Genomic DNA, 57,671 nt, shown 5'->3' on the forward strand with positions numbered 1-57,671 from the left:
GGTGATAAAATCAGATAAATAGGGTTGGAGGTTATTCGTGTGTTATATCGTTACCAATATAATTTAAATGAAGAAACTGGGGAAATGTATATTACTGGGCATTTAAAACAAAATATGTTGAAGTTCCTGGAGAAAAAAATTTGAACGTCTTTATTCGTATAATTTGATGAAAATAGATTTGCTAAGAGCTATAAGTTATTTAGATATCTCACTTCATACAACTGATATGACTATTAAAGAAGGAATGTTTAGAATTGCTTTGATACTATATATAAAATGTTTTAATAATTCTGGCGTGGGCAGATCTCAGCTGTCAGTTAATAAAGTATATAAAAGTACACAAGGGGAACCCATAGAATGTTATAAGAAATTAAAGAGAATACGGGATAAATATATAGCTCATGATGAAATTGAATTTCTTAATGCAAAATTAGGAATGATTTTAAATGAAAATGAGAAATGCATACTAGGAATTGCATACCCTGAAATGCAAGCTAAATTTGATTATGATGAAAATCTTATAATACTGCAATCATTATGTAAAATTGCTTTAGAAAGAACGAATTTATATCTTGAAGAAGAGATATATAAAGTGGAAAATTACCTCAGACAAAGAGATTATGAAAGTGTAAGTAAATATTCAGAAATGACTATTGAAAATAATAGAATATGAAGTGGAAATCTACGATTTATTATGGGGAAAAGCGGATCGTGGTATGACAGAGGAGATCGAGTTGAAATATCTGGTGTTGCGGTATTTTATGAGCTGTAGCAGGGGCGTTATAGGGTTCAAAGCCATAATTAGCTGTATGATAAAAAGGGCTTCTGATTAACAGGAGTCCTTTCTGTGTAATTTTAGGAATTTCGTGGATTTACATTGAGGATTGGGCTATCATTATTTTGTGCAGAGTATGTGTTAGTGATTGAATTTGAACAACATGACGGGGGGTACATATGGACGAACTAATCGAGAAAATCATCCAATTCCGCGACGAAAGGGACTGGAAGCAATTCCATGATCCTAAAGATCTGGCTCTCTCTATCTCTTTGGAGTCTAGCGAACTGCTGGAACTCTTCCAATGGAAGAACAGCCAGCAAGCCATAGAGCAACATTATTCCGACATGCAGGACGAAATCGCTGATATTCTCATCTACACGCTAACGCTCGTTCATGATTTAAATATTGACGTAAAGGATGCAATCCTTCAGAAAATAAACAAAAATGCGGAGAAATATCCGGTATCCAGTTCTAAGGGAAGTTCGCAAAAAAGTACGCGGCAGTGAATGAATAGGGGAGAACTCCATGATTATCTATGAATCGACCAAGCAGCAATTTATGAATGATGTAACCGAAGACAGCATTGCGGTAAAGATTCATAACCAGTACGTGCAAAAAGCCGGCAGGGCCTCTCCGGGTGAAATCAATGCATGGAACAATTCCATGAACTACCTTTATAAAGTATTAAACACAACTACTATTCCAGATGACGCAGGAATCGCGATTGAATATAAAATCCCAGCGACCTCAAGAAGAGTCGACTTCATGATTACAGGCTTGAATGAAAAGGATCAATACTCCGTCGTCATCGTCGAGCTTAAGCAGTGGACAGAAGTTGAAACGGTTGAGGAGTCAGATGGTCTTGTTAGAACCCGCTATAACGGAACAAAGACTAAAACATCGCATCCTTCTTTTCAGGCATGGGCTTATGCCAGGCTGATTAGGGATTATAACGAGACCGTGCAGAATGAAGCGGTCCAGCTCTATCCTTGCGCTTATTTACATAACTATATACGTACCGATAATGACCCTCTATTGCATCCTGTCTACAATCAATACCTTGAGGAAGCTCCTATCTTCTCAAAGGGAGATGCTCTGAAGTTAAGAGGGTTTATTTCGACCTTCATTAAAAAAACAGATAGAAGCAAATCACTTTACCTCATAGAACATGGCAAAATTAAACCTTCTAAATCACTGCAGGATTCACTCCTCAGTATGCTGAAGGGAAATCAAGAATTTATCATGATTGACGATCAGAAGGTCGTATATGAGGAAGCGTTAAGATTGGCGCAGCAGGCCCAGTCAGGAAAGAAACAAGTCTTAATTGTGGAAGGCGGACCAGGGACAGGGAAGTCGGTTCTGGGAATTAATCTTTTGGTAGAGCTTACGGCACGGGAGTTAGTCTGCCAATATGTTACCAAGAATAGTGCTCCTCGTGCCGTATACATGAAAAAGCTGCAGCAAAACGTGAAGAAATCAGTCATTGATAACTTGTTTAAGGGATCAGGTGTGTACTATGAAGCATTGCCTGATGAATTCGGTTGCTTGATTGTTGACGAGGCGCATCGCTTAAATGAAAAGTCCGGTCTGTTCAAAAATAAAGGGATTAATCAAACGATGGAGATTATCCGTGCAGCCCGTTTTTCTGTATTTTTTATCGATGAATATCAGAAGATCGCGATGCACGATGTGGGCAGCAAAGAGCAGATTAGACATTATGCGAAGCAAATGGATGCGGATATCACGGAGTTGACATTGGCTTCACAATTCCGGTGCAATGGCTCTGATGGATATCTGGCATGGCTCGATGATGTACTCGATATCCGTGAAACGGCAAATGCAGATGGGTTCGATTTCGATTATGACATTCGGCTCTATGATGACCCGAATGAATTACGGGACGAAATCTTCAGCAAGAATCAGATCAATAATAAGGCGAGAATGCTTGCCGGATACTGCTGGGATTGGAAGACGGATGGCAAGAACAATCCTGGCGTTCATGACATTCAGCTAGATCACTATCAATTCTTCATGAGCTGGAACCTTAACAATACGACGACCTGGGCGATTGACCCTGAATCCATTGAACAAGTGGGCTGCATACATACCTCACAGGGACTTGAATTCGACTATGTCGGAGTGATCATCGGCGAAGATATGCGTTATGAGAATAATCGTATTATCACCGACCCGTTCAAACGTGCGAAGACGGATAAGTCTCTTTCCGGCTTCAAGACCTTGTATAAGAAGGATAAGGACGAGGCGCTCCGAATGGCCGATCAAATTATACGAAACACCTACAGGACATTAATGACCCGGGGAACGAAGGGGTGCTATATCTACTGTGTTGATCCTCATCTGAAGGCGTATTTGCAGAAGCGGTTGGCTTTGCAGAGTTCGGCGGTGGTTTCGGGGTAAGGTCGATTGAGGGCGGTGGAGAGTTATACTTATTGATTTGAAAAGATTGAGGACCGGATGGATGGATCAGGGTAAACCCGGAGCTAACCAGCCTTTCCTTTGTTTTGTTATAGGGGGTTTATCCGGGAATGAGCTTAGATGGGCAAGTGGTCACCCGGTAAATGGTCAGGCTATGGTAGTTAAGAGCTCACTCTTAGGTAGTTTGTAATTATTAAAGCGAAGGCTATAGTTTATGTTATGAGAGCTTGGCGGAAGTAATTGAAATGAAGTTTTCCGAAAACGTGCAGTTATCTTTTTTGATACTTTAAAAGCTATGCAACAGTTAGATCAAACTTTATAGAACAGTGTAACTTATTCCTGCTGGTTAACGCTGTTCTATTTTGTTATTATAAATATACGAACATTAGTTTTTATACCGTTAAAATTTGATTGAGGCAGGGTAACAACAATGAATAAAGGACCAACTATTTTCTCGTTTTTTTCAGGGGCAGGATTTTTAGATCTGGGTTTTGAAAAAAGTGGATTTAATGTTGCATTCGTGAACGAGTATCATCCTCCGTTTATGGAGACATATCAGTATTCCCGTGAGGTTATGGGCATGCCACAGCCGGAGTACGGTTATCATTTGGGTGATATTTCTGATTTTAAACGTGAGGCTGAAAGTGAGCACTTATCAGAATTAATTAACAAAACAAAAAGTGAGGAGCGGCTTGTTGGATTTATTGGCGGCCCTCCATGTCCGGATTTTTCAGTAGGCGGTAAGAACAAAGGACATGAAGGGGAGAATGGAAAGCTTTCTGCAACATATGTTGATTTAATTTGTAATCAAGCCCCCGATTTTTTCTTGTTTGAGAATGTTAAAGGGTTATGGCGTACGAAAAAACACAAGGCATTTTATGACTTGATGAAAGAAAAATTACACGCCCATGATTATGTAACAACTGAACGGTTAATTAATTCAATCGAATATGGTGCACCTCAACTCAGGGAACGAATCATATTAATCGGCTTTAAAAAAAGCTTATTGAAAAAACTGGGGATTGAATTAGAAGGAGGTCAGACACTTACTGATGTGTTCCCATGGGAAGACCACCTCAAGTATCACATTGAAGAAATTAACACAATGCCATGGCCGGGAATGGAACCGTTCGTTGAGAATGGAAAACGGGAGAGGCCAGACGGTATTAGTGAAGAATTAACAGTTGACTTTTGGTTTGAGAAAAATGATGTTGAAAATCATCCTAATGCGCATCAGCATTTTACTCCACAGGCTGGACTGGCAAGATTTTTAACCATACCTGAAGGGGATGATTTAAAGAAATCGTATAAGCGGCTGCATCGGTGGAGACCTTCTCCAACAGTGGCTTACGGGAATAATGAAGTACATCTTCACCCTTATAAAGCCCGCCGGTTGTCTGTTGCTGAAGCCCTGGCTCTGCAAAGTTTACCGAAGGAATTTCAATTACCTCAAAACATCACGTTATCAAATGCATTCAAAACAGTAGGTAATGGGGTTCCTTATGAAGCATCTAAAGGAATTGCTAAAACTATCCTAGATTTTTTGAAGGTGGAAGAGTATGGGGAAGCTAACCGCAGCTAATCTGGTACATGAAATTGGAATGTTGCCTAACAACGCTATTTTCAATTATGTTTACGGCAAAACACCAACCCTCGTTAAAATTATTAATATAGTAAGACCACAAGGCCCCATTGTAGTTCAAAGAATTAGGCCTGATAAAGGTGAGACCTGGAAAGATGCCAAAAATGAGTCGATATCTGTCCCAATGATCTGGAGGCTGGCAAATGCCCTGGCTCCGGATCACCCTGTAAGTATAGAGAGAATCTTTGCAGGCAGTTACAATACCCGTTCTGCTTTGGAGGCTCTTCTGGCGCATACTCCACAGTTTTATTACTGTTATCCTGGACGACTTGAGAGTATAAGCTCCCGTAATAAGGTGAAGGCGGGTCATAAACATCTGATGTGGTGCCCGGACAACCCTCACGAACCTAATATTATGGTAAAGGCAGAAGTCAACATGGTAATATCTGAGGTTCCTAACACAGATATCGTGTATGATTCTTTAGTTTTGCCGGATGAAAAGCATAGCCCGAAACTGGATATTGATATGAAACGAAGACATAGCCAGATGCAGGTAGCACTGATAGAAATCGGGCAGTGTCTTGGATTTAAGACGTGGGTGGCCCAGAATGATAAGGGTATAATATATAAGAATCAAAAGCTTGGTGAGATGGAGGGCGTAATCGGGTCACTGGGAAAAGAAGAAAATTTAATCGCATCTTTTCATGAGGCCCAAAAAGCTGCGCTGCTTATTGATTGTATCTGGTTTAAAAATGGCAGACTAATGCCGGCGGTAATGGAAGTTGAGCATAGTACAGGCGTTACCAGCGGCTTAACCCGTATGAAGGGTTTACAGGATGCACTTCCGCCTTTTCCTACCCGTTATGTTATCATTGCACCGGATGAGGACAGGGAGAAGGTTTTTAGAGAAGCATCACGCCCGCAGTTTCAGTCACTAAATGCAAGGTTCTTTCCTTACAGTGCAGTGGAAGAGATGTATGCTCTTTTTAAGCGCCGCAATATTAAAGGTGTCACAGAAGAATTTCTGGATAGTTATATGGAGCCTATACTGGCTCAGTTAGCTTAATCTGAACATGTGGGGACTTTCCTGGTTTGAAAATTGGATCCATATCTATCATGGAAGTGATCTTATGGCAGACAAAATAAGCAAGGAAAAACGAAGTGAAAATATGAGGGCAATCCGGTCTGTATCAATACTTGAGAACATGGTTACAAAAGGGGTCTGGGCCAGGGGGTACCGCTTCAGAAAAAATGTCAAGGGTATGCTCGGAAAACCCGATATCGTAATGAAAAAGTATAAAGTGGTTATTTTTATAGACTCCTGTTTTTGGCACAATTGTCCCGTGCATGGAACTTTACCCAAAAGCAACACTGATTTCTGGATTGAGAAACTGACAAGAAATAAGCGAAGGGATAAGGAAGTCAGTGATTATTACGTAGAAGGAGACTGGAATTTGCTCCGTATCTGGGAACATGAAATCAGGTCTGACTTTAACGGATCAATTGAGAGAATTATTAACTTCATAAACTTGGCTAAAGCAAAAGAGTCCTCTTTTTAGGGGGCTCTTTTTTGGAACATTAAATTAGTAAAATATCTTATAAAATTATGATGACTTCCGCTAATCATCCTCTAGATTATTTTGAATTGCAGATGTGCTAAAATCTAAAATTATATCGATGGAGAACCTATGTGCCTGTATAATTGGAGAAATACTTATATTTGATTCATGCATTTATTGTCATTAGAGGAAAAACTCTAAAAATGTCGAAAAATAAATATATGGTTTATGAAAGGGAGCACAAAGAAGATGCGGATAGATGTCAAAGCAGCAAAACCGGAAATTCCAGTGTTATCCTTTTTTAGCGGTGCAGGCTTTTTAGATATCGGCTTCATGCAAGCCGGTTTTAAGACTGTCTGGTCTAATGAATATGACCGTAATTTTGTGAAAGGATTTGAATATGGCCTTAGCTCTATGACGGGACAGCATCACAAAATAATAAATAATACATCAATTATTGGAATTGGGCCCAATCAAATTATGCGGGAAGCATTTCTTAATACTGCAGTTCCTGATATTTTTGGAATAATAGGCGGTCCCCCGTGCCCGGATTTTTCAATAGGAGGAAAGAACAAAGGGCGTACCGGAGAGAATGGTGTTCTTTCTAAGATCTATGTCGATAAAATAATGGATCTTCAGCCAACCTTTTTTTTATTTGAAAATGTGAAAGGGCTCTTTAAGACAGCAAGGCACCGTGAATTTTTCGATGATTTGAGAAAGCAGTTTTCGGAACACTATCTGACTGATGTACGTATTTTGAATGCTCTGGATTTTGGAGTACCACAAGACAGGGAACGTGTATTTATGGTGGGGTTAAAAAAGAAATGGTTAAAGAGGAAACTCGGTGTCAGAAATATTCCTAAGGATTATGAGTGGTTTCAATGGCCGGAGGATGAACGTTTCGCAGGTGCAAAACAGCGGTTTGCATGGCCGCGGGAAGTGCCATTTGGAATTACTCCTGAGAAGCCTGGTGATATTCCTGAACAATTAATGGTAGGACCATTTATATGTGATCTGGATGAAACTGCTCGTTTGCCCAATGGTCTTGAAGGCCTAAGGCCTTTAAGCGATAAATATCATATTATACATGAAGGTGACGTATCACGGAAAAGTTTTAAACGGCTGCACCGCTGGCGCTATAGCCCCACTGCTGCTTATGGGCATAATGAGGTTCATTTGCATCCGACACAACCGAGAAGGCTGACAGTCCGGGAAGCTCTCCGGATTCAAAGTGTTCCTGATACTTACATATTGCCTGCGGAAATGCCTATAACATATAAGTTCAAAACAATTAGTAACGGTGTGCCTGTAAAACTGGCTCATGCAATGGCGGTTGCGATCAGAAGAATGATAGAGGAGGAACTATATGACGCAAACAGTTAAGTTTTTTGATTTTACACCCGATCCAAAAGTGCTGATAGCTCTGACTCATACCCCAATGCTTCCATTAGATGCATTATGCGAATTAATTGATAATGCGATTGATTCTTTTCAGGCTGCCAGACTCACAGGTATAAAGATAGAAAATCCTCTAATCTCGATTGAGCTGCCAAGAAATTCAGATCTTAATAAGAATACCGGAATAGTACGTATCCGTGACAATGGACCCGGCATGACTGCTGAAATGGCTGAAAAGTCAATTAGGGCGGGATTCTCAGGTAATAATTCATATGACAGTCTTGGGTTATTTGGTATGGGTTTTAATATTTCTACAGGTAAATTCGGCAGAGTAACCAAGCTAATGACAGTCCGGAAAAATGAAGAGCAGGCTATAGAGGTGGTAATTGATCTTGAAAGCATTAATCAGTCTAAAAATTATCAGCTGCCTGTAAATCCGGTTGATAAACCCAGGGGAATTAGTCATGGGACAGTTATTGAAATAAGCCAATGGTGGCCTGAGGGAAATGCAAACAGCCAGTTTGTCAAACGTCTCATTCATTACGGACTTCCAAAAGTGCGTTCTGAACTCGGCCGGCGATATGCCACAGTATTATCCAAGCGGGAAATCAGAATATTGGTAAACGGGGAACCCTGCGAAGCATTTGAACATTGTGTCTGGGATTCAAACAGATATGTTGAACGGAAAGGGCACGGGCAGATTCATGCAAGATATGACTTTGACCATATTATTGGGGTGCAAAGAAGATGCGGTAACTGTACTGCTTTAATTCCGGATGAAATGATTGAATGCCCTTCATGTAAATCTTCAAACATCCGGAGTATTGAGGAAAAAATAAAAGGCTGGGTCGGTATCCAAAGATTTGACGACAGTACTGAATACGGAATTGATTTAATCAGGAATGGCAGGGCGATCCGGATAGCTGAAAAAACAGCTTTTTTCGAATTTGTAGACGAATTTAAGAAAACAATTATGGATTATCCTATTGACGGGCCATTCGGAAGAATAGCAGGTGAAGTACATCTAAATCATGTCCCTGTAGATTTTCTAAAACAGGATTTTCAGCGCAGCAGTCCTGAATGGCAGCGTGCCATCTCTTATTTAAGAGGGGAGAGCTCATTGCAGCCTAGTCAGCCAGGTGCGGATCAAAACAAAAGCTATATTTACAAACTGTATCAAGGTTACCGCAGAGTCAGAAAGCCGGGGAAGGCTGACTTATATATGGGATATTGGGATAGAGATTCCAATGAACCTAAGCGTATATCAAGGGATGTAGAAAAAGAATATTATCAAAAATTCTTAGAAAAGTTGCCCGGATATTATGATGATTCAGAATGGTGGAAGCTGGTAGAACAAGCTGATTCCCCTCCGCTTGAAGAACTGGTTGAATGTCCGGAATGCAGCGCGCAGAATCTGAAGGAACATGATACGTGTAACGTTTGCGGCCACATATTACTAGGGAAGCCATGTATTAATCCGGATTGTAAACATGAGATCCCCAAGTCAGCTTATTCTTGTCCGGAGTGCGGCATGTCCCAGGTACCAAAAATTGAAGAACCATGGACCTGTCATGTTTGCGGTACCAGAAACAGGGCAGCTGAAAAGAGCTGTACATCATGCAGTGAGGAGAAAGGCACTGAGAATACTCTTTCTAAGGAATTTCTCTCACAGAATGCCAACAAATCTGATGACTTGTCTATACCAGGCTGTTCAATTATGCTGGCTGACGGCGTCTATAGTTCGCCTGTAAATGTAAATGTTTTTATTACCCGATTACCGATAAAGTCAAATCATCAAACCGATGGGATTCCGCTGATTGTTTTTAAAGAAGAAGAAATAGATGTATACCTGGACAAAACTCACAAATTGTTTAAATCCTTCCGGATCCGGCCTGAACAGATGATAGCTGCTGAAGTTGCACTTTACATTTATGATATGAACCGGAGACTTTCCGGAAAACAATATCACGGAAGACATACCCTCTCAACAATTGAATGGCAGATTTTAAACAGCAGATGGTCTGACAAACTTGAGGATAGCCCTGAGAAAATCCGGGAAGAAGTTTGTATATTCTTTACCCAGATAAAAATGAAACTTCCGGAACTTTTAAAAGAAACAGCTGCCGATATATTTGACGAGATGGATGAAGAACAGAAAAGGGCAATGGTTGATAACATGCTTAATCAAAATGCTGATATCAGCCGGCTTGGAGAGATGAAGGAGACCGGTTTATTTCTATTGTATATAGATGAGGCAGTTATTACTGATATTTTTAAAAAGTACCCGCATGTATTTTTCGATGGAGGGATATGGGAAGTTCCATACTTAGTTCCGGCGGAATTAACCGATACAATATTACACCAGGCGCAAATAAGAATCAGGAATGTTTATCTTAACTGTTTAAATGATATGGTGAACTATATTAAATATCGTTCAACTGAGACAGGAATCTCTCAAAAAACAAGGCTATCATTGGATTTTCTGCAACAAAAGGTGATAAAGTGAGTACTTTCATCAGTGGAATAATTCTAAAGTCCGGCACATGGCAGGCATTTGAAAGAGTGGTCTCACGTTTACTGGCTCATGAAGGTTTTGAAGGCATAAGGCTCGTCGGCCAATCCGGTGACCGCGGGGCTGATGTTCTAGCGCACCGGGCTGGTAAACGATGGCTGTTCCAAATGAAACACTGGAAAAACAGGGTTGGTGTTGAAGTTGCTGACCAGACGCTGGAGGCTATGAGAATTTACAGGGCACAAGTTCCTGTAATTGTAGCTCTAAACGGTTTTGATGACAAGCTGAAGGAGCACCAGAGAACTCTAATGAGCAGAGGAATACCGCTTCAGCTGTGGGATACAAAGGCACTTATCACCAGGGCGGAAAAACTTCCTGAAATGCCCGTACTTAACAGAAATCCGCGCGGGTATCAGGAGGAGGCCATACGGTCTACAATACAAATATTTAACGAAAAGAATAAAAAGGCCCTGGTTGTGATGGCTACAGGACTTGGTAAGACTTTTGTAGCATGTGAAACTGTTAGACGGATTAACGCAATAACTTCACTAAAATTTCTTGTAATAGCCCATACGAATGAGCTTGTTTATCAAATAGAGAAAGCTTTCTGGCCATTTCTGTCTAAGGAACAGGAAACAACGGTATGGAATGGATATGAGCAGCCTGGCGAAGAACGTCTGGAAAAAAGTAATGCCGTTTTCGCATGTTTAAATACAGTTGCTGATTATGTCCAGAGAGGGAAAGAACTGCCGCTTTTTGATCTTATTATTATAGATGAATGCCACCATGTTGGGGGACAAATGTATAACGCCGTACTACAAGAGACTCTGGCTGGTACGGATGGCGGGCCATTTCTTCTGGGGTTGACAGCAACACCATGGCGTCCGGATGATGTTGATCTCTCAGAATATTTTGGTGAACCTCTTGTTAGTGTGGATATTGTTACCGGTTTACGTAACGGCTTTTTATCCGATGTCGATTACAGAATGTATACTGACAATATAAACTGGGGAGCTCTAGGAGAACTAAAAGGAAGAAAATTTTCGCCGCGGCATATTAACAGGACTCTGTTTATCACTGAGTGGGACGATGCTGTTGTATTTGAGCTGAAAAGGGTGTGGCAGGAACAGCGTAAACCAAGGGCAATTGTTTTCTGCGGTACGATAGATCATGCAGCTACAATGAGAGACCGTATTAATTCACTCGGCTTCTGTAACGCATCGGCAATATATTCACAGACTTCTGCCGGCCGTTCGATGGACCCTGCAGAACGTAACCGTATACTCTGCGATTTTCAAGACGGTGCAATTGATGTTTTATGTGCAGTTGATATTTTAAACGAGGGTGTTGACGTGCCGGATGTGAACATTATTGTATTTCAGAGAGTGACCCACAGCCGGAGAATATTTATTCAGCAGCTAGGCAGAGGTTTAAGGTTGTCAAAAGATAAGGAAAAAGTTATTGTTCTTGATTTCGTATCTGATATACGCAGATTCGCAGCAGGCATTAATTTGAAAGATAGCCTCGATGAAGATGGGCCGGCTCCGGGGAATCCGGTAAGAATCAGCCTGCCACATAAAGTTACATTCAGAAAAGCCGGCGGGGAAGATCCGCAAACTGAATCTTTTTTAAGACAATGGCTTGAGGATGTGGCTGCGGTGGAGGGAGCGGGGGAGGATGCAAGTATACTTAAATTTCCGCCAGAATTAAGAGGAGGACGAAAATGACATTTGATGAAGTCATCAATGATATTGAGAAAATGGTCGGATTAGAACTGGAAAGTATTAAGCCTGGTGCTAATATTAAGCTTAATAGAATAGATAAAGCAGCTAAGAGAATTGAATTAATAACATTCGCGGGCAAAATTAAAACCAGACCTTTTAGTGAGTTGGAAAAAATATGGAACAAAATTTGTTCTTCTCCAGCTGCTCACGTAGACAGTGTTCTTGGAGGCTCCGGATCAAGCAGGAATCAGCCGGAAACCGTAATGGCTAACCTGCCTTATGTAGAATGGTTTTTTATAGACGGTAAAAAGCATCTGGCTTTGGTGAAGGAACCGACGCATGGTTACGGAACACTTTTAAGGATGGATGAAGTGGCTGCAATTGAAATAAAAGACAAACTATTAAATGTAGCAAGTACTGCTTGCGAAGTAGTTGTTATCACTGAAGACATAAAGGAAACTGCGTATGCTTATGAGAAAATTACAGGAATACCGTTATATCCAGTTTCTCCGGGCGTTTATGAGCAGTATAAAAATAAAGTCAGATTTATTATTGTGTCCAAAAGTAACTTGTCCAATCAAGTTAAGCCGGGAACTTATATAGTGGTTTCTGGGGGGGGCAATCAAGGTTCAGAGCCGACAATATATTTAGATGGGCGGGAATTTCAAGTGTTTTGTGAGGGAGGGATGTATCTTCTCGTCACATTATAATTTAATTAATCCTGAATTTCGGAAGTAAGTATCCACAAATCATCTAAAAAGCTCTACACGAAGGGATTTCTTGTTAAAAACAGCTTGCACCAAATGGGTGAAGGTAAGAGGGTTTATCCCTTGTCCTATCTGGATTTGTTCAGTTCACTTTCGAAATTCAGGTTAATATAATTTTGCCGTAAAATACACCCTGTAAATGGGTGTGTGTTTCTACTTATAGAACAAAAAACAGGAAGCTGTTGGTTTAATTATGCAGAAATATAGAAGTAATTATCTAAAAATGAATAAAGTAATGAATCTTATGTATCAGGGGTAAGATAAAGGAATAAAAGTCTCTTTGAATATTTTTTAGGGAATATAATTCTCAAGAAGTAGTTTATCTCGGTAATAGAGGACAAAAATCAGGGGCGTGTGTACATGATTTTACATGTAATTTTGGACGTTATAATACGCAGTTATGATTGAGTGCTAGAGTTTACATCCTTTCACCTACTCTCCCCCAACAACTCTCCAACAGAAACCTCTAACGCCTTTGCAACGGCAACCACCTCATAATCCTGCACAAGTCTATGTTGACCTTCCAGTCTGGATAAACTGGTCGGGCTGATATCTAAACCGAAGGTTTGCAACTTGGCGAGAAAATCTTTTTGCTTCATTCGCTTAGCTTTTCGAATAGCTATAACTCGGGTCCCGATGATGTTTTTGTCACCCGGTGGCTCTTGGTGATGCTTCATTTCGGTGTCGCCTCACAATATTTTATTTAAATTCGATATTCGCATTAAAATAATACTTACCTGGCATACAATTTGGTTAATACGCATTAAAATTTCTGTACATCGTCTACAGACATAGCTTTTCCAGGAAGGAGAGGAAGTAATGCAGCATCTGACGTACAAATATGAGAAGGAGAAGCGTAAGCTGAATGAACTTGGACAGAAATCACTGGAGCAGGGCATTCCGTTAAGCACCAATGAGACGCTTCAGGCTCAGAGTCGTAAAGTGGACGAACTCATTAATCAGATGTATCAAGAAAAAAGTGGACATACAGCTTCATTTCGTTTGGAATTCTTTCTTGGGGGAGATGTGGTGAGCTTTCCAGCGTGGTTTATACAAACGATTCAAGGTCGATTGGATGAGGTGAGCGCACTGATTGAACATCAATCCGAGCCTAGACAAGCTTTTGAAGAAGAGCGCAAAGCTTTTCAAGCTTTGTTTGCCTCCATGGATATTGCACGTAAGCCGGAGTTTGAGTATTGGGAGGATAAGCTTTCTATAAAGCAATCCGTTATTTATGAACGTCTATATCTGCAAGGGCTCAAGGATGGAATGCAGCTTGCTAATGCCATTACTGCTTCTTCAGTTTTCTCGGATTAAGATTGAATTAAAAGGTATACGCATACTTATATCTGGACTGTCCGTGCGACAGTCTTTTTCTTGTGAAATTCCGGAATCTTTGACTCAAAACAAACATTCCCGTCTCCCGGACATTTAATAAGCCTATAATAAATTTAATGGTCGAAAAGATGAAAGAAGGAGAATTACAATCATGAATCACACTATCACGGATATCCGCGTTAATCTAAGCACCGCAGCTTTCAGGCGGATCGTGAGCAGATAGTTGACGAGCGATAGAACATAACGTTACGCCTCTACTTATCACAGGAACGAGCCTGAGGAACAGCCAGGAAGCTGCCCGCTATGCCGGGCGTTATCCGGGGAAGCTGTAAGCTACTGCGGGAGTTCATCCCCATGATGCGAAGAGCGCAGTGATGAGACGATTACGAAGTAAATCGGGATTTCTAGCAAATCCGGCTGGCGCTTGAGCTTAATTTGCCATTATTTCTGCATGAGCGGGAGACTTTTGCAGATTTCTTGGCAATGCATAAGGAACAGCCGGTCCAAAAAGCAGTGGTTTATTGTTTCACCGGGTCGCAGTCTGAGCTTACAGCTTATATTGAAATGGGGCTTTATATCGGAATCACCGGATGGATCTGTGATGAGCGGAGAGGTAAACACCTGAGAGAGCTTGTCCGAAAGGATTCCGCTGGATCGGCTCATGATCGAGACGGACGCACCCTTCCTGACCCCCAGGGACTTACAGGAAAAGCCTAAGGATGGGCGGAACAAGCCTGCCTTCCTGCCGCATATCCCGCAAACTATAGCACGATGTTTAGGCAGATCCATAGAAGAGGCCGCCAAGGCAACTACAGAAACGGCTGCGGAGTTCTTCGGTATTTAATCGCGCCCCCACTATACCTTTTACCTATAACCAGATATCACTTATAAGTCTTATGTGGATCATCCTCCTCCATGCTAGAATCAAACCATAACAGCAAGACATGCGGTGAAATGGAGGAGGATTTTTCATGTGCAATAGATTTCAAATCGTAGGCAGCCTGCTGCGTCCGTCCGGGTTATTGGAATATAAACATCAGATTGAACACCGGGATGATATCCGGTATCCCTTTTACCGGGACTTCCAGGGGTATGAGCAGTGTGAAGCCGAGGCGATTCAGGCTGTAGTCGATAAAGAAAGAGAAAATGGCCTGTCCGTGCTCACGGATGGAGAATATTCCAAATCGATGTGGCATCTGGACTTTGTCTGGGGCTTCCAGGGAATTGAGCGTTATATTGCGGATCACGGATATTTCTTCAGAGATACAGACGGAACTTCCAAATATGAGACCAGAAAAGATATCGGACTGCGCATTACTGGTGAATTAGGCGGGAAGAACCATCATTTTATTCATGCCTATAACAAGCTTCAAGCCCATGCCGGCGGCCGTGAAACCAAGCTGTGCGTACCTTCGCCCTCCCATATCTTTGGTGAGTTATCCTGGTCGGGTAACATTGGCGGCACAGAAGCTGTGTATAAGGATAGACATGAGCTTAAGGACGGCCTTGTTAAGGCGTATAAGGAATTTGTGGGGGAATTTGCTGCTGCCGGAGGACAGATTCTGCAATTCGACGATTGCTTATGGGAGCTGTTCGCAGATGATAACCCGAATTCTCCATATACCGGCGAGAATATCAATCAAGCGGAAGTGCAGGCGCTGGCTGCAGAATTTATTGACATTAACAATACTATCATTGATTACGGTCATAGCCTAGGCCTCAGAATGTGGACGCATAACTGCCGCGGCAACTATGATTCCCGCAATATGGGCGGCGGCTCCTATGCCAAGATTGCGAATTTGTTCCTGAAGCAGCTGAAATACGACCGCTTTTTCCTGGAATGGGATGATGAACGTGCAGGCTCCCTTGAGGCGCTTGAAGTATTCAAGGATAAGCCTGAAACGGAGATAGTACTTGGACTATTGTCTTCCAAAACAAATACGCTTGACGATGAGGCCCGTGTAGTCAGAATGCTGGATGAAGCCTCCAAAATTATCGACAAGGACCGGTTATTGCTGTCCCATCAATGCGGCTTCGCATCCTGCGACGGCGGCAATGAATTAACGGAAGCTGAACAGTGGGCGAAGATTAACCAAGGACAACAGATTGCCCGGCAATATTGGGGTAATTGATATTTAACGTAATTAAATAGGGATATGATTCCCTTCCCGGACTGTCGAAGGTATTATCGGCAGTCTTTTTTTCTATGAACAGGAAGCTGTGCTTGGCATGCGGAATTTTGGCGACTTGTATAGCAAGTTCTAGAATTGATATTTAAGTTTGATTTAAGTTAGCTGGGTTATGATGTGAATAAATCAAGAATCGGTAATGCTTTTGAATAAGAAGCAGCTGATTGCAACTGAGTATACAAGGAGTGTTCATTTATGAAACCTAACAAGTTGAAAAGCATACAGGCCATTGCTGTGGCCGCTTTACTTACTGCAGCCATCGCCGGATGCTCTAAGGCAGAAGTCGGCAGCGAGGTTACTGCTACAGCCACTGAAACAGCAGCTTCAACGGGGTCGTCAAGCACAACGCCGGCAGCGGAAGCTTCCGTGACGGACACACCGGAATTATTCACGGACCGGGATTTGGAACAGTCGGCGGATCTTGCAGCTGCAACACAAATGGATTTGGTGAGCAATCAAGATGTGACACTGAGCGAGGAAGGCGTGTATGTCTTAAGCGGTGAGGTGAACAATGTGACGATAACGGTTGATGCTGCCGAGGAGGCCAAAATACAAATTGTCCTTGACGGCGTCAGCATAACTAATGAGGATTCACCTGCCATTTATGTGAAAGCAGCGGATAAAGTATTCGTTACATCCACAGACAGCGAGAATCACATGGAGGTTACCGGAAGCTATGTGGCGGACGGGGATACCAACTTGGATGCAGTCATTTTCTCAAGAGCGGATATAACCCTGAATGGAACCGGGACCTTAGATATTGTATCGAGCCAAGGGAACGGGATTTCTTCAAAGGATGATCTTAAAATTACCGGAGGCGTATATAGCATTCAGTCTTTGGCGGATGCACTAGAGGCCAATGATGCCATTCTTATCTATGATGGAACGATTACCATAGATACGGATAAAGATGCCCTGCATAGCGAAAACGAAGAGGATGCTTCCCTGGGGAATATCTATATTGAAGGCGGCACATTAAATATCACTGCTGCCGATGATGCCATCACGGGCAGCAACATTGTTCAAATCGATGGCGGCACCATTGACATTAAGAGCGCCCAAGAAGGCATCGAGGCAAACCATGTCATAGTGAATGATGGTCAGATTACAATGTATGCGGATGATGATGGCATAAACGCCACACAAAGTGCCAATGCTGATGTAGTGATTGAGGTCAACGGCGGTACGATTAATATAACTATGGCCAGCGGGGACACGGATGCCTTTGATTCAAACGGTGATATTTATATTAATGGAGGAACCATTAATATAGAAGCAGCTTCCGCCTTTGACGCGGATGGTACAGCAGAGTTGAATGGCGGCACTGTCACGGTCAATGGAGAGCAAGTCACTCAAATCACGCAATCACGCGGAGGTGGCGGGGGCGCAGGTGGCGGCAGGGGAGGAAGGGGCTTTTAGGAGTCAAGGTGAAAACTCTCACCCGGTTTCAGCCTCCTGTATCCCCTTAACGTATAATCGCCAGTAAAGCAATTTAATTCGACATGTAAGATCCGCAAGCTGCTCTCCACCAAGAGCCGGAAGCATGCCAATGAGGAAATCGCCGAAGCGCGTGCCGATTATATTTCGGATCATCTGGGGATACACAAACAGGAAGTGATCCGGATTATTCAACTGATGAGAGAGGAGAACATTCTGGCGGATGCCCAGGAGCTGACCGCCTTTATCAAACGTAAGGTTAACCGCAACCGTTCACTTACCTATCTGAAAATTTTCCGCAAAATCGAGATATTCCTACGGGACAACAAGCGGCGCTACAGGCAGGATGACTATGCGGTACTGCGTTTTGTGGAAAACAATGGGCTGAAAAGATACTTTTCGGCCTGTTTTTTTTGCTGATTTATAGAAATGCTGATAGAAATGCTGAAGACAAATAAAATATTTTACAAAAAATTTCTAAAGATGTAATATAAATGGTAAGGAATATATTGGTATATTAACTTCATGGGATAAGTATTTTGTTAGGAGAATAGAGGTGAAATTATAAAAAATACAAATTAGAGAGAGTGCGGATGAAAAAAGATGTGTTAGGGACAGTCTAAACTATTTTAATAAAAGGAGGTTTAATGAAATTGCATAGGAATTTAAAAATGGGGTTAATACTTGCACTGGTTTTTATGCTTCAATTTCCGCTCAGCCTATTAGAAGGAAGCAACGTCGCAGATGCGGCAGCGATAAGTACAACGAGAACATCGGTCCATGATCCGTCTATCGTAAAATCGGGCAATAATTACTATATTTTTGGTTCCCATATGGCCAATGCCGTTAGCTCGGATCTGGCTTCCTGGAGTAATTTTACCACAAATATTAACAGCAATTATTCCAGTATTTTTTCAGTAGGGGGCGCCTGGGCAGCCAGGGGCAGCAGTGATTATGATATCAGCGGAAACCTTTGGGCGCCGGACGTGATATATAACCCCGCTATGGGCAAATGGTGTATGTACATGAGCGTTAACGGCAGTAATTATTACTCGTCCATTGCGTTAGCTACTGCGGACAGCATCACGGGGCCTTATACTTACGCAGGTACAGTGGTGTATTCGGGGTTTACCAATTCCTCGGAAGCAGGCGCAACTGACTATGCGGCGGTTACAGGATCTAATTCGGTTGCGGGCAGGTATGTATCAGGAGGTTCCTGGAACGCAGCTTACGGGCCCAATGCCATAGACCCGGCGCTGGTGTATGATAAGAACGGACAGCTTTGGATGAGTTACGGTTCCTGGTTTGGCGGAATCTTTTTGCTGAAGCTGGATAACCAGACCGGATTAAGAGATTATTCTTATACCTATCCTACGGCAGCTAATTCCTCTGACCAGTATTTTGGCACACGGCTTTCCGGCGGATACGGCAATACGGGAGAAGGTTCCTATATTGTCTGGGACCAGGCAGCAGGGTACTATTACATGTATGTATCCTATGGCGGTCTTGACGCAACTTCAAATTTCGGAGGTTACCATATACGTGTGTTCCGCTCAACAAACATTGCGGGACCTTATACGGACGCAGCGGGCAACACGGCTATCTGTACAAGCAGCAATGCCGACCAGACAACCAAGGGGATAAAGCTGTTCGGTAATTATACCTTGTCTTCCTTAAATAATGTAAGCGATTCCGAACTAAGCGGCAACGGTTACAAATCGCCGGGGCATAATTCGGCTTTTATTGATTCCGGCGGGCAGAGGTACCTGGTATACCACACCAGATTTAACCATGGCAATGAGTACCACCAGGTAAGGGTGCACCAGCAATTTTTAAATGCTGACGGATGGCCGGTTACTGCGGTGTATGAATATTTAGGCAGTGAAATATCCCAAACCGGATATCAAACCAGCGAAATTGTTGGTTATTACGATTTTATTAACCATGGGAACAGCGCAACAACCGCAAATACGGGAATGCTTCCTACCGTTTCGGTATCATTGAATGCTGACGGAACCATATCCGGCGCCTATAGCGGCACATGGTCCCATACACCGGGAACTTATTACAGCACTATGGTTATTGGCGGTGTGAGCTATAAAGGGGTTTTCTTTAAACAGTATGATGAATCCTCATCACACAAAGAAACAATGACCTTTTCATTAATTGGTTCCAATGACCAGTCGGTCTGGGGTTCAAAAACCGGTACACCATCCTCAAATACCCTTGACGGGGATTATTACATTAAGAACTATTTCAGCGGATTATATCTGGATGTGGCTGACGGCAATGCAGCGGATGGAACAGGTATTCAGCAGTATGATTTTAACGGCAGCCATGCCCAGATATTCCGTTTGGTATCCGACGGCAGCGGATATTATTCCATTTTAACAGGGGCATCGAATTATACAAGCGGCATAGATGTGGAAAATGGAAGCCCTGCTGACGGCACCAATATCATCCAGTGGACTTACTGGGGAGGAGATATGCAGAAGTATGAAATTGTTGAAGCAAGAACCGGTCTGTATGCGATTAAGACAAAAGCATCCTCAAGCGCATCCAGTTTGGAAGTTTATAATTGGAGCACAGTATCCGGAGGGCCGATAGTCCAATGGACTTATTGGGGCGGAGATGTCCAGCTCTGGTATTTGGAACCGGCGAATTAGCACATCATTTCTGACAAAGAGTGCCCGTACAGGTGTTGACTGGTATGGGTGCTCTTTTTTTGCTGATCTCTTCCAACTGGCGCTTTACAGAAAGAGCTTGCTCTGTTTATTTCTTGCGGCAGGGTGATATAATGACGTGAGAAAGTTAATATTTAAAATTTGGAGGGTTAGCATGGGTAAGCAAGTTGACAAATATGACGCACTTTGGACTCCGCCGGAGCCTCAGGACAACCCGGACAGCCCGCTCTCAAAAGCATTTAAACAGCCTTTGATGCTGGGTCTGTTTTTGCCTTTCCAAACAGGCGGGTGGTCTCAGTCTACCCTGCCGCGCGGAACGGACTGGACGTACGCTTATAACTCCCGTGTAACCAAGCAGGCGGAAGCCTTCGGATTTGACGTTGTATTCGGCCTCTCGCAATGGCTGCCTAAAGGCGGCTTCGGGGGAGAGATGAGCTACCGCGAGAACTTTTTGGACCCGTTTGTCACGACCGTGGCGCTGGCGGCCGAAACAAGCCGGATTTTATTGCTGGGCACTATTCATATTTTGTACGGCCCATGGCATCCGATGCACCTGGCCCGCTTTCTGGCGGCGGCCGACCACATTTCACAAGGCAGATTCGGCGCTAACATTGTGACAGGTTATGCCGAAAATGAACCCCGCATGTTTGGTGCTGCCAGAAAGGATCATGACTCGCGGTATGAACAGTCGGCGGAATTCATCCGCATTTGTAATGCTTTGTGGTCCGGCAACGACAATTTGACATACGAAGGGGAGTTCTACTCCCTTGAAGAAGCCTATGTTTCGCCGCGGCCGCTTTACGGCCGGCCGGTCCTGGCTTCAGCTTCGGGGTCTCCGGCAGGCTTCCGCTATGCCGGGCAATTCTCGGACATTGTATTCGTGTCGAGTCCGGCGGGCGAGAAGCTGTCCGACGCTTTGCCTAAATTGCCTGATCATGCTGCGGCGGTCAGGAATGAAGCGGCGGCGCGGGGAAGAAACGTCCGGGTCATCATTAACCCGACCATTATTGTGCGCCCTACCCGCCAAGAAGCGGAAGCCTACTATCAGGCTATAATGGATCATGCGGATTTGGGTTCAATACGCAACTTCTATGCCAGACACGCGGCAGGGGACAGCGTTTCATGGCTGGAACACTCGGCGAAAGGACGCGCGGTAGGCGGGCATCTGCATATCGTCGGCTCTCCCGAAGAGGTAGCCGGGCAGCTCGCCCAGCTCCATGCGGCAGGCATTGACGGGATTCAAATCACGTTTTACGATTACGAGCCGGAGCTGGCTTATTTTAGCGAAAGCGTCATTCCGCTCCTTGAGCAGCAGGGCTTGCGGCTGCCGGTTGAAATTTAATGAGATGGAGGCGGTAAGCGCCGGTAAGTCTTCTTGCGCAAACGCTAACTTTAAGGACGGCAGCAGACCCTTCGGGCCCGCTGCCGTATTTGCGCAGAGAATGGGACAAGCATCGCGGGGGACAGGAAAAATGAAGTACAATAATGAAGTGAAGTGGAATTAGTGAACTTAATTGGACTGAAAAGCCTGCGGTAGGAGGAATAGTGGGAAAAAGGCAACTTATTTTAGGCGTATTTCTCTCTAAAGGGGCGAAACGGATGGATTAGGTGTTCTATTTCCCACTAACGCGTTCGAAAAAGGGGAGCAGGGGAGAAATAAGTTTCCTTTTTCCACTTGGGTCCGCAGGTGCTACATACGGAGTTGATGAACAGTGTCATGTTTAGGATAAAGCAAATACGGGAGGTATACTTATGAGGAAAATATCAGAAGAGAAGGTTTATTCAAGGGAGCAGCTGCAAAAAAAGGTAAGGCTGATTAAATGGTTGGCAGCCCACTCAACGAAAGCAGGCCGCATTGGAAAGAAGCGGAACGGCAAAGAACTTTTTCTGGATACGGTGGAAGGAAAAATCCGTGTGCTTGCATACAACATGGAAGGATCTGAGAACCTCCCGCTGTTCATCAATATTCATGGAGGCGGCTTTATTTTGGGGCGTGCGGAGATGGATGATCCCTATTTGATGAATGTGGCCGATAAAGCCAAGGTGAAGATTCTGAGCATTGACTACAGCCTTTCTCCGGAAGAGATATTTCCCAAAGCGCTGAACGAGTGCTATGCAGTTGTAAAATATGCAAAGGAACATGCCCGGGAGCTTGGTATAGATCCTGACCGCATCGCCCTGGGGGGTCACAGCGCCGGAGGCAATCTCAGCGCTGCAGTATGCCTGAAGAATATGGAAGCCAAAGAGTTGGATATTAAGTGCCTGATATTGGATTACCCGCCGCTGGATATTTATACTGATCCTTATCTTAAGCCGCAGCCGAAGGGGGCTCTTGCACCGGGGATGTGCCGGATATTTAATGCATGCTACTGCAACGGCAAAGAGGAACGGAAAAATCCGTTGGTCTCCCCTGTTTTTGCTACGGCAGATCAGGTGAAATCATTTCCCCCAACCCTGATTTTAACAGCAAGCCGGGATTCCTTATATAAGGAGGCGGAAGATTTCAGGGATAAACTAGCAGAGGCAGGCGTAGTTGTAACCCATAAGCGCTTTGAAGGTTCGCTGCATGGCTTTACCTTGAGCGATAAGCCGGATGCTGTGAAAGGATGGCAGATGATGATTGATCATCTGAACCGTTATCTGCATTGACACAGTTTCATGAGAAAAAAGAAAGTTATAAAATCCCGTCCATGACTAAAGGTCCAGTAAAGCTGGCCGTGTTATATTCATTCCTGTAAGGCAGCTGCTTACAAAAATCGTAATGATGGAGGTAAAGCTATGAAACCAGCCCTAAAAGATTCATTTCGCCAGCTTAAAACCAAGCCTGCTGCTGCTGCTGTATTCGCCGTTCTGCTCTTGACACTGGGAACCAGCGCGGCATTTGCCGCTACCGGAATTCAGATACCGGCAGTTAATGCAGAAAGCCAGGGCGCATCGGCAGATGAACAACTGGAAGCCGTGCCGGTTTCTGCGGCCGGAAGCAGCATTGCCGCCGAAACCCGTGAAGACGGCAAGACCTATTATTCGGCGGATGAGGGAAAAACCTGGAGCCTGGAAGTCCCGGCAGGATTCCAGATTATCGCAGATGATGAAAAGGGCAGCATTCAGGTCGTTCCAGATGGGATTTCTGCCCAAGCGGCAAGCTATGGTGCGCCGGTGGAGGAAGCAGGCACGTTTACCGTCGAAGTCCGGGAAGACGGGAAGCAATACTTTTCGGCAGATGGGGGAGAAAGCTGGAGCCTGACTCCTCCGGCAGGGATTCAGCTTTCCCGGGATGGAGACAGCTATAGCGCCAGTATCAGCAATCCTTAACAAGTAATTTAAGTGAGGGCGAAGAGGCTGTCCGGGCAGCCTCTTTCGCTGTATTTCGCTGCATCCGTATGTATAAAAGCTATCAACTGAAGAAGGAATTGAAGCGATGCGGGTATTAATGATCGAAGATGAAAAATACATGGCAGAAGCGATTGCCCAGGTGCTGAGGAAGCATCATTACAGCGTGGATTTGGCTTATGACGGAGAAAATGGTCTGGACTTTGCGGTTACCGGAATTTACGATTTGATTATTCTGGACATTATGCTGCCCAAGCTGGACGGTATTCAAGTTCTTCGCAGGCTGCGCGATGAAGGGATCGCCATACCGGTTATTCTGTTAACCGCAAGAGACGCTCCGGAGGATAAGGTGCGGGGCTTGGACACCGGCGCAGACGATTATCTGGCCAAGCCCTTCCATACCGGAGAGCTGCTGGCGCGCATACGCGCGTTAGGCCGCAGAACACCGGAGTGGCTTCGTGACGGTGTTTTAAGCTGCGCGGATTTGGAGTTGAATCCGCAAACGCTAATCTGCTCATGCAATGGCGAGGAAATACAGCTCCCCTTGAAAGAAGCGCAGGTCCTGGAACTGCTGATGAAAAGCAGCCCGAGAATTGTATCCAAGGAGCATATGATCGACAAGCTGTGGGGGTATGATACGGAAGCGGAGGGAAACCGCGTAGAGATTCATATTTCCTTATTGCGCAAAAAATTGAACCGGCTCCAGACGAAGGTATCCATTGAGACAGTTCGCCATGCAGGATATGTACTGCGGCAGCGGAGGGATGAAACCGGAAATGTTTAGAAAGCTGCGAAACACCTTATTATTGTTCAATATATCCATTACGGGAATCGTTATATTGGCTGCATTTGGCACGATTTATTGGATTACGTCCAGCAGTATTCAGGCCGACATCCATGCCAAGCTGTACAACGTACCGCAAATTGAATTTTCAGGAGGCGGAGGAGCCTCCCTTTCCGCTCAAGTGCAGGACTCGGATTCATTGGACACTGAGAGTCAAATCGTGATCAATGCCTCCGAAATGTTCAGCCTGGAGACCGACTCTGCCGGAAAGCTTGTGGAGATTTATTCTGCTCTGGAGCTGCCGGAAACAGCGTATGAGCCTGCAGCCCGGCAGGCGCTTACCCTAAAGAACAGCAGCTCGCTCATTCACTGGCAGGGCAAGCAGTGGCGCTGCAGAATCGTTGCTGTACAGGAGGCTGCGGAAGGCTCTGCTAAAGAAGACGCATCCTTGGCCAAGCAGCGCTTGCGGATTACCTTTCTGGATGTTACAGATAGCTATAAGACACTGAATGCCCTGAGGAATACGTTGCTGGCCGTTGGCGCGGCGGTGCTTTTTCTGCTTGCGGCCATCAGTTTTTTCTTCGCGAACCGGGCGATCCGTCCTGTGATTGAGGCTTGGGCGAAACAGAAGCAATTTGTGTCAGACGCCTCTCACGAACTGAAGACGCCGCTTTCCATCGTCAACGCCAATCTCGGTGTGCTTTTGGAGAACCGGAGTGAAACGGTCGGGAGCCAATTGAAATGGCTGGAATATATACAGGCCGGAACGGATCGCATGACGAAGCTTATTTACGATTTGCTGGCATTGGCCCGGATGGAGGACAGCTCCCGTCAGCCGCAGGCCCGGACCTTTGACCTCAGCCATACGGTGGAGGAGGTATTGAGTACATTTGAGGCAGCTATCATCCTGAAAAATATTACACTTACACAGTCCGGCGTTCCTCAGGCTATCGTAAAAGAGGACGAAGAGCGAATCCGGCATTTGCTCCAGATTTTAGTGGATAACGCAGTCAAATATGTTGATGAAGGCGGGGAAATTCATGTCTCGGTAACCAGAATAAAATCGCGGGTCCAGTTTGAAATTACCAATACCGGGGAGGGGATCGGGCAGGAGGAGCTGCCGAAAGTGTTTGACCGCTTTTATAGGACCGATTCCTCCAGAACATATGAAAGCGGCAGCTTTGGTCTGGGACTGGCCATAGCCAAGAGTATTGTCGAGCAAGCGGGCGGCAGCATCGCGGTGCAAAGCAAGGCGGGGCAGACTGCCTTTATGTTTACGTTAAAGCTGCAATAAGCAGCGCGGCGGAGTAAGAACAGCCTGACTGTTTAAGTTGACCGAAAGGCAATGTGCCGATAGAATGGCTGGCCGTGCGCTCTACCGGATGGCTTCAATATATTGCGTCATGTTAATTGCTGCGGAACGTTTGTTCCAATGCAAACCGTTCAGGATCATTCCGTGAACAAAATGAGTATTTTTTTGCTTATGTTAGTGAATTTATTCACAAATTCAACATACCAGATCATTGCAAAACCGGGTGGGAATGTATATGATAAATACATACATTACAAAAGTACATTTATAAAAGTCGGAGGATTTATGATAATGGCCACATACCGCTTGAACAGCATGGAAGTCAAGAAAATGAACCGTAACGCCATTTATCGATATTTGTATCATCACGAATCGACTTCCATTCAGGAAATTGCGCAGGCGCTGAATCTGAGTCTTCCCACGGTTACGCAGAATCTCAAAGAGCTGCAGGAAAGAGAGCTGGTTGTAGAGACTGGTTTGTTCGAGTCCACAGGGGGCAGGAAGGCAAAAGCGATGGCCTGCAACAGTGTGGCCCAATATGCGGTCGGTCTGGATATTACCCGCAATCATGTCGGCATCGTCATGATCGATCTGAGCGGCAAAATCGTCAAGAATGTCCGGAACCATTTCCCCTTTGCCAATAGCGAAGCCTACTTTAAGGGAGTAGGGGAGCTGGTAGAGGATTTTGTACAGGAATGCGAAGTGGACAGCAGTAAAATACTGGGGGTTGGCATTGCGCTGCCAGCTATTCTCTCCGACGACCGCCAAACGGTAAGCTACGCCACCGTCATTGATTTCAAAGGGGGAAGCGTCCGGAGGTTCGCCGAATACATTCCCTATCCCTGCGTCCTCAGCAATGATGCGAATGCGGCCGGCTTCACGGAACTGTGGGGGGAAAAGGACATTCACAATGTTGTGTACCTGTCGCTAAACAATAGTGTGGGCGGCTCGTTCATTGTCGGCAACCAGATTTATGCCGGGCAGAATCACCGGGGCGGCGAATTCGGCCATATGACCATTATGCCCGGAGGCCGCACCTGCTATTGCGGGCAGAAGGGCTGTGTGGACGCTTATTGCTCGGCCAGAATTCTCTCCGACAGCACGAAGGGCAGCATTTCCGAATTCTTCCGCTTGCTGCGGGAGGGCCGGGAGCCGCAAAAAACCATCTGGGAGGAGTACCTTGGTTATCTGGTGGTCACAATCAACAATCTGCGCATGCTGTACGACTGCGATGTAATCCTGGGCGGCTATGCCGGCGCCTATATGGAGGAATATATTGATACCCTCCAGGAGCTGGCGGCCCGGAAGAACACCTTCGAGACAGACGGCAAATACCTGCGTGTCTGCAAATACAAGCTGGAGGCCACTGCCGTGGGAGCTGCACTGGAGCTGGTGGCCGAATTTATTGACAGCATCTAGCTTGATACCGGGTATGCTTGCCTTCAGCACTCTTGCATCATTTTATCCGTGATTTTAGTGAATTATATAGAGTGAACTTAAGAATGTAACTTGCTGCACGGACGAAATCCTTGCTCCGCAAGGGGTTCGTCCATCGGCTGTCCATCATTCTTAAGTTCAGCTTATATAGCGAAAAAATTCAAACTCCTGCTCCCATGCTCCTCCGGTGGAGGGACGATGCTGCGTTTGCGGTTTCGGCCTCTTCCGGAGGAGCTTTTGCATGCCGGTCTGTTGTGCGCAAATGCCCATCTGAATCTCGGTGCCGCTTCTGTATATACCCGGGCTGCTCTTCGGATAATAATATCGTGCAGGCAATCAATGAATGCGTTTCCAACTTTTTTAGGTTTTTGTTGACTTCAATTCAAAACTGGCTATAATCTTATTTAGAAGGTTTTATAAAAGTATTTTAGTAACAATTGGAGCAGGTGAGAATCCAGTGTCAACTAAGCTGTGAGGGGGACGCTGACCTTGAGAGACAGACGGGTAAACAATGGGGACTACATCATTTGGAGGGAAGGGAATGGAACAGAGCAATAAGCTTAGGGTATCGCAGATCGAGAAATCCTTTCCGGGGGTTAAGGCGTTAGACAAGATTGACTTTACGGTGAAAAAGGGTTCGGTGCATGTCCTGTGCGGCGAGAACGGCGCGGGAAAATCAACCTTGATGAAAATCATCAACGGCATTCACCAGCCGGACGGCGGACAAATCTTCATCGACGAGAAGCCTGTCAAAATTGGAAACCCGATTCAGGCCCGGAATTTGGGGATCTCGATGATTTTTCAGGAGCTGAATTACGTGCCGGAAATGACAGTCGAAGAGAACATTTTTCTTGGGAATCTGCCGGCGAACAGGTTCGGCAAGGTGAACTGGAGGGAGGTCAGACAGCGTACAACTGAGCTGCTGCGGGCAGAGAATCTGCCGTATTCTCCCACCACGCTGCTCAAAGACTTGACGGTCTCGGATATTCAGATGCTGGAAATTATGAAAGCGATTTCGTACAAGTCGGACATTATCATTATGGATGAGCCTACTTCGGCGATTACCCATGAGGAAGTGGATAAGCTGTTCGTCAAAATCAGAGAGCTGCAGGCACGCGGCGTCAGCATCATATACATTTCCCATAAGCTGGACGAAATATTCCAGATCGCCGACGAGATTACGGTGTTCCGCGACGGAACGGTGGTGGAAAGCCATCCCAGGGAAGAGCTGGATATCGAGACGGTCATTTCCCTGATGGTAGGACGCAAGCTTACCAACACTTACCCGAAGGAGGAAGTCGAGATTGGAGAAACGCTGCTTAAGGTGGAGAACCTGTGCGGCGCCGGCGGCTACCGGAATGTCAGCTTCCATGTCCGCAAGGGTGAAATGGTCGGCTTTGCAGGATTGATCGGAGCGGGAAGAACAGAGGTTATGCGCTCGCTCTTCGGGCTTGATCCCATCGTATCCGGGAAGGTCTACATGAAGGGCCGGGAAGTTAACATTAAAAGTGTGGAGCAGAGCATTCGCAACGGCATGGTCATGCTCTCCGAGGACAGACGCCGGTATGGGATTATTCCCATGCGGTCGGTCAAGGAGAATACGACGCTGTCGTCTCTGAAAAGCATCTTCTACCGGTTCCGCTATCACGGGAAGACCGAGCAAACCATCGTTTCCGGCATGTTTCAGAAGATGCGGGTAAAGACTCCTTCCATGGAAACCGTCATTGCTTCGTTGAGCGGGGGGAACCAGCAAAAGGTAGTATTGGCCAAATGGATGCTTCTAAATCCCGATGTTCTCATTCTGGATGAGCCGACCCGGGGAATCGACGTGGGCGCAAAATATGAAATCTATAAGCTGATGACGGATCTGGTCAAGGAAGGGAAGGTCGTCATTATGGTATCCTCCGAGCTTCCCGAGCTGATTGGAATGTGCGACCGGATATATGTGATGGCCAAGGGAACCATTACAGGGGAGCTCAGCCGAAAAGACTTCTCCCAGGAGCAGATCATGAAATACGCGACCGGAACGAAAACATCAAATGAGGTGAACTGAATTGAAAGAGAGTATAAATTGGAGCCAATTCTGGAGCACATTTAAAAAAACATACAGCATCTATCTGGTGCTGCTGGCACTGTTTATTGTCTGTTCCTTTGCCAACCCCAACTTTTTGTCCGTCAATAACCTGACCAATATTTCCACCCAATTGGCGGTCACGACGATCCTGGCTTTTGGCCAGACGATACTGATCATCAGCGGGATGCTTGACCTGTCGGCAGGCTCGGTGCTGGCGCTTTCCGGGGTGTTTGCTGTATCCGCTTACAAATCGACCGGCTCCTTTACCGTCGCCATTCTGGCAGGCATCGTGACGGGGATTGTGTGCAACATCGTCAACGCCGTGATGGTCAGCACCTTCAAGACTCCGCCTTTTATTGCCACGCTGGCGATGCTGACCATGGCGCGGGGGGTCGCCCTTCTCTTCACCAAAGGGCAGAACATCCTGCAGCTTGGGGATTTCACCGTACTCGGCCAAGGCTCAATCGGCTTCATTCCCATCCCTGTTCTTTTCTTGATCGCTTTCGCCATTATTACCTGGTATATCCTGAGGCATACGAAATTTGGACGCTCCCTGTTTGCCGTCGGCGGAAATGAAGAGGCAGCCACTGCTTCAGGCATCAATGTGCACAGAGTCAAATATACCGCCTTTATTATCAACGGTATTTTTGTAGGGATGGCCGGGATTCTCTTCATGTCCCGGGTCAATGCCGGACTTCCCAACGGAGCAATCAACTATGAATTTACGGCGCTGACGGCAGCGATCATCGGGGGCACAAGCTTTTCCGGGGGGATCGGTTCCGCAGGAGGCACGCTGGCCGGCGCATTCATTGTTGGCTTTTTGGATAACATCATGAACCTGACCAATGTCGATTCCTACATGCAGCAGATTATCCGTGGCGCCATCATTGCCTTGGCCGTTATTTACGATATCCGTTCCAAGAACCGCAGAACCAAGAGCACGCTGGGCCGGATTGAAGACAAGAAGGGCGGTAAGAAGGGAGAACGGCTGCCGGAAAGCAGCAAATGACCATTCCGAATCGGAGAAAGCCAGTTAACCGGATTAAACAGCAATGCTGTTTAAAATAAAAAAGAGGGGTAAAAAAATGAAAAAAACATTTATTACCGTGGTTTCGATGCTGTTGGTAATTGGACTGCTCGCAGGTTGCGGAAACAACAATACGCCAACGCCGGCAAATTCGGGAGCGCAGGGAGAAAACAGCGGAGAGAAAGTGTACAAGGTTGCCTACATCGCCCGTGCGCAATCCGACTCCTTTGCAGCCTGGCTCGCCAACGCCGTGAAGGAAGAAGCGAAGAAATATTCTAACATCAAGCTTGAGGTCTTCGACGGACAGGCCAGTGACGACAAAGAAAACTCCATGATCGAGAACGCGATTACCAACAAGTTCGACCTCGTTATTGTACAGCCCAACAACGGTGAAGCCCAAAGACCTTACGTAGAGAAGGTGATCAAAGCCGGTAAATTCGCCATTACGACCAACGCCCGCATTTCCGGCATTGAAGGCGCATCCTCCGTGGACGCCGATCCATACGAGCAGGCCGGAGTGAACGCACGTGCGGCGCTGGATCAGATTCCGCAAAATGCCAAGGTCGTCGTATTGAACGGACCCTCGGGTAACTTCCATGCCGATAAACGGAGAGAAAGCTGGCAGAAGGAATTCTTCGACAAACGTCCGGATGTGCAGATCGTCGGCGAGCAAATCGCCAACTGGAACAAGGACGAAGCTATGAAATATATGGAGGACTGGGTCCAGGCCAACGACAAGATCGATGCGGTCGTTTCCATGAACGACAACATGGCGGCGGGCGCAATCGAAGCCGTGAAGGATAATGCCAAATTCAGCGGCATGCTTGCTTATGGCGTAGACGGAACCGCTGAGGCGTTCCAGCTGATCAAGGAGGGCAAGATGACCTCCACCTGTCTGCAGAATGCTTTTGAACTGGCGGAAAAGCTTCTGGAGACCGGCAACCAGCTGCTGACCGGAGGAGAGAAGCAAATTGATACGGATATCGGCAACCCGCTGATTACCAAGGATAACGTGGATGAGTATATTGAATTGCTGGAAAAGGCGGAAGCCTTGAAATAACCGGAATGACTGCTGCCTATGAGGAGGAGAATCATATGAAGAACAGGGCCTTTTATATGACGGATCTGAAGAAAATGGAAATGAAGGAAATTGACATGCCTGTACCCAAAGAGGGCGAGGTAATTATAAAGCTGGAATATGTCGGGATTTGCGGCTCCGACGTGCACTATCTGGAGCATGGGCGCATCGGCGACTTCGTTGTTGACGGAGATTTTATTCTGGGTCACGAATGTGCCGGAGAAGTGGTGGAGCTTGGCTCCGGAGTGAAGAATCTTCAGGTGGGGGACAGGGTTGCACTTGAGCCCGGAATCACCTGCGGCCAGTGTGAATTCTGCAAGAGCGGAAAGTACAATCTCTGCCCGGATGTGAGATTTCTGGCAACTCCGCCCTATCACGGCTGCCTGATGGATTATATCGCCTTTCCCGAGAACATGGCCTTCAAGCTGCCGGACAATGTATCTTCAGAAGAGGGGGCATTGGTAGAACCGCTGGCTGTGGGACTGCATGCTGCGGCTCAAGGCGGAATCACGCTGGGGGACCGTGTTGTTATTCTGGGAGCCGGCTGTATAGGTCTAGTGACGCTGCTGGCCTGCAAAGCCTTTGGCGCAACGGATATCGTGGTGGTGGACATCATTGAAAAACGGCTGGAGGCGGCGAAAAAGCTGGGAGCTTCCCGGGTAATCAATGCCAAGCAGGAGAATGTTCTGGAGGCAATTGCCGCGCTGACGGACGGTCAGGGCATGGATAAGGTGATTGAAACCGCGGGGAGCGAGCATACCGTCAAGCAGACGCCCTATCTGGTCAAAAGGGGCGGAACGATCGTGCTCGTGGGGCTGGCTGCCAAGGATATCATTGATTTCGACTTTATGCAGATTATGTTCAAGGAGGCTGACATCAAATCAGTGTTCCGTTACCGCAACCTGTATCCTGCCGCCATTGGCGCAATTTCAGACGGTAAAATCGACGTCAAGGGCATCGTGACCCATGAATTCGACTTTGAGGATACCCAGAAAGCCTTTGATTTTGTTATCGGCAACAAGGAAGATGTGGTGAAGGCCGTAATACGGATGGGCTAAGCAGCCACCGGCGTGAGAATGAGAGGGATGCTCAGGACGAAGCAGGGACGTGAATATTCACGCCCCTGTTTCAGTTGCGGTTGGATTGTGCCGGGGAATCCGGGCACTCCGTCCGGTTTAATTGAAAGAAATGGTGTAGGATACAGAAGGGAATGGCGTAGTCGAGCCGGGCACCCGTTCTACTACAGTGACCAGTGTACCGGGTTCATAGTAGCCAGAACCGCCGCTGTAATTGGTGCTGTTCACGATGGCTGTGCCGAGGTCGATCGTCGTATTGTTGTAGCTCCAGTAGTAGTGCAGCCGAAGTGTATTGGCTGCAGATGCCGTGACTTTCACGCTTGTGCCGGTCGTTTTGGCGTTAGGGAGAATGTAGGCATATGTTGTTTGATCTGCGTTGAGGGTATTGGAATAGCTGCCCCCATAGCTTACGATGGCAGGATTAGCCGATGCGGTCAGGCCAAACATCATTGATATGCCCATAATCAAAATAAATGCTATGGCGTTCAGTTTTTTCATAGATCGCCCATCCTCTCACAATGAAATGTTTTTAAAGTTTAACTGCATAAACTAAAAAACCTTTTCAAACGGAATATATAGATTGAACTTGTAATTTTTCTATTTAGGATTGGCCGTGACTCCAGAGAATGCTTGGACTTTCCGCCGCTGCCTGTATGCAGATTTCTTGATGTATACCACTGTTCGCGGTGGAAATCCGCAGATAAAGGCAGACGCTCCTCCTGCATTTCCCGAATTTCCTTCTGCCGCTTTTTCGCCAGCCGTAATTAGTGGTAAAAAGGACCCCTAAGGTAGCGCATTCGGATTCCGGATCATCCCTAGTGGGAAAAAGTACAACTAATTCGCCTGAAATCACCTTGTATGGGGGAGATGGCCTCCAATAAGTGTACAAAATCCCACTAAATCCTGTTAAATCCAGAATTCCAGCCTATTAGTGTTACTTTTTCCACTTCGCATTCGTTCCCTATGAACCTCCTTGCGTTCCATCAGCTTGTTCAGGTTCTCCGGTTCATTTCATATAGAGCTTCCTCCTCCTCTCGCAATGTTAACGCTTACAACGCTTTCCTCTCTACTGTATACCAATTTATTACAGATGTAAATAGTGGGTTAAATGGAAGAATAGGCTCAAGTGACGGCAGCGTACTTCAGATTCGTGGCAGGGATATTGGACCTGATCGGCGCCTATCCGTGGCTGATTGGTACAGCCATGGTATTTGTCTCCCGGCTTTTCTTCTCAGCATGGTTTGTCATTCCCGGCATAAGGATGCTCGGCAAATCCCCTCCTGATCCATTATACTGAATAAAGTCATAACACAACTAAGGAGCTGCCGAACCCATTATGAATAAAAAAGAAGTCGCGCACATTCGCAAGCAATTCAAGCTGGACCATGAGATGCTCAAGCTTTTTGATATTCTTAACGTGTATATTATGAAGGACAGCAGTGAGATCTATCATTACGAGTGTCAGCCGTTCGGGCTGGTAGACAGAGAGAAGCAGGAGCTGTATATCGGCAATTTCAAAAAACTGCTGACCGGTGAGCTGGACCACAAGCTGTTCGAGCTGCGTTTTCAGGAGGAGGCGGTGGAACCCGCGAATGTGCTGCTTCATCAAGCGCTCGTGACCGGTGACCGGGAAGAATGGCAGGACCTGATGCTGCTGCTGGTGAACAAAATGCTGGCAGATGCCAAGTATGAAAAGGACATGGTGGTCACTTTCGTCCGCGGGCAGTATTTCCGGCCCACCAAGACCAGGAATGAGGAAGCCGAAAAGAGTGAGAAGGACGAGCTGTTCGCGCATCCGTTCATTCTGTGCAGCGTGAACTCCACGGAACAGCAGCGGAAAAACCTCATGTTCGATTATGTGGAGAGGGAATTTAAATACAATATCATCGTTGATCCGATTATCAAGCTCAGTTCGCCGGAGCAAGGGTTCTTTTATCCGAGTGTGACAGACAACTATTCTGATGTGAACCGCATTCTGTATTGTACGGGAAAATCGAATTATCCGGATCCGCAGTTCATCGGGCAAGTCTTGAATGCCGAAAGATCCGCAACGGCCTTGGAAGTGAGAACCATCTTTGAGGACATCGTGAAGGAAGTTGCAGGCGAACAGCTCGATGCGGCCACCCTCGCTCAAGTGTATGAGGAAATCCAGCAGGTGATCGAAGATGGCGCCGAGGAGGAAGAACCTCCTAAGCTGGATTACAGAGATGTGGAACGCGTCCTGAAGGTAAGCGGCGTGGAGAATGTGACGGCGGAAAGGGTGGAGCTTGCGTTTGAGACGGTCGCCGATGACCGGAACTATGAACTCAAAGCGGCCAGCGTACTTCCCAAATTCAATTCGAAGTCGATCAAAATCGAGACAAAGGTAGCCACCATTTCCGTCAGCCCGCAGGATTTAAGGTATGTGAGGCAGGTGAATTATCAAGGGAAACGCTGCATCATGATCGAGGTTGACGAGGATGTTGTGATTGAAGGCTTTACGCTCAGTACAGAGACGTTGTAGTACAAGTACGGAGGCTGTGCGAAATGCGTCAGTTGTCTTTGCATCTGAATGTTAACTAGAGTTAACATTCTTCAATCTCTGTGGTATTCTGCGGAAATGCGTGGTGCCCAGGCGGCACAGATCGGCCAGAGCGTGGAAATAACAAAACACCCCCGGCGGGCCAGGGGTGTGGATCGGGAGGGACAGAAGAAATTGCGCCGGGCGTCCGCATGCGCCGCCGGGAAGTCGTGCCGGGTCAAGCGCGGCGCTTCCGCCCGCTCAATCCCTGACTCACCGATTGTACGGGGGGATCATGGTCAGAAGAAGACGCGGTTACTTCAGAGTAACGGTGCCGGAGCCGTCGGGCGTGTCCGCCCAGAACAGCTCCAGGCTGTCGCCGTCGTGCAGCTCCCCGACGCCGTCGGGCGTCCCGGTGAAAATCAGGTCTCCCGCCGCCAGGCCGTAATGGCCGCCGATGTGCGCTGTCAGCACACTAAGGTCGAAAATGGCGTCCGCCAGCCGTCCCCGCTGACGCTCCCGGCGGTTGATGTTCAGCGAAAATTCGGTGCTGGTGAGCGTCTCAAGCGCGGGCAGCGGCCGGAAGGCCGTCAGCGGCGCGGAGCCGAAGAAGCCCTTGGACTTCAGCCAGGGCTGCTGCTTCTCCTTGAGTTCTGACTGCACGTCCCGCAAGGTCAGGTCGAGGCCGAGGGCGAAATCCGCCAGCAGCTCCTCCAGGGCGATGCCCGGCTCGTAGGACCGGCCGATGCGGACCACCATCTCCGCCTCGTAATGGACGGAGCCGAAGCCCGAGGGCAGGGCCAGCGCCCCGCCCTCCATGGGAATGGCGGCGTGGGAGGGCTTCATGAAGATCATCGGGGTTTCCGGCACGGCGTTGCCCAGTTCTGCGGCGTGCTTGCCGTAGTTACGCCCTACGCAGTAGATATTGCGAATGTTTTCGGTCATTGTGCATCCCAGCTTTCGTCAAGAGCAGATTTTATACTGAGAAACTGGGCGTTGCCGGAATGGATAGGCGCCAGCCCGGCCTGCCCCCGCGCCCAGACCACGTGGAGGCCGAGGGCTCTGCCGGCCTCGTGGTCGATGCCGCCTGGAGGCGAGGCCAGGTCCATGACCAGAGCGTCAGGGCGGACAGCCTGCAGCACCTCCTGGTCGATGAGCATCGCCGGAGCCGTATTGTAGAGCAGCAGCGCCTGACCGGCGGCTTCCTTCAGCTCCTCCGGCGTGGTGCCGCAGACCTCGAAGCCGTCGGCGTAGGCGCGAACGCGGATTTCCGGCCGCCGAACGGCTACGGTCACCCGGGCGCCCATGCCGCGCAGACCGGCGGCCAGCAGCGAAGCGATGCGGCCGTAGCCGACGATCAGCGCCGGGGACCGGTGAATTGTATGGTCAGTCTCCCGCACGGTGGCGGAGATCGCTCCTTCCGCTGTGGGAATGGCGTGCATCACCTGCAGGTAATCGTCATCCTTGAGATTGTAAAACTGCGTGCCGTAGGGACGGGCCATCTCGCGGATCGTGGGCGTTGCCATTCCCGAGAAGAAGGCGGCTTCCGGCTTTGCGGCGGCGAACCAGTCCGCAGTTACCACGATCTCCCCTGCGGCGGCGGGAGCGTACAGTTTGTCCCCGGCAGCGATGCCGGGGACCGGCGCGATGAGAATGGCGGCGTCCTTCACCGCTTCCAATGGGCTGGCGGCGCGCAGCGCTTCATAACGCGGGTCCGCCACAACGCCGAAAGTGCGGACCGTGACGCCCAGCTCCAGCAGACAGCGGGCAATTTCCAATTCCCGCTTGTCGCCGCCGAACACGGCGGCGATGCTACCTTCATAAGGATACAAGGGCTTCTCTCCTCTCCAGATAACGGCTCCATATATCGGCATACTCCCGCTCCGCCGCTTCCTCCAGCGGCCGGAACGGAGCGCGGACGGGACCCGCCTTGCGGCCTGCGTGGGCCATGGCCAGCTTGATGCCCGCCGGCTGGCCGTGCTTGCGGAAGAAATCCCGCAGCGGCTGCCAGCTGTAGAACAGCTGGCGGGCCGGATCCAGCCGGCCTTCCCCCACCAGGCGGTACAGATGGACGTAATCCTTCGTCAGCACGTTGGCCAGGGTGGAGGTGATGCCGTCGAAGCCGAGGGCCAGGGAACCGAGCGCGACGCCGTCGGAGCCGCAAAACAGTGAAAATTCGTCGCTGCACAGCGCCCGGGTGCGTACCTGGGCGTGAAGATCGGTATTGGCCTGCTTGACGGAGACGACGCCGGGCAGCGCCGCCACCTCGACCAGCTGCTCGGGCGTCAAATTCAACCCGATGCTGGTGCTGTTGTAAATCATCACCGGCACGTCCGCCTCTTCGGCAACCTGCCGGAAGTGGGCCAGGACATCCGCCTGGCGCACCTCCGCTACGTAAGGGGGCGTCACCATCACCCCGTCGGCTCCCGCCGTGCGGGCCTCCCGGCTAAGCTCGACAGCCTCCCGGGTGCCGCTGGCTGCGGTGCAGCAGACGAAGGGAACCCGGCCGGCCACCGCCTCTCCCGCCGCGGCGAACAGCGACAGCCGCTCTTGCCGGGACATGCTGGGGTATTCGGCGTAGGTTCCGCCGACGATGACGCCGTGGGCGCCCTCTGCCAGAAACGTTTCGATGTTCTCCGCAAGTCCGGTCAGGTCCAGCGTCCCGTCCGGCTGAAAGGGTGTAATCGCCAGGACGAAGATGCCCTGCCATTTCGCTTGCGGCTTGTGCTTGCGCGTGTTGTACAATACGGGTCACCTCCAGATCGGTATAATTGATTGCTCAGCTATATGCTGTATAAGGAATTATTCGCCTCAGCCGGCGGGGGACGCCTGCGTCAGAACGTCGCGGATGGCCGCGAGCCCCCGGCGCAGCGTGATCTCGTCCGCCGCGAAGGAAATGCGCAGATGGTGCGGGCTGCCGAAGGCAGTTCCGGGCATCACGACGACCCGGCGGAGCTCCAGGAGCAACGCGCTCAGATCGCCGGCGTCGGCGATGACACGCCCTGCAGCCCGTCGGCCAATCCAGTGCCGGATATCGGCCCAGAGGTAGAACGCGCCCTCCGGCTCCAGACAATGGAAGCCGGGGATGGCGGCGGCCCCCTCCAGGGCGATGCGCCGCCGGTTGCGGTAGCGCTCCCGCATGGCCGCCACCCCGTCCTGAGGACCGGTCAGAGCGGCGATGGCCGCTTGCTGGACCAGGTTAGGCGGGTTGCTGGTGGTGTGGGACTGGAGCATAGTCATCCGGGCGATCAGCTCGGCCGGAGCGGCGGCGAAGCCGAGACGCCAGCCCGGCATGCCGTAGCCCTTGGACAGCGACTGGACGATGACGGTGCGCTCCCGCATGCCGGGCAGCGCGGCGATGCTGCTGTGGCCCTCTGGGCGGTAGTTGAACTCAGCGTATACCTCGTCGCTGACCGCCCACAGGTTGTGCTGGCGGCAGAGCCGGGCCAGCGCCTCCAGCTCCTCCGGCGTGTACACCGCGCCGCTGGGGTTGCCGGGGCTGTTCAGGATGATGAGCCGCGTCTTCGCCGTCAGCCGCGCCTCCAGCTCCTCCGGTGTCAGCTTGTAGCCGGTCTCCGCCCGGGTCGGGACGCAGACGGGCACGCCGCCGGCGAACTTGACCTGCTCCGGGAAGGACACCCAATACGGCATGGGGATGATGGCTTCGTCCCCTGCCCTCAGCAGCGCCAGCATCGTGTTGAACAGGACATGCTTGCCGCCGATGGAAGCCATGACTTCACTGCGTTCGTATGCGACGCCGGAAACCTCCTGCATTCTGGCGCGGACGGCGTCCTTCAGGGCGGCGGTGCCGCCGGAGGCGGTGTAGCCGTCGAAGCCGCTGAGGACAGCATCGACTGCCGCCTGGCGGATTAGCGGAGAGGGGCCGAAATCGGGCTCACCCAGCCCGAGGGAGAGCAGCTCCACGCCCTCCGAGCGCAGGCGCTCCACCTGCTGCTCCAGTTCCGCCGTTGCCGAAAGGGACATTTGGCTTACCCAGGCGGGCCATTCTTCTATTGCAGCGGGAACAGTCTTGCCCTTGGCCATCGGTCATTCGCCCGCTTTCTTGACAAATTCGTTGGTCCATAGCACGCCTTCTGCGGCGGAGGGCAGCTCCGGCAGATCCAGAATGCCGATTTCCTTGTTCAGCGTCAGGTACTTGCTGACGAAATCCTCGGTGAGCAGACCGTCCACCGGCAAGGACGGGATCATGTCGTTCATGCCCGCTTCCAGTGCGGCGTCGTCCATGTCCGGGAAATATTCCTTCAGCAGCCCCTTGGCCTCCTCCGGATTGGCGCGGATGAAGTCGGAGGCCTGGAGCAGCGCCTTGACGAAGCGGGCGGCGGTGTCGGGATGCTCCTCGGCCCACGCTTTCATCACGGTGATGCCCTGATAGGGGTAGTTGGCCAGCTCTGCAATTTCACCGGCGGACGACTTGACGATGATGGTGCCGTAGCCCTCCAGCTCCGGCTGGTTCGGCGTAGGCGGGGTGAGCATGAAGCCGTCGATCTGCCTGGACTTCAGCGCCGCCAGCAGGTTGCCGGCGTTAGTGAGGGTAATGAGGGAGATGTCGTCCGGATTGTACCCCGCCTTGGTGAGCAGGAAGCGGGTATAAATGTCAGTAGGCGAAGCCGGTCCGGTAATGCCGATCTTCATCTTGCCCAGCACGGCCAGGCGGTCCTCCAGCGGCGAGTCTGCGGTGACGCCGTTGGCCGCGAGGAAGCTGTTATCCGCCACAAAGTTCATGCTCATGTTCTGCGAGGTGGGGAAAAGATGCAGCAATTCTTTTCCCTGCGCCTGGGCGTTGGCGATGGAGGTAATGTCCACGGTGGAGATGTCTGCATCTCCGGAGATAAGCAGGGTGGGCAGAAGCGAGCCTTTGTCCGTGTATATCATGTTCACGTCAAGGTTCTGCTCGGTGAAGAATCCGCCCTTGTCGGCGACAAAGACGACCATGGTATGGAAGGCGGGGAAATAGGCGAAGTTCACTTTGTCCGGCGGTCCCAGGGTCGACTGCGGCTCTGCCGCTGCGGTCGTCGGAGACGGGGAAGCGGCATTTGGTGGAGAGGCGGAGGACTCCGTGCCGGAAGAGTTGGAACCACAGGCAGTCAGCAGCAGGAAAAAGGCGAGTATGCCGGCTGAAATTGACTTCGAAATCGCGTTGCGCATCATTGTGATTCACTCCTTGTCGTTGGTGATGATACACGGTCAGCTCAAAAATGTGAGCCCTATTCCCCTACGGAGCAGCGGCCTACCTTTTCACAAGATTAGGGCTGACCGTGAAATGGGGCTACGGGGTGTCAATTCCGTCCGGATGATGCCGGCGGGCTTCAATTCAATTTTCGGGTAAGCATAGACGCTACATGTCGCTGCGGAGGGAATGCTGGGGCTGCCAGCGGGTCAGTTTCCTTTCCGCCCAGCTGACCAGACTGTTCATGATCAGCAGCACGACCATCAGCACCAGAATGCCGGTGAACGCGCTGGTGATGTCCATGGTGGCGGTGGCGCGGCTGATGAAGAACCCGAGACCGCGCTGGGAAGAGATGAATTCGCCCACGATGGCGCCGGTCATGGCCATCGGCACGACAATTTTCAGAGAGGTGAGAATATAGGGCATGGAGGAAGGCAGGATGACCTTCCCGATCAGCTGGAGCCGGGTGCCGCCCATCAGCTGGGTAATGTGAATGAGATTGGCGTTGACGGAGCGGATGCCGGTGATGGTGTTCATGAAGACGATGAAAAACACCATCAGCGCCGCGATTACGATCTTGGGCGTTATGCCGATGCCGAGCCACATGATGAACAGCGGCGCGATTGCGATGCGGGGAATGCCGTTAACCGCAATGATGAATGGCTCCAGGATGCGGTAGTAGCGGTCCGTCAGGCCAATCAGCAGCGCCAGCAGCACTGCGGCCCCGGCCCCCAGAACATAGCCGGCCAGCGTCTCCCATACGGTGATCTGCACGTGGCGCAGCAGGTCCTTGTGCACCAGGTTGTCGTAGAGCGCCCGCAGGATTGCGGACGGGCTGCTGACGAAGAAGGCGTCGAGGAACCGTCCCGAGCCGAATTCCCACAGCCCCAGAAGCGCGGCCAGCAGGGCGAGCCGTCCCAGGCTTGCCTGCCGGTTGTTCTTTCTCATTCTTTGGCGCTTTTGGGCGATCACGCGCCCCTTCAGGTCCGCATCCGGGGCTTCATGGGGAAGGGCGTGAATACGAATTGAAGTCTCTTCCATCTCGATTTCCTCCTTTCTGCGGCTCATGGTGCCTGAACCAGTTCTGTGCGGATGTCGGACCAGATTTGGTCATGCATTTCCTGAAACTCCCGGCTCTTCTGCACCTGAAGCACTTCCCGGGGGCGCGGGAAGCCCACCGGGTACATCGCCTTGATCCTTCCGGGGGAACGGGTGAAGACCACCACGCGGTCGGACAGCGAGAGGCTCTCCACGAGGTCGTGGGTAACGAACACGATGGTCTTGCCGGTTCCTTCCCACAGATCCAGCAGCTCCTGCTGCAGAAGCGTCCGCGTTTGCGCGTCCAGCGGCCCAAAGGGCTCGTCCATCAGGATGATGTCGGGATTGAGCACCAGCGTGCGGAGAATGGCCGCCCGCTTGCGCATGCCCCCGGACAGCTGGTGGGGGAAATGCTGCTCGAAGCCCTGCAGGCCGACCCTGTCGATCAGCGGCTGGACGCGCTCCCGCCGCTCCTTCGCTTTGATTCCCTTGAGCTCCAGGCCGTAGGCGATGTTCTCCAGCATCGTCCGCCAGGGGAAGAGGTTGTCCTCCTGGGTGATGTAGCCGACGCCGATGTTCAGCGCGTTCACCTGCTTGTCCCCGACATAGACGCGCCCCGCCGAAACGGGATTCAGGCCCGCCACCAGATTGAGCACCGTGGACTTGCCGCAGCCGCTGGGGCCGACCAAGCTGACAAACTCGCCTGCGCGGATGGAAAGCGCCACGTTCTGCAATGCGGTGAAACCGTCTACCTTGCCCTTGGACTCCGTTGTAAAAACCTTGGAAACGTTTTGCAATTGGATCGCGTAGGATTTGTTTGCCATGAACCTGTCCTCCTTCTTCGTTGTCAGGTTTACTCCCGGCCGGCCGGACCTGGAAACGCTGCGCTCTCCGGATCGGTCCGCTTGCGGCCCAGGCGGATGCCGGTGCCGGTCTTCTGCAGCAGCAGCGAGGTGCCCTCCCACTCCTCCGAGCGGTCCGGGAAGTCCTCCCGGAAGTGAGCGCCCCGGCTTTCCTCCCGGGCCAGCGCCGCCGTGAGGCAGAGGCGGCCGGTGATGGCCAGCATGTGCAGCTCCGCCCACTCCCGCACCTCCGGCAGACTGGCGGGCGTGCTTGCGGCGAGGTCTGCCTGGAACGCATCCAGACCGGCGAGTCCTTCCCGCATCGCGGCGGCGCTGCGGATGATGCCCAGCGAGCGGTCCATCCGCTCCCGCAGCTGCTGCAGCTTCGTCCGGTACTCCGAAGCCGCTGCCCGGCCGTTCTCCGCTTCGCGCAGCTCTGCGGGAAGCTTCTCCGCCAGGCCGCCGGAGAAGGCCTGGCCGGAGGCGCCGCTGCCGTGGCGCAGGGCATGAACGGCGGCCTGGCGGCCGGCGCGTGCGGCCAGAACCAGAATCTCCGGCAGCGCGTTGGAATTGGCGCGATTGGCGCCGTGTATGCCGCCCGCTGCTTCGCCTGCGGCATACAGGCCGCTTACGGTGCTCTGCCCGTCGGCGCCGATGCGCACGCCGCCCATGAAGTAATGGGCTTCGGGGGCGACAATGAAGGATGCTTCGGCGTAGGCCAGACGGCGGGCGGTCATCGCCCGCCACATCTTCGGATTGTAACGTTGGAAGATGTCCTCGCTCACCTCGCTGAGATCCAGGCGGACCCCGCCGTCTACGCCCAGGCCGCTGCGGATCTGGTCATAGATGCCCCGGGCCGCCAGGTCTCGGGTTGTGGCGTCCAGCCGTTCGGGATCGTAGCGCTTCATGAAGCGCTCGCCCTTCGCGTTGCGCAGCTTGCCGCCGACCATGAAGGTGGAGGGCTGGACGGAGACGCGGGCCTTGTCGAAGGGGCGAATGCAGCGCCACGGGTAGAACTGGATGAACTCCATGTCCCGCAGCTCGGCTCCGGCCTGATAGGCCAGGGCGTACCCGTCGCCGGTGACATCCCGGGGATTGCTGGTGAACGAGAAGAGGTTGCCGGCTCCACCGGTGCAGAGAATTACCGCCCCGGCAGCAAACCGGACCAGCCCGCCGCCCTTCAGGTCCAGGCAAAGCGCGCCGTTCACCTGCCCTTCCGCCCCGGTCAGCTCCAGGCACATCGTATGCTCGTGGACCTCCGCTCCCGCCCCTCGCACGTGCTCGCTCATCGGCAGGGTGAAGTCGGTGCCGATGTGAGCTGCGGGAACCAGCACCCGGGGATGGGCGTGCTCCCCGCTGGGCTCGACGAACAGCTTGCCGTCCGGCTCACGGAAGAAGCGTCCGCCCCGGGCCAGAAGCGTCTCCACCTCTTCCGCCGCTCCCTCGCATACCAGCCGGATCAGCTCCGGCTCCCCGATGCCGCTTCCCGCCGTCCAGGTGTCCAGAGCATGGGCGGCCGGAGAGTCTCCCTCCGCCAGCCCCGGGAGGACAGCAGCCAATCCGCCGCTGGTCATGGACGAGCTGCCGCTCTTGCCCAGCTGCCCCTTGACCGCGACGGCTACCCGGGCGCCGCCTTCCCGGGCAGCGGCAGCGGCCCGCAGAGCCGCCAGCCCGCCGCCGATGATCAGTACGTCAACTGAATGTTCCTGAACCGGCAGCATCGGCCTTCCCTCCCAGCAGATAGAGCGAAGTCGCCAGCGCCACTGTCCGCTGAAAGAACGACTCCAGCTCCAGATATTCGTCCCGGCTGTGCAGGCGGCCGCCGACGGGGCCGACCCCATCCAGAACGGGAACTCCGGCGGCGGCAATATTGTTGCCGTCGGAGACGGCGCCGCTGCCTCCGAAGACGACGGCCTGGCCGGCGCACGCGCAGGCCTGACCGTAAACGTCCTTAAGAAACAGGGTGCCGGGCGTCTCCGGCATGGGGGGCCGGTGGAACCCGCCGGTTACGACAAGTCTGGCACCGGGCACGACTTGGGAGGCGGGCAGCGCCTGAAACGCCTTCTCAATGCGCTGCTGCTCCTTCAGGGTTTGCACGCGCACATCCACGGCGCCCTCAGCGAATTCGGGAATGACATAGGGCTGGGTGCCGCCGGCGATGGTTCCCGGATTAACCGTGGTGCCCGCCTCCGGGCGGGCGAGCCGCGCCGCCTCCAGCAGTTGATGCATCAGCTCAATGTTGGCATTGATGCCCTTTTCCGGCTCCTGGCCGGCGTGGGCCGCCCGGCCCGTTACCTGGAAGCGGAAGATGCCCACGCCCTTGCGGGTGGAGACCACATGGCCGTCCGGCTCCGCCGGCTCCAGCACGAAGGCCCAGTCCACGCCGTCGGCTACCCCGGGAATCAGCTGCCGGGAGGCCGGTGATCCCGGCTCCTCGTCGCTGTTGTAGAATATGCGCACCGACAGGGGAACGCCTACCGTCGCCTGCAGCGCCTTGAAGGCGAACAGGGCGGCCAGATCGCCGCTCTTCATATCAATGACGCCGGGACCGTAGGCCCGTTCGCCGTCCATGGTAAATTTCCATCCCGTGCCCAGGGGGAACACGGTATCCATGTGGCCCATCAGCAGCACCCGGGGCGTGCCCTGCACTTCATAGTCTGCCAGAATATGGTCTCCGTATGCTGATTCCTTCAAAACCTGAACCTGGAAGCCGGCTTCCAGCAGCTCCCGCTTCAATATCGCCCCTACCCGGTTCACCCCTTCCGGATGATCCGTCGGGCTTTCAATATCGACCAGCTGCTGCAGGAGCTGCAGCATCCGGCCGCGCTGGGCCTGGATGTAGGCGGCGATGAGATTGACGGCCTCGCTTTGCATTTTCACGCTCATTTCAGCAACAGCTCCCTTGAAGAATGTCCTAATTGCTCACAGCCGTCGCGGGTGACAATTATCGTTTCGCTGATGCCTACCCCTGCCACGCCGTAGTCGCGGAAGGCGATGGGGATGTGGAAGACCATCCCTTCCTCCAGCACGGTGTCGTCCTGATACCGCAGGCTGGCGATATGTCCCTCGCCCCAATCGGGAGGGAAGGAGCAGCCGACAGAGTAGCCGGTCCGCTTGCGCCAGTTGTCCAGATAACCGGCCTTCTCAATGATCCGGCGGGCTACGCCGTCGATTTCGCCGGAGGTCATGCCTGCGCGGATTTTCCCGAGAACGGCGGCCAGCGCTTCCTCGCAGACCGCGTACATGTGCTCAACCTTGGCGGTTGGCCGGCCGGTGACAACAGTGCGCATAATCGGTGCGACATAGCGGTGGTAGGTTCCTGTCAGCTCCACGATCAGTGGATCACCCGGTTCCAGCGTCCGCCGCTGATAGGTGGTGTGGGGAATGCCCGAACGCCAGCCGGAGGTAACGATGGGCTGAATCTGCACGTATTCCGAACCGGCCTGCGTAAGGGCGGAGAAGGCGGCGGCGGCGACGTCATTCTCCGTGCAGCCGGGGCGGGCCTCGTCCTCGGCCGCCTTCAGGCCGATATCCGTGTATGTGCTTGCCTTGCGCATGAAGTTCAGCTCCAGGGGGGATTTGACCGCCCGGCAGGCTTCAACAAGACCCGGACTGGACTGCAAACGGCCGGCCAGCGCGGAGTTCAGGCGGTCGCGCACCGCTGGAGGGAAGAAGAGGGACGCATCGTCGGCGGCGATCCGCAGGCCGGCCAGCCCATGCTTCTGCAGGGCCGCAGCTGTGACGACCGCCGGAATTTCATGATCGTCGTACACCTCAATGTTGTGAATCCAGGAGAAATACTTGCTGTTGAAGCTTTCCAGGAAGCGCACCACCAGGATCGGATCGGCGTCGAGGGAGAGAATGCAGCAATGATAGCTTTGAATGCCGAAGGTCTGATGCCCGGTCAGGTAGAAGATGTTCTCCGGGTTCATTACGAGGTAGACCTCTACCCCGCGGGCCTCCATAACCTCCCGCGCCTGGCGCAGGCGGTTACGATATTCGGCTTCGGGAAAAATCAGCAGTTGCTCGGAAATCATCTGGTCACTTCCTTATGTCAAGATAGGTAACGTTGTAGGTACATTATATTGACGCCGAAAAATGAAGTCAATATGAAACAAGCAAATACTTATTCATTTTCCATGAATGTTATTCATGAAATAAATGCAAAAACTTCATTGCTTTGCGGGAAAATGAAAAAACCGCCGGGGGAACGGCGGTTTTGGACCCGTATGGAAGAGAGCAAAGGAAGAACGAGCGGGACGCAGACAGGAGGCGTGCGTCCGCATGACCGCCGGACCGGGAAGCGGCCTTGCGGCGGGAATGGACCGGGAAACATCCAGGCGGGGGGAACCTCAAGGGGAAGGCGGTTCCTGGAGCTGGACGGCGAACACGGTTTGAAACACGGAAATCATCGCTTTGACCGCCGGGGAAAGGGTCTGAAAGGAGCGGACGGCGAGGCCGATGGTCCGCTTCAATTCCGGCTCCAGGGCGACGGTGGCGACACCGGCGGGAATCTGCGAGGACACCGGCACCAGCGAGACACCCAGCCCCCGCTTGACCATCGACAGCAAGGTGGTGGTGTAGTCCAGGGCGAACACCACGGTGGGCGTGACCTGGCGGGAGCTGAGCCATTCGTTCACCATGGATTCGGAGCCTGCCAGCGGCATGATGAAGCCGGCGTCCCGGAAGTCCTCCGGGCAGCAGCACGTCTGATCGGCCAGCGGATGCCCCTCGGGCACGGCCGCCACATAGTTCTCCTCCAGCAGCGTCAGCGTGTCAAAGTCCGCCTGGGGCAAGGGCAGCAGCGCGATGTCCACATGGCCGTTCAGCAGCCAGTCGTGAATATCCTGGTAGCCCCCTTCAAGCAGGAGGGTCTCAATGGAAGGATAGATGTCATGGAAGGCGGCGAACACATCCGGCAGCCAGGCCGCCGAAGCTGTGGGGAAGCTGCCGATGCGCACAGTACCCACGAGCAGCCCCTTCTCCTTGGCCAGCTCCTCCTGAATGGACTGGTTCAGCCGGAGGATATCCCGGGCATACCGCAGCAGCCGTTGCCCCACGGGCATCAGCACGAAGCCGCTGCGGTTTCGCTCCAGCAGCTTGACGCCCCAGGCCTGCTCCAGATTCTTCAGCGCGTGGCTGACCGCCGACTGGGTAAGCCCCAGCTTCTCCCCGGCTTTGGTAAAGCTTTGGGTTTCGATGATGGCAACGAATACTTCAAGTTGAATAAGCGTCATCCGCGTTCCTCCCGGGTCTTTACTACAGCTATCATACCACTGAGGACTGCCGGGACCAAGCTGGAGGTTCCCCGCCTGCGGGAGCCTCGCGGTCCGGTCCATACGATAGGAGCGGAGAAATCGCTGTCATCGGAATGTGGGGAAATTCTGCCGAGCAGGCTGATGGCGTCCGGCAGGAATTTAGGAGCTGACGGGCATGTTCAAGGACCCGGCAAGCCTGAACCGTTTCCCTTTAAGCTTGTCACCGTTTGAACCATAAGCCCGGCCGTAAGCAAAAACATCGTCAAACCACTTCTTGGGCAGAGGCGGATAACTGTACCATTATAATGGCATTATCGTTTGAATTCAGCTGCAGTTCTTCTTCCTTCCAGCGCCGGTTTACCCTTGAACCGGCAGATGCCGCCAGAAGTAGAGTATTGCCTTACGGAATATGGAGTGACAGCCAATACTGCCGTTGACGTTATGCGCAGCTGGGCTGCCTGCATCCTCACACCCATCCCGTAAACTCCAATATCGACGCCTTAGCCGATTGGACTTCGGATTGAGCCCCTTTACGCCATTCTTTAGGCGATTCGCCCATAAGCCGGGAGAAGCAGCGGTTGAAGCTGGAGATGGAATGAAAACCCACCTGCTCAGAGATCGACAGAATCGAATGATCGGAGCTTTTCAGCTGCTTGCAGGCCTCCTCAATCCGGGTGCTGCTCAGGAAATCGAGCGGGGCGGTGCCCATGATTTCATGAAATTTTCTGCGGAAATGCGTGGTGCTCAGATGGCACAGGCCGGCCAGAAAGTCAATGGTGATGGGAGCCATGTAGTTTTTCGTGATATACTCCAGCGCCGGAGAGATAACAAAATCGCCTTTCAGGCTATGCTCTGTCCCTTGTTCGGCCAGCGTTTCATTCGTGGAGTGAATTCTAAGGAGTTCAATATACAGGGATAACAACAAGCCGTAGGCACTCTCTTGATAATATGGATTCTGCTGCTTCAATTCCTCTACGACCGATGTGGCCAGGGTATGCACCTTGGGATATTGCTCCTTATTAACAATACAGTTCTTTCCCGGCACCCTCCACAGATTCGGCTCTAAGCTGGTATAGGCGTTTTTGAAGGAATGCTGAAACAGCTCTTCCGGTGAAAAAAAGAGATAGGACCACAGACTGGCTGTATTCGGCGAGCTGTACGTCGTATGGGGCAGATATCTGGGAAGGAAGGTCACATCGCCGGCCTTAAAAGGTACAGCTTCGCCCTTGATCTCCATAATGCCGCCATCTGAATAGCAAATGCCAATCTCCAAATGGTTATGGAAATGCAGATGCTCACTTTTGATATCGGAAATCCTCCAGCGGTCCCCGCTTAGCAGCAGGACGGGGAAATTGATCGGCAGGCTGTAGTGGCGGTATTCGATGACGGGCTTCTTTTTTCTGGGCATATTCGGTACCCCCGTTCCTGTTGCATAAATGGTTGAAATTGCGCAGTTTTGCTGCGAATGTGCTTAGATGTAAACCATTATACTGCTTACAATAGAGTTTATAAAGCGTTTACAATAAGATGGACGGCTCTCAAGCGCCTTTGGGGGCGTGTGCGAAGGAGAGGGGAATACAGATGCTTCAATTAACATATGACAAGGAAGAGATATTAAGCGTCATCGGCAAAGTGGCCAGAAAAACATTGGCGATGGATTTAACGTGGGACTGGCCTTGCGGGGTGGCTTATTACGGGGTATCCAGAGCCTATCAGACCACAGGAAATAAAGAGTATCTGGAGATGCTTGTCCGGTGGGCGGATGAATATATTGAGCTGGGGCTGCCGGACTGGACGGTGAACACCTGTGCCATGGGACATATGCTGATCACCTTGTATGAAGAGACAGGCAACCAGAAATATTGGGAGATTGCAATGAGCAAGGTCGACTATCTCCAGAACAGTGCGCTGAGATTCGGAGACCATGTGCTGCAGCATACCGTATCCATAGCGAATGATTTTCCGGAGCAGGCCTGGGCGGATACGTTGTTTATGGCGGCATTTTTTCTGCTCCGCGCAGGAAGCAAATTAAATGATCAGGATATGATCCAGGATGCCCTGAATCAATATTACTGGCACATCAAATACCTGCAGGACCCCGGCACCGGGTTCTGGTACCATGGCTACAATAATGTGAAGCAGGATCACATGTCCGGATTGTACTGGGGGAGAGCGAATGCCTGGGGAGCCTATACCATGTCGCAGGTCAAACCGCTGCTGAAGGACTGGTATTTGTATCCGCAATGTATGGACGTTGAATGCTCGCTCCGGGATCAGCTGGCCGCACTGAAGCTGGTGCAGACGGAGAACGGCTTGTGGCGGACGGTATTGGATGACGAGGAATCCTATGAAGAAGTATCTGCATCCTGCGGGATTGCGGCGGCGATGATCAATAACGGCAATCCGCTGCATACCAAATATGTGCAAAAGGCTCTGCAAGGCATCTTGGGCAATATCAGCGAGGATGGGCGGGTACTGGGGGTATCGGGCGGAACAGCGGTGATGAAGGACCGGGAAGGGTACCGCAATATTCCCAAAGACTGGATTCAGGGCTGGGGACAAGGCTTAGCGCTCGCTTTTCTGTCCGACATGCTTAAATAGGGGGGAACCAAGTTGTCCAAACATAGAGCGGGAGCCTTTACGCTGCCGGGAGAATCCGGTTATGAGGCGCTGACCCTGGAACTCGCGGAACGGTGGGGTGCCGATGTCATCCGTGACAGTGACGGCACGAAGCTGTCCGATGAGATCATCAATGCAGGATACGGTATCTATTCTACGATATGTATCATCAGGGATCATAACGCGTGGGCATCGCAAAATCCGGATAAGCTGCAGCAGTGTTTTTTAATTACCAATCCGAAGGTAGCGGTGCAGGATTATGTATCCATCTATCTGATGGAGGATTTTTTTGCTGAACAATTCAGAGTGAATGATTCCAGAGAGGCGTTCAAGTATTGGCAGGTTGTTGACCGGACGACCGGGGAGGAAGTCCCCGGAGAGCAGTGGAATTATGAGCGGGAATCGGGAAATGTGGTCCTGACCGGAATTGCGCCGTGGCATAAATACACGGTCAGCTTCATGGCCTGCCGGATCTGGGAAGAGATTTCCATGTACAATCATACCACGAATAACTGGGACAAAGAGCATTTGATGCAGATTGATCCTGTCTATCCGGAAACGCAAAGGTATCTGCTGGACTGGATGGAAGCCTGGTGTACGCAGCATAAGGAAACAACGGTGGTCCGGTTTACCTCTTTATTTTATAATTTCGCCTGGATCTGGGGCAGCAGTGAGCGCAACCGCCATTTGTTCTCGGACTGGGGTTCATACGATTTTACGGTAAGCTCCAGGGCGCTGGAGCTGTTCGCTCAAAAATACGGGTATGCGCTGACGGCCGAGGATTTTGTGAATGGGGGCAAATACCGTGTCAGCCATGTCCCGGCTGAACAGCGCAAGCTCGACTGGATGGCCTTTATCAATGATTTTGTCATCGGATTTGGCAAGCAATTGATTGATATTGTGCACAAACACGGCAAGCAGGCTTATGTCTTCTATGATGACAGCTGGGTGGGCATAGAGCCTTACAACGACCGCTTTCAGGAGTTTGGCTTCGACGGGATAATTAAATGCGTGTTCTCAGGTTATGAGGCAAGACTGTGTTCAGGTGTGAACGTGGATACGCATGAGATCCGGCTGCATCCGTACCTGTTCCCGGTAGGGCTGGGCGGCGCCCCTACCTTTATGGAGGGGGGCGATCCCACTCTGGATGCCAAAAAGTACTGGATTAACATCCGGCGCGCCTTGCTGCGCGAGCCTATTGACCGGATTGGACTGGGCGGGTATTTGCATCTGGTAGAGCCATACCCGGATTTTTGCGGTTATATCGAGAAGATTGCCAATGAATTCAGGGAAATCAAAGAGCTGCATCAGCAAGGCAAGCCGTATCAGATCAAGACGAAGGTAGCCATTCTGCACGCTTGGGGCAAATTGAGATCATGGACCTTGTCCGGCCATTTCCATGAAACGCATATGCATGATTTGATTCATATCAATGAAGCGTTATCCGGATTGCCGGTGGATGTGCAGTTCATTGATTTTGAGGATATCCGTCAGGGTAAACTGCAGAACGTTGATGTAGTGATCAATGCCGGCTCCGCCGGTTCAGCCTGGAGCGGCGGGGATTACTGGAAAGACAACAAGTGCGTGGACATACTAACAGAGTGGGTGTATGAGGGGGGGACCTTTATCGGCATTAACCAGCCTTCGGCGGTGAGCGGGTACGACAGCTTTTTCAGGATGGCCCATGTACTCGGTGTGGATGAAGATACCGGCTCCAGGGCAGCTCATGGACGATGGACGTATGGGGTCAGGGATGAGCATGGTTTGGTGCCTGAAGGGGCCGGCATCACACCCAAGAACAGCATTTATCTTACCGATGGTTCGGCTGCGGTAGTGAATGAAACGGATGGCATGCTCGCAGTGTCCGCACATGATTTCGGCAAAGGCAAGGGAATCTATCTTCCTTCGCTTCAATTCAGCTTCGAGAATACAAGATTGCTGATGAATCTGATTCGCTTTGCGGGCAATGAGCTGCAGGAGACAAAGTATATTACGGATAACCTATATACAGAGTGCGCCTATTATCCTGAGAGTAAAATCCTGGTTGTGATCAACAACAGCGCTGAGCCGCAGAAGACTTCGGTTGAGACGGAGTACGGCCTGCAGACGCTGGAATTGGCTCCTTATGATACAGTGATTACAACGATCGGCTAATAACATTAATAACTTTGGAAAGCTCAAGCCTGCGGCTATATGCCGGGTGCTTGGGCTTTTTGATGTGATGCCGCTGTTCAACGGTGCTTGCGGCAATAAGGCAGCTGCCCGTTGCTTGCCCGGAGCCTAAGAGAGTGAAATATGATAGGATAGTACATATATTTTCCCCGCGGGGGCAAGAAAAGGGAGCATTATGAGAATAATTATTTCGCCTGCCAAAAAGATGAAGACGGATACGGATTTCTTGGGTTGCCGCCGGCTGCCGCAATTCTTAAGCGAGTCGGAAGCTCTTCTGGCCTTGTTGAAAAAATTGAGCGATGAAGAATTAAAATCTATTTGGAAATGCAATGATGCCATTGCCGCGCTGAATGTTGAGCGGATCCGGAATATGAATTTAACCCGTAGTTTGACGCCGGCCCTCATGTCTTATGAAGGTCTGCAATACCAGTACATGGCACCCGGTGTGCTTCAAACGGGGGAGCTGGAGTATCTTCAGCAGCATTTACGGATATTGTCTGGCTTCTATGGGATGCTCCGGCCGTTAGACGGTGTTGTTCCGTACAGGCTGGAGATGCAGGCCAAGCTGGACGGGGCGGGCTTCGATTCTCTTTATGAGTTTTGGAATAGAAAACTGGCGGATCAGCTTTTTTCGGAGAGCGGCTGCATTTTGAATTTGGCCTCCAAGGAATACAGCAAGTGCATATCCCCTTATCTGGGTGCGGATATTCAAATGGTTACTTGTGTATTCGGACAGCAGATTGGCGGTAAGGTGATCGAAAAAGCGACCCCGGCCAAAATGGCCAGAGGTGAAATGGTACGCTTTATGGCCGAGCGGCAAATTGGGTGCGTGGAGGATATCAAAGGTTTTACCGGGCTTGATTTCGGATTTGCCGATGGGCTGTCCAATGAGAGCACATATGTGTTTTTACAAAAAAGTCATGGGAGAAAGGGATAGTAACTTCCCAATACTTTCTAAAGGTTAGTGAGAAAATCTGGTGCTAACCTTTAATTTGGTAAATTGTAATGTATGCGCTTACCTCCTATAATTTACTATTAACAAGGCAGGAATTGTCTTGTAATTATACTTAGAAGAGAGTTTCTTCGCAGGGGAGGGGGATAGTCAGAAAGTTCACTATGGCGCAGGATAAAGGAGTGATTTATACCAGGCAATATTCAAGCAGTATGCAGCGGAGCAGTAACAGATAGAAAAATTTTGGGAGGTTAAAAATGTTTAAGTTCACTAAGAAAATCATGACGTTAGCTATTGCAGCTTCATTGGGTTATGTCAGCTTGTTTGGAGCAACCGCCAGTGCAGCGACAGATTATTGGCAAAATTGGACCGATGGGGGCGGAACTGTAAACGCTGTCAATGGTTCTGGAGGGAACTACAGTGTTACCTGGTCCAATGTCGGAAACTTTGTTGTCGGCAAAGGCTGGGGAAGCGGATCGGCATCCAGGGTAGTTAATTACAATGCGGGGGTCTGGGCACCGTCGGGCAATGGATATTTGACTCTCTATGGGTGGACAAGAAACTCACTCATAGAATATTACGTCGTTGACAGCTGGGGCACTTACAGACCTACCGGAACGAATAAAGGCACCGTGAGCAGTGATGGTGGTACGTATGATATATATACAACTCAGCGTGTCAACGCTCCTTCCATTGACGGCACACAAACCTTCACCCAGTTCTGGAGTGTGCGGCAGTCGAAGAGAGCCACCGGGAGCAACGTAGCCATCACCTTTAGCAACCATGTTAACGCATGGGCGAGCAAAGGAATGAATCTGGGAAGCAGCTGGTCTTACCAGGTGCTGGCGGTAGAGGGGTATCAAAGCAGCGGCAGTGCCAACGTAACAGTGTGGTAGCAGGCCATTTATCAATTTGATCTTGCCGGGGCCGCCGGTCTTGCAGCCGTCGGCCTTATATATTCCCGGAAATATACAACCTGCATACTGCTTCAATATTACCTGGCTGTTCCTATCCGTTTAAAGGAGCTATATCGATGAGAAAATTATTGATTTTCCTTCTAGTGGCAATTCCTGTTATCGTCAGTGCCTGTTCACAGGAAAAGGCTGACAGCGTACAAGAAAATCCTGATCATTTACAGGAAAGCTCTGATAACTTTGTATGGGTTAAAGGCGGGGCTTTTATGAACAGCAAGTCCAACTACTATGGAACAAGTGTAACGCTATCCAACTTTTATATCGGCAAATATGAGGTGACTCAAAAAGAGTGGACAGAGGTAATGGAGAGCAATCCCTCACAATTCAAAGGCGGCACATTGCCGGTGGAAATGGTCAGCTGGTATGACGCTGTTGAGTATTGTAACAAAAGGAGCCTAAAAGAAGGCTTAAAGCCTTATTACAATATAAATAAAATCAGAATAGATCAAAATAACAAAAGTGAATACGATAATCTGAAATGGACAGTAACGGTCAATGAAGGGGCAGATGGTTACCGGCTGCCGACAGAAGCGGAGTGGGAATATGCTGCGGGCGGAGGCCAACTGAGCAAGAGTTACCTCTACAGCGGAAGCAATAATGCGGATGAAGCAGCCTGGTATTGGAAAAACGCCGGAGATAAATATTTATCAGGAAACTGGAACTGGCCTATTATAGAAAATAATCATAATACAACAAAACCCATCGGCGGCAAGAAACCCAATGAGTTAGGACTTTATGATATGTCGGGTAATGTGAGGGAATGGTGCTGGAACTGGTACGGAGACTTGGACAGTAACAGCGGCTCTTACAGGGTTCTGAAGGGCGGGGGCTGGATGGGCGATGCCAGCAGCAGCGAGTTGTCTTACCGGGGCAAGTTCGAGGCGAACGGCCAAGGTCCCGACCAAGGCTTTCGTGTGGTCCGCAGCGGGTGAATATGAACCACCTGATTTTTTCTGGAATACCGGATAACGTAAATCATGTCTATAATTGAGTTTTCCCTTGCCCGGCTTAGGAATGATTATCTATGATATAGATAAAAGAATGCAGTCCGTGATGAAGCGTTCAACAAGAGGGGAGACGATTTTTTCATTGATGAAGGACTTTGTAATCCGGAATCCGCTGGAGGAAGATGCGGAGAAATTCGAAGATCTGGATTGGGTGCTTAAAATGCTGTATTTGTACCATGGGGATTTCGACAGGAGAGATATGTTCTGCGCGGTAAATAGGGAGGATGAACTGTTGGCGGTTGCTCATCTAATGAAGCATGACACCTTCGAAGCAGCCGGCCATGATGAGGACCGGAACTATATACGATACCTGACCTATGAAATTACGTTTGCAGAACAAGTAGAGCAAGAAGCGCTGAAAGATGCGCTGACAGCTGCACTAATCGGGCGGTCCAGAGCAATAAAAGCAGAGCATCCGCAAAAACGTATTGTGATGGCGCAATATATCGGCACAGACAATCATGAAGAATTGAGCTATTTCCTGGAGCGCGGATTCACCATTTACGATACGATTGTTATTTTCAAATTCGATCTTAGCCGCGAGATTCCGGGCTATCCTTTGCCGGAAGGTGTGCGTGTATCGCCCTTTGCACTGGATAACAGCGAAGCCTTGGAGCAATATCACCGGGCAGAGCTGTCTTCCTTTGAAGGTGTGGCCTGGAGCATCAACCAGTTGAGCTGGATGCAGGGAACGCCGGAAATGGCCAATTTCTGCGCATTTAGCGGTGACCGGTTAATCGGAAACACCTCGACCTGGAGAATAACGGAGGAAAGAAGTGCCACGGAAAATGTTTTTGTAGTCCCGGATTGGCAGAAAAAAGGGATTGCGCGAAATCTGATATGTGCGGCATTGAACGATCTTAAGCAGCGGGGTAAAAGCATCGCGACATTAGGCACCCATGGAACCAACCGCAAGGCCATTCGGCTCTATACCCAACTCGGATACGAATTGTACGGTTTCAGATTGACCGTAGGTTATGAAATCGAATGAACATGATAACCAGAAAGCCGCCCTTAGTTTGCCGATTTTGATCGTTTATTTACGTTGCAACGCTTGCCTGTGGAATGGGTTGCCTTTTTGGCTAATGACCTCACGTTTCCATAAATTAGTTAATCAACAGGCCTGCACTTTGTACAATAGACATCCATGCCGCCGAGCGGCACCCTAGAGGATGCAAAGATAAGCAGTGAAATGAATTTGCAGGATAGAATCTCGTGAAACAGGTGTCTTTGACCCCGACTCTCAAAATCCGTTACAGTCATACAACCAATCCCCGTTGGTTATCCGAATTACATGCTCAAGATTTTAAGTTCAATTAATATAGCATTTATTTCACGAAGATGGATGGCGTATCCTTGTTCAGCTCCTTGGATGTCAGTGTAATTACAAGTTCTTCCGCCGCCGACAGAGTGGCTATACCGCATATTAGGGCTGCAGTGATGCTTAGGCCAAACAGGGTGTAGCTGAAAGGGAACAGGAACAGCGCTGCGCCCGTGGCTTTGTTGGCATAGGTATGCAGAAAAGAAAGCTCATGATATTTGGCAAAGCCGGCTCCCAAAGAGGCCAGGCGAACGAGCAGGATGATGCCGATCCAGCCCAAGATCCACCATGGATATTGCAGCATAGGGATAAAGATAATGAGCAGGGTGCCAAAAAAAATAAAATCGGCAATGCTGTCAAGCGTTGCGCCGAACGAGCTGGCTTTACCGGCTTTTCTGGCAATATAGCCATCCAAAACATCGCTTGCCCCGCATAAAAGATAGATGATCAAAAAAATGGCCGACAGCGGTTTAACAAACAGCAGCCCGGCAGAGCCGATGATCCGCAAGCCCGTGATGATGTTTGGCGTATGGGTTATTTCGATCAGCTCCCGTTGCAGAGTTAGGCGTTTCATTGGACACCCGAAAGCCTCCGCAGAGTCTCATCAGGTCCTATTCCATTAGGCCTGGAACGGAAAATTATCCGCAGCGATGGTCTGCCGCTCTACAGCTTCCTCAACAGATCTTTTTTCTTCAATCCATTCTTTTTGGCAGCGGCATTCCAGAAGGAGTGTGTCGCGGAAAATCTCCAGGCGAAGCGCGGGAAGTTCGGGCTGAACAGCATGGCTTCACCCGTGCTTCGTGCTTGAATATTATCGGCCAGGCTTTGCATGGCTTTTCCCAGGTTCTTAAGCGGGCCTTGGCCGGGAGGGACCTTCTCCAGAAAGCCCATCATTTCACCGGCGCCTTGACCGATGCCTTGCCCGAAATGAAGACCGGCCCGGATGCACCAGTGATTAAGGATGTCCAGGGCAATGTGATTCTGCCGGCCCTCAAAAAAACCGTTGTTGATAATGGCATACACGTAAATTTCCTGCCCGCGTTCCGCTTTCAGGTGTTCCTCAAGCGCAGCGAGCATCCTGAACAAATGCGACGGTATCCCGTCCACATACAGCGGAAAGGCAATAACCAGTGTATCCATGCGGCACAGCTCGCTGTATTGCTCAGGGGTGAGCGGTTTTTTGTTCAGATTATAGTAGGTAAGTTCATTCCCGGCGCTGACGAGCGGATCAAGTGTCCTCAGCATAATGGCGGAATTGCTGTTTGCCGGCTTGGGGCT

At 50.2% G+C, this 57,671-nt stretch carries 49 protein-coding genes and 2 pseudogenes (1 of these 51 only partly in view); 34 read left to right on the plus strand and 17 right to left on the minus strand.

What is annotated here, in order from left to right; genetic code table 11:
- Window positions 1–166 precede the first annotated feature (166 nt).
- The 10 genes from HYD27_RS11295 (at window position 167) to HYD27_RS11340 (ending at window position 12,699) form a co-directional block, all read left to right on the plus strand.
- On the plus strand, window positions 167–673 hold the full coding sequence (locus HYD27_RS11295; protein ID WP_219215015.1) for a hypothetical protein: 507 nt from the start codon (window positions 167–169) through the stop codon (window positions 671–673).
- A gap of 281 nt (window positions 674–954) precedes the next feature.
- Window positions 955–1,284, plus strand: a complete 330-nt coding sequence (locus tag HYD27_RS11300) for a MazG-like family protein (RefSeq protein WP_060862720.1) — start codon at window positions 955–957, stop codon at window positions 1,282–1,284.
- A 19-nt stretch (window positions 1,285–1,303) separates the two neighbouring features.
- Window positions 1,304–3,196: a DUF2075 domain-containing protein gene (locus tag HYD27_RS11305; protein WP_219215019.1), complete on the plus strand. Its 1,893-nt coding sequence runs from the start codon at window positions 1,304–1,306 to the stop codon at window positions 3,194–3,196.
- A 448-nt stretch (window positions 3,197–3,644) separates the two neighbouring features.
- A complete protein-coding gene (locus HYD27_RS11310) occupies window positions 3,645–4,796 on the plus strand; it encodes a DNA cytosine methyltransferase (protein WP_219215021.1) in 1,152 nt (383 codons plus the stop codon).
- Entirely contained in the window at window positions 4,774–5,862 is a 1,089-nt protein-coding gene (locus HYD27_RS11315) for a restriction endonuclease (RefSeq protein WP_219215025.1), read from the plus strand. The genes HYD27_RS11310 and HYD27_RS11315 overlap by 23 nt, the downstream gene beginning before the upstream one ends.
- A gap of 64 nt (window positions 5,863–5,926) precedes the next feature.
- Window positions 5,927–6,355, plus strand: a complete 429-nt coding sequence (locus tag HYD27_RS11320; RefSeq protein ID WP_219215028.1) for a very short patch repair endonuclease — start codon at window positions 5,927–5,929, stop codon at window positions 6,353–6,355.
- A gap of 249 nt (window positions 6,356–6,604) precedes the next feature.
- Window positions 6,605–7,738, plus strand: coding sequence for a DNA cytosine methyltransferase (locus HYD27_RS11325; RefSeq protein ID WP_219215031.1), 1,134 nt, complete (start codon window positions 6,605–6,607; stop codon window positions 7,736–7,738).
- Window positions 7,722–10,259 carry an ATP-binding protein gene (locus HYD27_RS11330; RefSeq protein ID WP_219215034.1) on the plus strand — a complete coding sequence of 846 codons (2,538 nt, stop codon included), beginning with the start codon at window positions 7,722–7,724 and terminating at the stop codon, window positions 10,257–10,259. The genes HYD27_RS11325 and HYD27_RS11330 overlap by 17 nt, the downstream gene beginning before the upstream one ends.
- Window positions 10,256–11,992: a DEAD/DEAH box helicase family protein gene (locus HYD27_RS32670; protein WP_219215038.1), complete on the plus strand. Its 1,737-nt coding sequence runs from the start codon at window positions 10,256–10,258 to the stop codon at window positions 11,990–11,992. Before HYD27_RS11330 ends, HYD27_RS32670 begins: the two co-directional genes overlap by 4 nt.
- Complete coding sequence (locus HYD27_RS11340; protein WP_219215040.1) at window positions 11,989–12,699, plus strand: hypothetical protein; 711 nt, start codon at window positions 11,989–11,991, stop codon at window positions 12,697–12,699. The genes HYD27_RS32670 and HYD27_RS11340 overlap by 4 nt, the downstream gene beginning before the upstream one ends.
- Before the next feature lie 485 nt (window positions 12,700–13,184).
- Here the strand turns inward: HYD27_RS11340 and HYD27_RS11345 are convergent, their stop codons facing one another.
- Window positions 13,185–13,433, minus strand: a complete 249-nt coding sequence (locus tag HYD27_RS11345) for a helix-turn-helix domain-containing protein (protein ID WP_219215043.1) — start codon at window positions 13,431–13,433, stop codon at window positions 13,185–13,187.
- A gap of 142 nt (window positions 13,434–13,575) precedes the next feature.
- On the opposite strand from HYD27_RS11345, the gene HYD27_RS11350 reads away from it, so the two are divergent.
- From HYD27_RS11350 to HYD27_RS11425, 16 genes and pseudogenes are all read left to right on the plus strand, one after another.
- Window positions 13,576–14,073, plus strand: coding sequence for a hypothetical protein (locus tag HYD27_RS11350; protein WP_219215045.1), 498 nt, complete (start codon window positions 13,576–13,578; stop codon window positions 14,071–14,073).
- A gap of 172 nt (window positions 14,074–14,245) precedes the next feature.
- Window positions 14,246–14,938: pseudogene (locus tag HYD27_RS11355) on the plus strand (TatD family hydrolase).
- 127 nt (window positions 14,939–15,065) lie between these two features.
- Window positions 15,066–16,226: a cobalamin-independent methionine synthase II family protein gene (locus HYD27_RS11360; protein ID WP_219215047.1), complete on the plus strand. Its 1,161-nt coding sequence runs from the start codon at window positions 15,066–15,068 to the stop codon at window positions 16,224–16,226.
- A gap of 252 nt (window positions 16,227–16,478) precedes the next feature.
- Entirely contained in the window at window positions 16,479–17,702 is a 1,224-nt protein-coding gene (locus HYD27_RS11365; protein WP_219215049.1) for a carbohydrate-binding domain-containing protein, read from the plus strand.
- A 216-nt stretch (window positions 17,703–17,918) separates the two neighbouring features.
- Window positions 17,919–18,140 (plus strand): hypothetical protein, encoded by a 222-nt coding sequence (locus HYD27_RS11370; RefSeq protein ID WP_219215053.1) that lies wholly within the window; start codon window positions 17,919–17,921, stop codon window positions 18,138–18,140.
- Between the two features lie 233 nt (window positions 18,141–18,373).
- Window positions 18,374–20,386, plus strand: coding sequence for a family 43 glycosylhydrolase (locus HYD27_RS11375; protein ID WP_219215055.1), 2,013 nt, complete (start codon window positions 18,374–18,376; stop codon window positions 20,384–20,386).
- A gap of 172 nt (window positions 20,387–20,558) precedes the next feature.
- Entirely contained in the window at window positions 20,559–21,746 is a 1,188-nt protein-coding gene (locus tag HYD27_RS11380) for an LLM class flavin-dependent oxidoreductase (protein ID WP_219215057.1), read from the plus strand.
- 410 nt (window positions 21,747–22,156) lie between these two features.
- On the plus strand, window positions 22,157–23,053 hold the full coding sequence (locus tag HYD27_RS11385) for an alpha/beta hydrolase (RefSeq protein ID WP_219215058.1): 897 nt from the start codon (window positions 22,157–22,159) through the stop codon (window positions 23,051–23,053).
- Between the two features lie 129 nt (window positions 23,054–23,182).
- Window positions 23,183–23,716, plus strand: a complete 534-nt coding sequence (locus tag HYD27_RS11390; RefSeq protein ID WP_219215060.1) for a hypothetical protein — start codon at window positions 23,183–23,185, stop codon at window positions 23,714–23,716.
- A gap of 106 nt (window positions 23,717–23,822) precedes the next feature.
- Window positions 23,823–24,518 carry a response regulator transcription factor gene (locus HYD27_RS11395; RefSeq protein WP_219215061.1) on the plus strand — a complete coding sequence of 232 codons (696 nt, stop codon included), beginning with the start codon at window positions 23,823–23,825 and terminating at the stop codon, window positions 24,516–24,518.
- Complete coding sequence (locus HYD27_RS11400; protein ID WP_219215063.1) at window positions 24,511–25,812, plus strand: sensor histidine kinase; 1,302 nt, start codon at window positions 24,511–24,513, stop codon at window positions 25,810–25,812. The genes HYD27_RS11395 and HYD27_RS11400 overlap by 8 nt, the downstream gene beginning before the upstream one ends.
- Before the next feature lie 309 nt (window positions 25,813–26,121).
- Window positions 26,122–27,249 (plus strand): ROK family transcriptional regulator, encoded by a 1,128-nt coding sequence (locus HYD27_RS11405; RefSeq protein ID WP_219215065.1) that lies wholly within the window; start codon window positions 26,122–26,124, stop codon window positions 27,247–27,249.
- Between the two features lie 559 nt (window positions 27,250–27,808).
- Entirely contained in the window at window positions 27,809–29,320 is a 1,512-nt protein-coding gene (locus HYD27_RS11410; RefSeq protein ID WP_219215068.1) for a sugar ABC transporter ATP-binding protein, read from the plus strand.
- Window position 29,321: 1 nt separating this feature from the next.
- Window positions 29,322–30,350, plus strand: coding sequence for an ABC transporter permease (locus HYD27_RS11415; protein ID WP_219215071.1), 1,029 nt, complete (start codon window positions 29,322–29,324; stop codon window positions 30,348–30,350).
- A gap of 76 nt (window positions 30,351–30,426) precedes the next feature.
- Window positions 30,427–31,428 (plus strand): sugar ABC transporter substrate-binding protein, encoded by a 1,002-nt coding sequence (locus tag HYD27_RS11420; RefSeq protein ID WP_219215074.1) that lies wholly within the window; start codon window positions 30,427–30,429, stop codon window positions 31,426–31,428.
- A gap of 35 nt (window positions 31,429–31,463) precedes the next feature.
- A complete protein-coding gene (locus HYD27_RS11425) occupies window positions 31,464–32,504 on the plus strand; it encodes an NAD(P)-dependent alcohol dehydrogenase (protein ID WP_219215075.1) in 1,041 nt (346 codons plus the stop codon).
- A gap of 117 nt (window positions 32,505–32,621) precedes the next feature.
- Here HYD27_RS11425 and HYD27_RS11430 read toward each other — a convergent pair whose 3' ends face one another.
- Window positions 32,622–33,020 carry a hypothetical protein gene (locus HYD27_RS11430; RefSeq protein WP_219215078.1) on the minus strand — a complete coding sequence of 133 codons (399 nt, stop codon included), beginning with the start codon at window positions 33,018–33,020 and terminating at the stop codon, window positions 32,622–32,624.
- Between the two features lie 838 nt (window positions 33,021–33,858).
- On the opposite strand from HYD27_RS11430, the gene HYD27_RS11435 reads away from it, so the two are divergent.
- Entirely contained in the window at window positions 33,859–35,025 is a 1,167-nt protein-coding gene (locus HYD27_RS11435; RefSeq protein WP_219215081.1) for a DUF4317 domain-containing protein, read from the plus strand.
- Between the two features lie 312 nt (window positions 35,026–35,337).
- Here HYD27_RS11435 and HYD27_RS11440 read toward each other — a convergent pair whose 3' ends face one another.
- The 12 genes and pseudogenes from HYD27_RS11440 to HYD27_RS11495 all read right to left on the minus strand — a co-directional run.
- Window positions 35,338–35,967, minus strand: coding sequence for a fumarylacetoacetate hydrolase family protein (locus HYD27_RS11440; protein ID WP_219215085.1), 630 nt, complete (start codon window positions 35,965–35,967; stop codon window positions 35,338–35,340).
- Window positions 35,964–36,854: a dipicolinate synthase subunit DpsA gene (locus HYD27_RS11445; protein WP_219215087.1), complete on the minus strand. Its 891-nt coding sequence runs from the start codon at window positions 36,852–36,854 to the stop codon at window positions 35,964–35,966. Before HYD27_RS11445 ends, HYD27_RS11440 begins: the two co-directional genes overlap by 4 nt.
- Window positions 36,841–37,767, minus strand: a complete 927-nt coding sequence (locus tag HYD27_RS11450) for a dihydrodipicolinate synthase family protein (RefSeq protein ID WP_219215090.1) — start codon at window positions 37,765–37,767, stop codon at window positions 36,841–36,843. Before HYD27_RS11450 ends, HYD27_RS11445 begins: the two co-directional genes overlap by 14 nt.
- A gap of 66 nt (window positions 37,768–37,833) precedes the next feature.
- Entirely contained in the window at window positions 37,834–39,066 is a 1,233-nt protein-coding gene (locus HYD27_RS11455) for a pyridoxal phosphate-dependent aminotransferase (protein WP_219215093.1), read from the minus strand.
- 3 nt (window positions 39,067–39,069) lie between these two features.
- Complete coding sequence (locus HYD27_RS11460) at window positions 39,070–40,191, minus strand: ABC transporter substrate-binding protein (protein WP_219215096.1); 1,122 nt, start codon at window positions 40,189–40,191, stop codon at window positions 39,070–39,072.
- A gap of 187 nt (window positions 40,192–40,378) precedes the next feature.
- Window positions 40,379–41,251, minus strand: coding sequence for an ABC transporter permease (locus HYD27_RS11465; protein WP_219215099.1), 873 nt, complete (start codon window positions 41,249–41,251; stop codon window positions 40,379–40,381).
- Window positions 41,252–41,274: 23 nt separating this feature from the next.
- A complete protein-coding gene (locus HYD27_RS11470; protein ID WP_219215101.1) occupies window positions 41,275–42,072 on the minus strand; it encodes an ABC transporter ATP-binding protein in 798 nt (265 codons plus the stop codon).
- A 29-nt stretch (window positions 42,073–42,101) separates the two neighbouring features.
- Window positions 42,102–43,811: an FAD-dependent oxidoreductase gene (locus HYD27_RS11475; protein WP_219215106.1), complete on the minus strand. Its 1,710-nt coding sequence runs from the start codon at window positions 43,809–43,811 to the stop codon at window positions 42,102–42,104.
- Window positions 43,783–44,976: a M20 family metallopeptidase gene (locus HYD27_RS11480; protein ID WP_219215107.1), complete on the minus strand. Its 1,194-nt coding sequence runs from the start codon at window positions 44,974–44,976 to the stop codon at window positions 43,783–43,785. Before HYD27_RS11480 ends, HYD27_RS11475 begins: the two co-directional genes overlap by 29 nt.
- Window positions 44,973–46,127, minus strand: coding sequence for a M24 family metallopeptidase (locus tag HYD27_RS11485; RefSeq protein ID WP_219215110.1), 1,155 nt, complete (start codon window positions 46,125–46,127; stop codon window positions 44,973–44,975). Before HYD27_RS11485 ends, HYD27_RS11480 begins: the two co-directional genes overlap by 4 nt.
- A 315-nt stretch (window positions 46,128–46,442) precedes the next feature.
- Window positions 46,443–47,327: a LysR family transcriptional regulator gene (locus tag HYD27_RS11490; RefSeq protein ID WP_219215112.1), complete on the minus strand. Its 885-nt coding sequence runs from the start codon at window positions 47,325–47,327 to the stop codon at window positions 46,443–46,445.
- 180 nt (window positions 47,328–47,507) lie between these two features.
- Window positions 47,508–47,636 (minus strand): annotated as a pseudogene (locus HYD27_RS11495) (NAD(P)H-dependent oxidoreductase); the annotation flags it as partial.
- 87 nt (window positions 47,637–47,723) lie between these two features.
- On the opposite strand from HYD27_RS11495, the gene HYD27_RS32930 reads away from it, so the two are divergent.
- The gene (locus HYD27_RS32930; protein ID WP_219215115.1) at window positions 47,724–47,831 is read left to right on the plus strand and encodes a winged helix-turn-helix transcriptional regulator; all 108 of its coding nucleotides are present in this window, start codon (window positions 47,724–47,726) and stop codon (window positions 47,829–47,831) included.
- Here HYD27_RS32930 and HYD27_RS11505 read toward each other — a convergent pair.
- On the minus strand, window positions 47,815–48,756 hold the full coding sequence (locus HYD27_RS11505) for a helix-turn-helix domain-containing protein (protein WP_219215118.1): 942 nt from the start codon (window positions 48,754–48,756) through the stop codon (window positions 47,815–47,817). The two genes, HYD27_RS32930 and HYD27_RS11505, sit on opposite strands and share 17 nt — an antisense overlap.
- A gap of 173 nt (window positions 48,757–48,929) precedes the next feature.
- On the opposite strand from HYD27_RS11505, the gene HYD27_RS11510 reads away from it, so the two are divergent.
- The 6 genes from HYD27_RS11510 to HYD27_RS11535 all read left to right on the plus strand — a co-directional run bounded on the left by HYD27_RS11510 (window position 48,930) and on the right by HYD27_RS11535 (window position 56,063).
- On the plus strand, window positions 48,930–49,949 hold the full coding sequence (locus HYD27_RS11510; RefSeq protein WP_219215121.1) for a glycoside hydrolase family 88/105 protein: 1,020 nt from the start codon (window positions 48,930–48,932) through the stop codon (window positions 49,947–49,949).
- A 12-nt stretch (window positions 49,950–49,961) separates the two neighbouring features.
- Window positions 49,962–52,121, plus strand: coding sequence for a 1,3-beta-galactosyl-N-acetylhexosamine phosphorylase (gene gnpA / locus HYD27_RS11515; RefSeq protein WP_219215124.1), 2,160 nt, complete (start codon window positions 49,962–49,964; stop codon window positions 52,119–52,121).
- Between the two features lie 193 nt (window positions 52,122–52,314).
- Complete coding sequence (yaaA, locus tag HYD27_RS11520; RefSeq protein ID WP_219215127.1) at window positions 52,315–53,076, plus strand: peroxide stress protein YaaA; 762 nt, start codon at window positions 52,315–52,317, stop codon at window positions 53,074–53,076.
- A 272-nt stretch (window positions 53,077–53,348) separates the two neighbouring features.
- The gene (locus tag HYD27_RS11525) at window positions 53,349–53,987 is read left to right on the plus strand and encodes a glycoside hydrolase family 11 protein (protein ID WP_219215131.1); all 639 of its coding nucleotides are present in this window, start codon (window positions 53,349–53,351) and stop codon (window positions 53,985–53,987) included.
- 137 nt (window positions 53,988–54,124) lie between these two features.
- A complete protein-coding gene (locus tag HYD27_RS11530; RefSeq protein WP_219215133.1) occupies window positions 54,125–54,997 on the plus strand; it encodes a formylglycine-generating enzyme family protein in 873 nt (290 codons plus the stop codon).
- A 121-nt stretch (window positions 54,998–55,118) separates the two neighbouring features.
- Entirely contained in the window at window positions 55,119–56,063 is a 945-nt protein-coding gene (locus tag HYD27_RS11535) for a GNAT family N-acetyltransferase (RefSeq protein ID WP_219215135.1), read from the plus strand.
- A gap of 337 nt (window positions 56,064–56,400) precedes the next feature.
- Here the strand turns inward: HYD27_RS11535 and HYD27_RS11540 are convergent, their stop codons facing one another.
- Entirely contained in the window at window positions 56,401–56,967 is a 567-nt protein-coding gene (locus HYD27_RS11540; RefSeq protein ID WP_219215137.1) for a CDP-alcohol phosphatidyltransferase family protein, read from the minus strand.
- Window positions 56,968–57,056: 89 nt separating this feature from the next.
- Window positions 57,057–57,671 carry the 3' portion of an NADPH-dependent FMN reductase family protein gene (locus tag HYD27_RS11545; RefSeq protein ID WP_219215138.1) on the minus strand. Its footprint extends 24 nt past the window's final position, so 615 of the gene's 639 nt are visible here — the last part of the coding sequence; its start codon lies off the right edge, out of view; it ends in the stop codon at window positions 57,057–57,059.

Origin of the sequence: Paenibacillus sp. S150 (assembly GCF_019352175.1) — a bacterium.
Lineage (GTDB): Bacteria > Bacillota > Bacilli > Paenibacillales > Paenibacillaceae > Paenibacillus_AQ.

Coding starts and splice junctions, on each gene's coding strand:
- HYD27_RS11295 (WP_219215015.1), top strand. CDS start 167: ATGAAAATAGATTTGCTAAGAGCTATAAGTTATTTAGATATCTCACTT.
- HYD27_RS11300 (WP_060862720.1), top strand. CDS start 955: ATGGACGAACTAATCGAGAAAATCATCCAATTCCGCGACGAAAGGGAC.
- HYD27_RS11305 (WP_219215019.1), top strand. CDS start 1,304: ATGATTATCTATGAATCGACCAAGCAGCAATTTATGAATGATGTAACC.
- HYD27_RS11310 (WP_219215021.1), top strand. CDS start 3,645: ATGAATAAAGGACCAACTATTTTCTCGTTTTTTTCAGGGGCAGGATTT.
- HYD27_RS11315 (WP_219215025.1), top strand. CDS start 4,774: ATGGGGAAGCTAACCGCAGCTAATCTGGTACATGAAATTGGAATGTTG.
- HYD27_RS11320 (WP_219215028.1), top strand. CDS start 5,927: ATGGCAGACAAAATAAGCAAGGAAAAACGAAGTGAAAATATGAGGGCA.
- HYD27_RS11325 (WP_219215031.1), top strand. CDS start 6,605: ATGCGGATAGATGTCAAAGCAGCAAAACCGGAAATTCCAGTGTTATCC.
- HYD27_RS11330 (WP_219215034.1), top strand. CDS start 7,722: ATGACGCAAACAGTTAAGTTTTTTGATTTTACACCCGATCCAAAAGTG.
- HYD27_RS11340 (WP_219215040.1), top strand. CDS start 11,989: ATGACATTTGATGAAGTCATCAATGATATTGAGAAAATGGTCGGATTA.
- HYD27_RS11345 (WP_219215043.1), bottom strand. CDS start 13,433: ATGAAGCATCACCAAGAGCCACCGGGTGACAAAAACATCATCGGGACC.
- HYD27_RS11350 (WP_219215045.1), top strand. CDS start 13,576: ATGCAGCATCTGACGTACAAATATGAGAAGGAGAAGCGTAAGCTGAAT.
- HYD27_RS11360 (WP_219215047.1), top strand. CDS start 15,066: ATGTGCAATAGATTTCAAATCGTAGGCAGCCTGCTGCGTCCGTCCGGG.
- HYD27_RS11365 (WP_219215049.1), top strand. CDS start 16,479: ATGAAACCTAACAAGTTGAAAAGCATACAGGCCATTGCTGTGGCCGCT.
- HYD27_RS11370 (WP_219215053.1), top strand. CDS start 17,919: ATGAGAGAGGAGAACATTCTGGCGGATGCCCAGGAGCTGACCGCCTTT.
- HYD27_RS11380 (WP_219215057.1), top strand. CDS start 20,559: ATGGGTAAGCAAGTTGACAAATATGACGCACTTTGGACTCCGCCGGAG.
- HYD27_RS11385 (WP_219215058.1), top strand. CDS start 22,157: ATGAGGAAAATATCAGAAGAGAAGGTTTATTCAAGGGAGCAGCTGCAA.
- HYD27_RS11390 (WP_219215060.1), top strand. CDS start 23,183: ATGAAACCAGCCCTAAAAGATTCATTTCGCCAGCTTAAAACCAAGCCT.
- HYD27_RS11395 (WP_219215061.1), top strand. CDS start 23,823: ATGCGGGTATTAATGATCGAAGATGAAAAATACATGGCAGAAGCGATT.
- HYD27_RS11400 (WP_219215063.1), top strand. CDS start 24,511: ATGTTTAGAAAGCTGCGAAACACCTTATTATTGTTCAATATATCCATT.
- HYD27_RS11405 (WP_219215065.1), top strand. CDS start 26,122: ATGGCCACATACCGCTTGAACAGCATGGAAGTCAAGAAAATGAACCGT.
- HYD27_RS11410 (WP_219215068.1), top strand. CDS start 27,809: ATGGAACAGAGCAATAAGCTTAGGGTATCGCAGATCGAGAAATCCTTT.
- HYD27_RS11420 (WP_219215074.1), top strand. CDS start 30,427: ATGAAAAAAACATTTATTACCGTGGTTTCGATGCTGTTGGTAATTGGA.
- HYD27_RS11425 (WP_219215075.1), top strand. CDS start 31,464: ATGAAGAACAGGGCCTTTTATATGACGGATCTGAAGAAAATGGAAATG.
- HYD27_RS11430 (WP_219215078.1), bottom strand. CDS start 33,020: ATGAAAAAACTGAACGCCATAGCATTTATTTTGATTATGGGCATATCA.
- HYD27_RS11435 (WP_219215081.1), top strand. CDS start 33,859: ATGAATAAAAAAGAAGTCGCGCACATTCGCAAGCAATTCAAGCTGGAC.
- HYD27_RS11440 (WP_219215085.1), bottom strand. CDS start 35,967: ATGACCGAAAACATTCGCAATATCTACTGCGTAGGGCGTAACTACGGC.
- HYD27_RS11455 (WP_219215093.1), bottom strand. CDS start 39,066: ATGGCCAAGGGCAAGACTGTTCCCGCTGCAATAGAAGAATGGCCCGCC.
- HYD27_RS11460 (WP_219215096.1), bottom strand. CDS start 40,191: ATGATGCGCAACGCGATTTCGAAGTCAATTTCAGCCGGCATACTCGCC.
- HYD27_RS11465 (WP_219215099.1), bottom strand. CDS start 41,251: ATGGAAGAGACTTCAATTCGTATTCACGCCCTTCCCCATGAAGCCCCG.
- HYD27_RS11470 (WP_219215101.1), bottom strand. CDS start 42,072: ATGGCAAACAAATCCTACGCGATCCAATTGCAAAACGTTTCCAAGGTT.
- HYD27_RS11475 (WP_219215106.1), bottom strand. CDS start 43,811: ATGCTGCCGGTTCAGGAACATTCAGTTGACGTACTGATCATCGGCGGC.
- HYD27_RS11480 (WP_219215107.1), bottom strand. CDS start 44,976: ATGAGCGTGAAAATGCAAAGCGAGGCCGTCAATCTCATCGCCGCCTAC.
- HYD27_RS11485 (WP_219215110.1), bottom strand. CDS start 46,127: ATGATTTCCGAGCAACTGCTGATTTTTCCCGAAGCCGAATATCGTAAC.
- HYD27_RS11490 (WP_219215112.1), bottom strand. CDS start 47,327: ATGACGCTTATTCAACTTGAAGTATTCGTTGCCATCATCGAAACCCAA.
- HYD27_RS32930 (WP_219215115.1), top strand. CDS start 47,724: ATGCCGCCAGAAGTAGAGTATTGCCTTACGGAATATGGAGTGACAGCC.
- HYD27_RS11505 (WP_219215118.1), bottom strand. CDS start 48,756: ATGCCCAGAAAAAAGAAGCCCGTCATCGAATACCGCCACTACAGCCTG.
- HYD27_RS11510 (WP_219215121.1), top strand. CDS start 48,930: ATGCTTCAATTAACATATGACAAGGAAGAGATATTAAGCGTCATCGGC.
- yaaA (WP_219215127.1), top strand. CDS start 52,315: ATGAGAATAATTATTTCGCCTGCCAAAAAGATGAAGACGGATACGGAT.
- HYD27_RS11525 (WP_219215131.1), top strand. CDS start 53,349: ATGTTTAAGTTCACTAAGAAAATCATGACGTTAGCTATTGCAGCTTCA.
- HYD27_RS11530 (WP_219215133.1), top strand. CDS start 54,125: ATGAGAAAATTATTGATTTTCCTTCTAGTGGCAATTCCTGTTATCGTC.
- HYD27_RS11535 (WP_219215135.1), top strand. CDS start 55,119: ATGAAGCGTTCAACAAGAGGGGAGACGATTTTTTCATTGATGAAGGAC.
- HYD27_RS11540 (WP_219215137.1), bottom strand. CDS start 56,967: ATGAAACGCCTAACTCTGCAACGGGAGCTGATCGAAATAACCCATACG.